Origin of the sequence: Photorhabdus cinerea (genome assembly GCF_011189575.1) — a bacterium.
GTDB lineage: Bacteria > Pseudomonadota > Gammaproteobacteria > Enterobacterales > Enterobacteriaceae > Photorhabdus > Photorhabdus cinerea.
Genome location: NZ_PUJW01000011.1, coordinates 57,672 through 115,342, shown reverse-complemented (window position 1 = coordinate 115,342; position 57,671 = coordinate 57,672). Strand labels below are relative to the sequence as shown.

The 57,671-nt window shown below is 43.6% G+C and carries 58 protein-coding genes and 3 pseudogenes (2 of these 61 cut by a window edge); 27 read left to right on the top strand and 34 right to left on the bottom strand.

The window, feature by feature from the left end:
* Positions 1 to 950, top strand: partial view of a trifunctional transcriptional regulator/proline dehydrogenase/L-glutamate gamma-semialdehyde dehydrogenase gene (gene putA / locus C5469_RS12375; protein ID WP_166306812.1) — the final stretch only. Its footprint begins 3,031 nt before the window's first position; the window shows 950 of its 3,981 coding nt (coding positions 3,032-3,981); the start codon falls outside the window, past its left edge; the stop codon is at positions 948 to 950.
* A gap of 78 nt (positions 951 to 1,028) precedes the next feature.
* Here the strand turns inward: putA and fliZ are convergent, their stop codons facing one another.
* From fliZ to C5469_RS24475, 4 genes and pseudogenes are all read right to left on the bottom strand, one after another.
* Positions 1,029 to 1,541, bottom strand: coding sequence for a flagella biosynthesis regulatory protein FliZ (gene fliZ, locus C5469_RS12370; protein WP_054478161.1), 513 nt, complete (start codon positions 1,539 to 1,541; stop codon positions 1,029 to 1,031).
* 52 nt (positions 1,542 to 1,593) lie between these two features.
* Positions 1,594 to 2,316, bottom strand: coding sequence for an RNA polymerase sigma factor FliA (locus C5469_RS12365; protein WP_036771487.1), 723 nt, complete (start codon positions 2,314 to 2,316; stop codon positions 1,594 to 1,596).
* Between the two features lie 246 nt (positions 2,317 to 2,562).
* Positions 2,563 to 2,829, bottom strand: a pseudogene (locus tag C5469_RS24480) (flagellin); the annotation flags it as partial.
* 296 nt (positions 2,830 to 3,125) lie between these two features.
* A pseudogene (locus C5469_RS24475) lies at positions 3,126 to 3,630 on the bottom strand (flagellin N-terminal helical domain-containing protein); the annotation flags it as partial.
* A gap of 274 nt (positions 3,631 to 3,904) precedes the next feature.
* Here C5469_RS24475 and fliD point away from each other — a divergent pair.
* Genes fliD through fliT form a run of 3 tightly spaced genes read left to right on the top strand, consistent with a single transcriptional unit; the run spans position 3,905 to position 6,120 of the window.
* Positions 3,905 to 5,323 (top strand): flagellar filament capping protein FliD, encoded by a 1,419-nt coding sequence (gene fliD / locus C5469_RS12355; protein WP_166306806.1) that lies wholly within the window; start codon positions 3,905 to 3,907, stop codon positions 5,321 to 5,323.
* 12 nt (positions 5,324 to 5,335) lie between these two features.
* Complete coding sequence (fliS, locus tag C5469_RS12350; protein WP_166306803.1) at positions 5,336 to 5,746, top strand: flagellar export chaperone FliS; 411 nt, start codon at positions 5,336 to 5,338, stop codon at positions 5,744 to 5,746.
* A complete protein-coding gene (gene fliT, locus C5469_RS12345) occupies positions 5,746 to 6,120 on the top strand; it encodes a flagella biosynthesis regulatory protein FliT (protein WP_166306800.1) in 375 nt (124 codons plus the stop codon). The genes fliS and fliT overlap by 1 nt, the downstream gene beginning before the upstream one ends.
* A gap of 330 nt (positions 6,121 to 6,450) precedes the next feature.
* Here fliT and C5469_RS12340 read toward each other — a convergent pair whose 3' ends face one another.
* Together C5469_RS12340 and fliE are read right to left on the bottom strand one after the other, a co-directional pair.
* Positions 6,451 to 7,281 (bottom strand): DUF2829 domain-containing protein, encoded by an 831-nt coding sequence (locus C5469_RS12340; RefSeq protein ID WP_166306797.1) that lies wholly within the window; start codon positions 7,279 to 7,281, stop codon positions 6,451 to 6,453.
* A 703-nt stretch (positions 7,282 to 7,984) separates the two neighbouring features.
* A complete protein-coding gene (gene fliE, locus C5469_RS12335; RefSeq protein ID WP_166306794.1) occupies positions 7,985 to 8,296 on the bottom strand; it encodes a flagellar hook-basal body complex protein FliE in 312 nt (103 codons plus the stop codon).
* Positions 8,297 to 8,579: 283 nt separating this feature from the next.
* On the opposite strand from fliE, the gene fliF reads away from it, so the two are divergent.
* The 15 genes from fliF (at position 8,580) to C5469_RS12260 (ending at position 20,234) form a co-directional block, all read left to right on the top strand.
* Positions 8,580 to 10,283, top strand: coding sequence for a flagellar basal-body MS-ring/collar protein FliF (fliF, locus tag C5469_RS12330; RefSeq protein ID WP_166306791.1), 1,704 nt, complete (start codon positions 8,580 to 8,582; stop codon positions 10,281 to 10,283).
* Entirely contained in the window at positions 10,280 to 11,272 is a 993-nt protein-coding gene (gene fliG, locus C5469_RS12325; protein ID WP_054478139.1) for a flagellar motor switch protein FliG, read from the top strand. The genes fliF and fliG overlap by 4 nt, the downstream gene beginning before the upstream one ends.
* Positions 11,265 to 11,969: a flagellar assembly protein FliH gene (gene fliH / locus C5469_RS12320; RefSeq protein ID WP_166306788.1), complete on the top strand. Its 705-nt coding sequence runs from the start codon at positions 11,265 to 11,267 to the stop codon at positions 11,967 to 11,969. Before fliG ends, fliH begins: the two co-directional genes overlap by 8 nt.
* Complete coding sequence (gene fliI, locus C5469_RS12315; protein WP_166306785.1) at positions 11,969 to 13,336, top strand: flagellar protein export ATPase FliI; 1,368 nt, start codon at positions 11,969 to 11,971, stop codon at positions 13,334 to 13,336. Before fliH ends, fliI begins: the two co-directional genes overlap by 1 nt.
* Before the next feature lie 42 nt (positions 13,337 to 13,378).
* A complete protein-coding gene (gene fliJ / locus C5469_RS12310; protein ID WP_166306782.1) occupies positions 13,379 to 13,822 on the top strand; it encodes a flagellar export protein FliJ in 444 nt (147 codons plus the stop codon).
* Positions 13,822 to 15,114 carry a flagellar hook-length control protein FliK gene (locus tag C5469_RS12305; protein WP_166306779.1) on the top strand — a complete coding sequence of 431 codons (1,293 nt, stop codon included), beginning with the start codon at positions 13,822 to 13,824 and terminating at the stop codon, positions 15,112 to 15,114. Before fliJ ends, C5469_RS12305 begins: the two co-directional genes overlap by 1 nt.
* A gap of 83 nt (positions 15,115 to 15,197) precedes the next feature.
* On the top strand, positions 15,198 to 15,353 hold the full coding sequence (locus C5469_RS12300; protein WP_166306776.1) for a hypothetical protein: 156 nt from the start codon (positions 15,198 to 15,200) through the stop codon (positions 15,351 to 15,353).
* A 69-nt stretch (positions 15,354 to 15,422) separates the two neighbouring features.
* The gene (gene fliL / locus C5469_RS12295) at positions 15,423 to 15,899 is read left to right on the top strand and encodes a flagellar basal body-associated protein FliL (protein ID WP_166307051.1); all 477 of its coding nucleotides are present in this window, start codon (positions 15,423 to 15,425) and stop codon (positions 15,897 to 15,899) included.
* Between the two features lie 5 nt (positions 15,900 to 15,904).
* On the top strand, positions 15,905 to 16,909 hold the full coding sequence (gene fliM / locus C5469_RS12290; RefSeq protein WP_166306773.1) for a flagellar motor switch protein FliM: 1,005 nt from the start codon (positions 15,905 to 15,907) through the stop codon (positions 16,907 to 16,909).
* Positions 16,902 to 17,321 (top strand): flagellar motor switch protein FliN, encoded by a 420-nt coding sequence (fliN, locus tag C5469_RS12285; RefSeq protein ID WP_054478126.1) that lies wholly within the window; start codon positions 16,902 to 16,904, stop codon positions 17,319 to 17,321. Before fliM ends, fliN begins: the two co-directional genes overlap by 8 nt.
* A gap of 1 nt (position 17,322) precedes the next feature.
* The gene (gene fliO / locus C5469_RS12280) at positions 17,323 to 17,775 is read left to right on the top strand and encodes a flagellar biosynthetic protein FliO (protein WP_242689456.1); all 453 of its coding nucleotides are present in this window, start codon (positions 17,323 to 17,325) and stop codon (positions 17,773 to 17,775) included.
* A 76-nt stretch (positions 17,776 to 17,851) separates the two neighbouring features.
* Positions 17,852 to 18,541 carry a flagellar type III secretion system pore protein FliP gene (fliP, locus tag C5469_RS12275; protein ID WP_166306994.1) on the top strand — a complete coding sequence of 230 codons (690 nt, stop codon included), beginning with the start codon at positions 17,852 to 17,854 and terminating at the stop codon, positions 18,539 to 18,541.
* Positions 18,542 to 18,561: 20 nt separating this feature from the next.
* Entirely contained in the window at positions 18,562 to 18,831 is a 270-nt protein-coding gene (gene fliQ / locus C5469_RS12270; RefSeq protein WP_054478125.1) for a flagellar biosynthesis protein FliQ, read from the top strand.
* Between the two features lie 2 nt (positions 18,832 to 18,833).
* Positions 18,834 to 19,616 carry a flagellar biosynthetic protein FliR gene (gene fliR, locus C5469_RS12265; RefSeq protein ID WP_166306770.1) on the top strand — a complete coding sequence of 261 codons (783 nt, stop codon included), beginning with the start codon at positions 18,834 to 18,836 and terminating at the stop codon, positions 19,614 to 19,616.
* A gap of 210 nt (positions 19,617 to 19,826) precedes the next feature.
* Positions 19,827 to 20,234: a cytidine deaminase gene (locus C5469_RS12260; RefSeq protein ID WP_166306767.1), complete on the top strand. Its 408-nt coding sequence runs from the start codon at positions 19,827 to 19,829 to the stop codon at positions 20,232 to 20,234.
* A gap of 606 nt (positions 20,235 to 20,840) precedes the next feature.
* On the opposite strand, the gene C5469_RS12255 is transcribed toward C5469_RS12260, so the two are convergent.
* The 8 genes from C5469_RS12255 to C5469_RS12220 all read right to left on the bottom strand — a co-directional run bounded on the left by C5469_RS12255 (position 20,841) and on the right by C5469_RS12220 (position 29,678).
* Positions 20,841 to 22,784: a DNA methyltransferase gene (locus tag C5469_RS12255; RefSeq protein WP_166306764.1), complete on the bottom strand. Its 1,944-nt coding sequence runs from the start codon at positions 22,782 to 22,784 to the stop codon at positions 20,841 to 20,843.
* 1 nt (position 22,785) lies between these two features.
* On the bottom strand, positions 22,786 to 23,571 hold the full coding sequence (locus tag C5469_RS12250) for a hypothetical protein (RefSeq protein WP_166306761.1): 786 nt from the start codon (positions 23,569 to 23,571) through the stop codon (positions 22,786 to 22,788).
* Positions 23,568 to 23,753, bottom strand: a complete 186-nt coding sequence (locus C5469_RS12245) for a hypothetical protein (RefSeq protein ID WP_166306758.1) — start codon at positions 23,751 to 23,753, stop codon at positions 23,568 to 23,570. The genes C5469_RS12250 and C5469_RS12245 overlap by 4 nt, the downstream gene beginning before the upstream one ends.
* 311 nt (positions 23,754 to 24,064) lie before the next feature.
* Positions 24,065 to 25,048 carry a hypothetical protein gene (locus C5469_RS12240; protein ID WP_242689455.1) on the bottom strand — a complete coding sequence of 328 codons (984 nt, stop codon included), beginning with the start codon at positions 25,046 to 25,048 and terminating at the stop codon, positions 24,065 to 24,067.
* Entirely contained in the window at positions 24,985 to 26,565 is a 1,581-nt protein-coding gene (locus C5469_RS12235; protein WP_166306755.1) for a hypothetical protein, read from the bottom strand. The genes C5469_RS12240 and C5469_RS12235 overlap by 64 nt, the downstream gene beginning before the upstream one ends.
* 9 nt (positions 26,566 to 26,574) lie before the next feature.
* Entirely contained in the window at positions 26,575 to 26,844 is a 270-nt protein-coding gene (locus tag C5469_RS12230) for a type VI secretion system PAAR protein (RefSeq protein WP_166306752.1), read from the bottom strand.
* Between the two features lie 34 nt (positions 26,845 to 26,878).
* The gene (locus C5469_RS12225) at positions 26,879 to 27,712 is read right to left on the bottom strand and encodes a DUF4123 domain-containing protein (protein ID WP_166306749.1); all 834 of its coding nucleotides are present in this window, start codon (positions 27,710 to 27,712) and stop codon (positions 26,879 to 26,881) included.
* Entirely contained in the window at positions 27,705 to 29,678 is a 1,974-nt protein-coding gene (locus C5469_RS12220; protein WP_166306746.1) for a type VI secretion system Vgr family protein, read from the bottom strand. Before C5469_RS12220 ends, C5469_RS12225 begins: the two co-directional genes overlap by 8 nt.
* A gap of 671 nt (positions 29,679 to 30,349) precedes the next feature.
* On the opposite strand from C5469_RS12220, the gene C5469_RS12215 reads away from it, so the two are divergent.
* Positions 30,350 to 30,673 carry a hypothetical protein gene (locus C5469_RS12215; protein WP_166306743.1) on the top strand — a complete coding sequence of 108 codons (324 nt, stop codon included), beginning with the start codon at positions 30,350 to 30,352 and terminating at the stop codon, positions 30,671 to 30,673.
* A gap of 201 nt (positions 30,674 to 30,874) precedes the next feature.
* Here C5469_RS12215 and flgL read toward each other — a convergent pair whose 3' ends face one another.
* From flgL to flgB, 11 genes are all read right to left on the bottom strand, one after another.
* Positions 30,875 to 31,840 (bottom strand): flagellar hook-associated protein FlgL, encoded by a 966-nt coding sequence (gene flgL / locus C5469_RS12210; protein WP_166306740.1) that lies wholly within the window; start codon positions 31,838 to 31,840, stop codon positions 30,875 to 30,877.
* 84 nt (positions 31,841 to 31,924) lie between these two features.
* Positions 31,925 to 33,568, bottom strand: coding sequence for a flagellar hook-associated protein FlgK (gene flgK, locus C5469_RS12205; protein WP_166306737.1), 1,644 nt, complete (start codon positions 33,566 to 33,568; stop codon positions 31,925 to 31,927).
* A gap of 125 nt (positions 33,569 to 33,693) precedes the next feature.
* Positions 33,694 to 34,635: a flagellar assembly peptidoglycan hydrolase FlgJ gene (gene flgJ, locus C5469_RS12200; protein WP_166306734.1), complete on the bottom strand. Its 942-nt coding sequence runs from the start codon at positions 34,633 to 34,635 to the stop codon at positions 33,694 to 33,696.
* Positions 34,635 to 35,744, bottom strand: coding sequence for a flagellar basal body P-ring protein FlgI (locus C5469_RS12195; RefSeq protein ID WP_166306731.1), 1,110 nt, complete (start codon positions 35,742 to 35,744; stop codon positions 34,635 to 34,637). The genes flgJ and C5469_RS12195 overlap by 1 nt, the downstream gene beginning before the upstream one ends.
* Before the next feature lie 12 nt (positions 35,745 to 35,756).
* Complete coding sequence (locus C5469_RS12190; protein ID WP_166306728.1) at positions 35,757 to 36,509, bottom strand: flagellar basal body L-ring protein FlgH; 753 nt, start codon at positions 36,507 to 36,509, stop codon at positions 35,757 to 35,759.
* 73 nt (positions 36,510 to 36,582) lie between these two features.
* Entirely contained in the window at positions 36,583 to 37,365 is a 783-nt protein-coding gene (gene flgG, locus C5469_RS12185; RefSeq protein WP_166306725.1) for a flagellar basal-body rod protein FlgG, read from the bottom strand.
* A gap of 23 nt (positions 37,366 to 37,388) precedes the next feature.
* Positions 37,389 to 38,144: a flagellar basal body rod protein FlgF gene (locus tag C5469_RS12180; RefSeq protein ID WP_166306722.1), complete on the bottom strand. Its 756-nt coding sequence runs from the start codon at positions 38,142 to 38,144 to the stop codon at positions 37,389 to 37,391.
* A gap of 18 nt (positions 38,145 to 38,162) precedes the next feature.
* Positions 38,163 to 39,377: a flagellar hook protein FlgE gene (gene flgE, locus C5469_RS12175; RefSeq protein ID WP_166306719.1), complete on the bottom strand. Its 1,215-nt coding sequence runs from the start codon at positions 39,375 to 39,377 to the stop codon at positions 38,163 to 38,165.
* A gap of 27 nt (positions 39,378 to 39,404) precedes the next feature.
* Positions 39,405 to 40,103 carry a flagellar hook assembly protein FlgD gene (flgD, locus tag C5469_RS12170; protein ID WP_166306716.1) on the bottom strand — a complete coding sequence of 233 codons (699 nt, stop codon included), beginning with the start codon at positions 40,101 to 40,103 and terminating at the stop codon, positions 39,405 to 39,407.
* Positions 40,104 to 40,115: 12 nt separating this feature from the next.
* Positions 40,116 to 40,520, bottom strand: coding sequence for a flagellar basal body rod protein FlgC (gene flgC / locus C5469_RS12165; protein ID WP_166306713.1), 405 nt, complete (start codon positions 40,518 to 40,520; stop codon positions 40,116 to 40,118).
* 5 nt (positions 40,521 to 40,525) lie between these two features.
* The gene (gene flgB / locus C5469_RS12160; RefSeq protein WP_015834786.1) at positions 40,526 to 40,939 is read right to left on the bottom strand and encodes a flagellar basal body rod protein FlgB; all 414 of its coding nucleotides are present in this window, start codon (positions 40,937 to 40,939) and stop codon (positions 40,526 to 40,528) included.
* A 311-nt stretch (positions 40,940 to 41,250) separates the two neighbouring features.
* Between flgB and flgA the strand changes: the two genes are divergently transcribed.
* From flgA to C5469_RS12145, 3 genes are all read left to right on the top strand, one after another.
* Positions 41,251 to 41,910 (top strand): flagellar basal body P-ring formation chaperone FlgA, encoded by a 660-nt coding sequence (flgA, locus tag C5469_RS12155; RefSeq protein WP_166306710.1) that lies wholly within the window; start codon positions 41,251 to 41,253, stop codon positions 41,908 to 41,910.
* A gap of 125 nt (positions 41,911 to 42,035) precedes the next feature.
* Entirely contained in the window at positions 42,036 to 42,338 is a 303-nt protein-coding gene (flgM, locus tag C5469_RS12150) for a flagellar biosynthesis anti-sigma factor FlgM (protein ID WP_166306707.1), read from the top strand.
* An 11-nt stretch (positions 42,339 to 42,349) separates the two neighbouring features.
* Positions 42,350 to 42,790: a flagella synthesis protein FlgN gene (locus tag C5469_RS12145; RefSeq protein ID WP_166306704.1), complete on the top strand. Its 441-nt coding sequence runs from the start codon at positions 42,350 to 42,352 to the stop codon at positions 42,788 to 42,790.
* Positions 42,791 to 43,182: 392 nt separating this feature from the next.
* Here the strand turns inward: C5469_RS12145 and C5469_RS12140 are convergent, their stop codons facing one another.
* From C5469_RS12140 to C5469_RS12110, 7 genes are all read right to left on the bottom strand, one after another.
* On the bottom strand, positions 43,183 to 44,682 hold the full coding sequence (locus C5469_RS12140) for a hypothetical protein (protein ID WP_166306701.1): 1,500 nt from the start codon (positions 44,680 to 44,682) through the stop codon (positions 43,183 to 43,185).
* A 22-nt stretch (positions 44,683 to 44,704) separates the two neighbouring features.
* Entirely contained in the window at positions 44,705 to 46,255 is a 1,551-nt protein-coding gene (locus C5469_RS12135) for a hypothetical protein (protein ID WP_166306988.1), read from the bottom strand.
* Positions 46,256 to 46,305: 50 nt separating this feature from the next.
* Complete coding sequence (locus C5469_RS12130) at positions 46,306 to 47,814, bottom strand: hypothetical protein (protein WP_207628971.1); 1,509 nt, start codon at positions 47,812 to 47,814, stop codon at positions 46,306 to 46,308.
* Between the two features lie 21 nt (positions 47,815 to 47,835).
* Entirely contained in the window at positions 47,836 to 48,258 is a 423-nt protein-coding gene (locus C5469_RS12125; RefSeq protein WP_166306698.1) for a hypothetical protein, read from the bottom strand.
* Between the two features lie 18 nt (positions 48,259 to 48,276).
* Positions 48,277 to 49,848: a lactonase family protein gene (locus C5469_RS12120; RefSeq protein ID WP_166306695.1), complete on the bottom strand. Its 1,572-nt coding sequence runs from the start codon at positions 49,846 to 49,848 to the stop codon at positions 48,277 to 48,279.
* Between the two features lie 117 nt (positions 49,849 to 49,965).
* Entirely contained in the window at positions 49,966 to 50,472 is a 507-nt protein-coding gene (locus tag C5469_RS12115) for a hypothetical protein (protein ID WP_166306692.1), read from the bottom strand.
* 800 nt (positions 50,473 to 51,272) lie between these two features.
* The gene (locus tag C5469_RS12110) at positions 51,273 to 51,692 is read right to left on the bottom strand and encodes a hypothetical protein (protein ID WP_166306689.1); all 420 of its coding nucleotides are present in this window, start codon (positions 51,690 to 51,692) and stop codon (positions 51,273 to 51,275) included.
* A gap of 785 nt (positions 51,693 to 52,477) precedes the next feature.
* Between C5469_RS12110 and C5469_RS12105 the strand changes: the two are divergent.
* Both C5469_RS12105 and nadS read left to right on the top strand, forming a co-directional pair.
* Positions 52,478 to 52,781 (top strand): annotated as a pseudogene (locus tag C5469_RS12105) (type II toxin-antitoxin system RelE/ParE family toxin).
* 2 nt (positions 52,782 to 52,783) lie between these two features.
* A complete protein-coding gene (gene nadS / locus C5469_RS12100) occupies positions 52,784 to 53,074 on the top strand; it encodes a NadS family protein (protein ID WP_166306686.1) in 291 nt (96 codons plus the stop codon).
* 441 nt (positions 53,075 to 53,515) lie between these two features.
* On the opposite strand, the gene flhA is transcribed toward nadS, so the two are convergent.
* The gene (flhA, locus tag C5469_RS12095; protein WP_166306683.1) at positions 53,516 to 55,597 is read right to left on the bottom strand and encodes a flagellar biosynthesis protein FlhA; all 2,082 of its coding nucleotides are present in this window, start codon (positions 55,595 to 55,597) and stop codon (positions 53,516 to 53,518) included.
* Positions 55,590 to 56,741, bottom strand: coding sequence for a flagellar biosynthesis protein FlhB (gene flhB / locus C5469_RS12090; protein WP_054475670.1), 1,152 nt, complete (start codon positions 56,739 to 56,741; stop codon positions 55,590 to 55,592). The genes flhA and flhB overlap by 8 nt, the downstream gene beginning before the upstream one ends.
* Positions 56,742 to 56,805: 64 nt before the next feature.
* Here flhB and C5469_RS12085 point away from each other — a divergent pair, with 64 nt between their 5' ends.
* Together C5469_RS12085 and C5469_RS12080 are read left to right on the top strand one after the other, a co-directional pair.
* Positions 56,806 to 56,967 carry a hypothetical protein gene (locus C5469_RS12085; protein ID WP_207628969.1) on the top strand — a complete coding sequence of 54 codons (162 nt, stop codon included), beginning with the start codon at positions 56,806 to 56,808 and terminating at the stop codon, positions 56,965 to 56,967.
* Between the two features lie 168 nt (positions 56,968 to 57,135).
* Positions 57,136 to 57,671 carry the beginning of an S-type pyocin domain-containing protein gene (locus C5469_RS12080; RefSeq protein WP_166306677.1) on the top strand. 1,132 nt of this gene lie beyond the right edge of the window, so only the first 536 of its 1,668 coding nucleotides appear in the window; its start codon is at positions 57,136 to 57,138; its stop codon lies off the right edge, out of view.

Genomic DNA, 57,671 nt, shown 5'->3' with positions numbered 1-57,671 from the left:
TTGAACTAGAAAGCTTTGATGAACTGAAAAAAGAGATCTTCGGCCCCGTTCTACATGTTGTCCGTTTTAAACGTAGTGAACTGGAGAAATTGCTGGCTCAGATTAACGATTCTAACTATGGCCTGACACTAGGTGTACATACTCGTATTGATGAAACGATTGCACAGGTTACAGCGAAAGCGAAAGTAGGTAACCTATATGTTAACCGCAATATGGTAGGTGCTGTTGTTGGTGTACAACCGTTTGGTGGTGAAGGCTTATCCGGTACAGGCCCGAAAGCGGGTGGTCCGCTCTATTTATATCGTTTACTCTCTTGCCGCCCTCAGAATGCAATTAATCAAACGCTGGAACGTCAAGATGCTGAATATCCACTGGATGCCAATGCTCGTTCGATACTTATGGCTCCATTTGATGCATTGACGGAATGGGCTACCAATCAGCACAACAAAGAGCTGAATCAACTGGTTCAACAGTACAAACTACTCGCACAAGGTGGCACAACTCGCCTGTTACCTGGGCCTACCGGTGAACGCAATACTTACACCCTGTTACCTCGTGGTCAGGTATTGTGTCTGGCGGATAATCAGCAAGATACCTTGATCCAACTGGCAGCAACATTGTCTGTTGGCTGTCAATTACTCTGGCAAAATGATGAAATGCACCAGCAACTATTCCGTCAATTGCCGAATAACGTCCGTAAAGCAATCAATCTGGTTCAGGACTGGCAGAGTGAAGACACGGCATTCGACGCTGTCATTTACCACGGCGACTCTGATCAACTCCGTCAAGTCTGCGAACAAATCGCTCAACGTAAAGGACCCATCATCTCCGTACAAGGTTTTGCCCGCGGAGAAACTAACCTATTGTTAGAACGTCTGCTACATGAACATTCGCTGAGCATTAACACTGCCGCTGCAGGGGGCAATGCCAGCTTGATGACTATCGGGTAATTCCTAAAATAATTAGGGGAACACATCGAAAATGTGTTCCCCTGAAATTGGTGATCTCTTTACTGTTATATTTCCAGCTTAGTGACCGCCCTGCTGCCAACTCAAATACTGCTCATACTTACGCAAGGCAATGTTGTAGTTACTGAATGCCGACTGTGATAGTTTCTCACTCAGTTTTTCCTGGATTTTCTCTGTTGTGAACTCTTTTACAGGGTAATTGCTTGAAGTGAGCAATTCATCCAAACGTCGTAAGCGAACCACATACTCACGAATAGTACTGTGGCTCATTTCAGTTTGTTCAAACAAGTATTGTTTGAAAGACATGATGTCAAAATAATCTGTCTCGCTGTTGCAATAAATCTCACTGCAAAAACGGCATAATGCGACAAATTTATCTTGCAACTCATCCCAAGTTTTATCATCAATCAACTCCGTCATCTCAGAGATCGACTCTTTATTGATCACTTGGCCATTAAAAACCAAAGAGATGCGATCAAGAGCTTTGTGACAATGCAAGCAATGAGTTTGACTATGTTTGTAGTCTTTAATGTAACGGCTAAGCGGCCGTTTCTTTTGTGTTGTAACAGACATAAGAGATAAAGCCCTGTGTGTAGTCTTAAACAAAAAACAAATAAGCAAAAAGTTACTTTTCCGGATTTAAGCGAGCCCGCAGACGTTTAATCGCCTGACTGTGTAACTGACTTATGCGGGACTCCCCGACTTCAAGTACTGCGCCAATCTCTTTCAGATTAAGTTCTTCCTGATAATACAGCGTCAGAACCATTTTTTCTCGCTCGGGTAACGAATCAATGGCATCAATTACCCGTTGACGAACATCACTTTCCAACAATTGTTGTAAGGGATTAGTTTCATGCCCTTCTTCAATGACAGGTTCACAGCTTTCACCATGCATTTCATGCCATTCGTCATAAGAAAACAACTGACTGTTATTCGTATCTAACAGTATCTGCCGATATTCTACCAGATCAATCTTTAATTCTTTAGCAACTTCCTGCTCACTGGCTGGACGGCCTAAGTCTTGCTCAAGTTTACGGATGGTTTGCGTCACTTCGCGCGCATTACGTCGCACGCTACGCGGAGCCCAATCACGGCTCCTTAACTCATCCAACATTGCACCTCTGATACGTTGTACCGCATAAGTGGTAAACGCGGTTCCCTGTAAGGAATCAAAACGTTCCACCGCATTTAGTAAGCCGATTCCCCCGGCCTGAAGCAAATCATCCAGCTCCACACACGCAGGTAACCTAACTTGTAGCCTTAACGCTTCATGGCGAACTAATGGTACATAGCGCTTCCAGAGGCTGTTTTTGTCCATCACGCCTTCGGCGGTATACAAATCGCTCACAACAACAGACACCTTTGGAATAAGAGACTAACTACCATTATCCAATCCCCTAACAAGGGCAATCGTTTGAACAATGTAGTAAAAGCACTTCTTTTTCACCTATGCGAAATTTATTGTCCGCCTAATAATAACACAAATTTTAGGCTGTTCACGATAAACGACTAAAAAAGAAGGACCGGCGAGCCGATCCTTGATTTATTTGGATTTTTACGTGAATCAGGTTCACATATTGCCCTAACGGAACGATTAGCGCAGCAGAGACAATACAGTCTGAGGAACTTGGTTAGCCTGAGCCAGAACCGCAGTACCAGCCTGTTGCAGGATTTGACCACGGCTCATGTTAGATACTTCGGTTGCGTAGTCAGCATCTTCGATACGGCTACGAGCAGAACTTAGGTTGTTAACGGTGTTGTTCAGGTTGTTAACGGTAGATTCCAGACGGTTCTGGATAGCACCCAGAGAGCTGCGCAGGCTGTCAACTTGTGCCAAAGCGCTGTCCAAAGTTTCCAGAGGATCTTTTGATGTTTCTGGTTTGATTTCATCCTTTGCAGTGACTTTACCAGTAGTAGCGTTGACTTCAGCTTTATAATACTTTGTATTACCTGAATCATCTTTACCTTCTAATACATATTCATTAGGCTTCACAGCGCCTTTATCATCAAGCGCTGCATAGACTTTATGACCAGATAGATTTTTACCAGTAACAGAAGCGTCAGTAAAATCAAGTCCTTTCTTAGCACCAGCAGCACCGACCTCTTTTATTTCTGTACCGTGTGGGACTTCCTTAGAAACAGTGAATTTATCCAGTTTCAGAACCTCACTGTCAATTTTTTCCAGATTAATTTTGATAACTTCGTTATCGTTAGCACCAACCTGAATGGTCATTTCGTTATTTTCACTTAGAACACGAACACCGTTGAACTGAGTTTGTTCAGAAATACGATCAATTTCCTTTAAACGCTCAGTAACTTCTTCCTGGATAGATTTGGTATCACTATCAGAGTTAGTTTCGTTTTTCGCCTGAACAGCCAGTTCACGAATACGTTGTAAGTTGGTGTTAATTTCGTTCAGAGCACCTTCGGTCGTCTGTGCAATAGAGATACCGTCATTAGCGTTACGTGCTGCCTGAGTCAAACCTCTAACATTTGAAGTGAAACGGTTAGCGATCGCTTGACCAGCCGCGTCATCCTTCGCGCTATTGATACGCAGACCAGAAGACAGACGCTCGATAGCGTTACCCAAAGCACCCTGGGATCTATTCAGGTTATTCTGAGTCAGCAGGGACAGGCTGTTGGTGTTGATGACTTGTGCCATAGTTAGAGTTCCTTTTTAAAATCAAGTCGATATATAAGTTTGGGGTTTACCCACGGTGTTCATCACCGCCAACAGTTTTATCGGCGTTCCTCAAAGAACCTTTAATTTTTCTTGAAAAAACTTTTTCTTTTTTATCACGTTGCCCTGATAAGCCAAACAGCGTCGGTTCTTCACGACTATTCCTACCATCAAAAAATTATTTTTATTAGTAAACTTTTCCAAAAACTTACCGATAACCGGTTCAATAAAGCTTTACTAATAAAGGAGTCAATAAATGGCTAGCATTTCTTCATTAGGCGCCGGGTCGGGGATGGATCTGGGCTCTATATTGGATAAACTTCAGGCAGCAGAACAAAAACGTTTAGTACCGCTGACACAGCAACAAACCAGTTATAAAGGTAAGCTAACCGCTTTTGGTACATTAAAAGGCAGTTTAGAAAAACTGGAAACCGCATCTGAGTCACTGAAAAAGTTCGATAAACTTAATACAACCACTGCCAGCGAAAAACATGATGCATTCGTTGCCAGTACGGATTCTAAAGCCAGCCCAGGTAACTACAGTATTGAAGTTAAACAATTGGCACAGGCACAATCATTACAGACAGAAGAAGTCAGTAATATCAAAGAGTATCTGGGTGAAACTTTGGGCGAAGGTAAAACCCGGACAATCACTATTACTCAGCCTGGTGAAAAAAAGCCGATGAAAATCGAGCTGACAGACGGACAAACATCCATTATTGAGATCCGTGATGCCATTAATAAGCAGGAAGGTAATGTCAACGCCAGTATTATTAAAGCCAAAGACGGCGAAAACTATTTAGTGCTGACGGCCAAAAAAGCGGGCACTGAATCGGTGATGACCATCACTGTTGAAGGTGATAACAAACTTATCGAGTTTCTAAACTATCCGGGTACAAAGAGTAAACTCACTCAAACAGTTGAAGCGAAAAATGCGAAATTGACCGTCAACAACATCGAAATTGAGCGTCAAACAAACCATATTACCGATGCCCCCGAAGGCGTTAAGCTGGATCTGAAAAAAACGACCGAGGATAAAGATAAACTAGGGGAACATAAGCCAGAAATTTTAGTCATATCCCGTGATATTGAACCGATGAAAGAGGCGATTAAAAACTGGGTTGATGCTTATAATGAATTACAAACGACATTTGATTCACTGACCAAATTTAAGCCCGTAAAACAGGGTGAAGAACCGTCGAAAGATAATGGCGCTTTATTAGGTGACAGCACATTACGCGGAATACAGAACCAGCTAAGAGGCCAGATTTTCAGCTCTCAGGCGGCTAATGATATTCCAACCCTGAATAAGCTGGGCATTAAACAAAAGCCTGACGGTAAGCTGGAAATTGATAACGAAAAGCTGGAAAAAAATCTAAAAGAAAAGCCGGCTAATGTGAAAGCGTTCTTTATGGGTGACGGTAAAAAAACGGGTTTTGCCACTCAGACACATAAGCTATTAAAAGATGCTCTGGATAGCCAAGGTACCTTAGTTACCGCGACTGATGGCATTAACAAGCGTCTAAAAAACCTTGAGAAACAAGTAGACAGGACGAAAGAGAATATTAACGAAACAATTGAACGTTATAAACGCCAATTTTCACAACTGGATAAAATGGTCTCTTCCTTGGGAAAAACCGGTAGCTTCCTATCACAATTACAGCAAATGAGATAATTAAAGGAAATTATGTATCAACGTTCGGCAAGTCAATTATATGCCCAGATAGATATGGAGAGCGAAATTATGAATGCCTCCCCCTATCAGTTGATTCAGATTTTGTTCAACGGGGCGCTTAGCGCCCTGCGTCGGGCAATTATTCTGATGGAACAAGGTAATATCGCGGAAAAAGGTGCAGCTATTTCCAAAGCGATCAATATCATTGATAATGGCCTTAAACAGGGGTTAGATAACGAGAAAGGCGGAGAGCTGGCACACAATCTTTCTTCCCTTTACGACTATATGACCCAACGTTTACTCTACGCTAATTTACGCAATGATGAGCCAGCCATTACCGAAGTAATAAAGTTACTCACCGAGATTTCAGACGCTTGGCGGCAAATTGGCCCTCATTACAACGCCAGTCAGGATATTGTTTAATGGATAATAAAATGGATCTTTTGTCAGCTTACCAACAGATCCTAAGTTTAAGTGAGCAAATGCTTAATTTAGCTAAAAATGAAAAATGGGATGAACTTGTTGATATGGAAATCACCTACCTCAAAGCAGTAGAAGTGATCAGCAACTCTTCAATATCATCGACGACTTCTCTTTCGTTACAGCAAAAAATGGCCAACATTTTGCAGATAATTTTAGATAATGAAAATGAGATTAAAAAACTACTACAGAAAAGACTTGATGAATTAAGTAAACTCATCAAACAAGCAAGCCAACAGCAATTATTAAATGATAGCTACGGCCAATTCCCTGTTGAACCCTACCATACTCTTATGAGCTCTACGGAACAAAAATAATTGAGAAATAAAGGTGATGTACTCTCATCACCATTATTTACTCGTTTTATGAGCTGGGTTTAGGATGTATTGATTTCAGTTCAGATTATAAGGAACAGATAAGAAATCTTGGTGATTAAATTGAGTCTATTGAACGTGAAAATTTTAACTTTCTCTTGTGTTTATTAAGGATAAATACCATTTTCCTCATAATCTTCGCAATACCCACGAAGAAAAATAACCTCTCATCAGAAAAAATGTAAATTAGATTTAACTTGTGACAGTAGATACGAAAAAAGCCGCACCAGGGTGCAGCCTTGAACTTAGAGTGTAGATTTGAATTATTTATCCTTATTCACCACTCCAAATTAAATAAAAGCGCTTAGTTTCACCTATTTGCTTTAAAATTTTGCCTAGTTTTTCAGCATCCACTCTGTGTGGATTATTGGGCGGGTCATTGTTATATAAAACACCGGATGTGGAATTTGTTATATCTGCACTCCATTCTGGGCTTGTTCCAAGATTATAGGTTATATTGTCAACTTTGACATAAAGATTTTTCTTAAATAATTCTTTCACCTTTTGAGAATTAACTTCATCAAAGGATACAGAAAAATGAATATAACCCGGATTTTCAACAGTATGGAATATTAAAATATTTTTAATATCTGTCTTATTTTGGGTAATAGTTAAAGTTCCTATGGGAGCGGCATTAGAGTCACTTATTTTATTTTCACTCAGATATCCATAATACCCAACTTTTTCATCAAACTCTGATTTAAGATCGAAAACCAACATATCATCTGACTCTGGTTCAAGCTTTACCTTATCTTCAAAAAAACTCCAGTCACAAGCCATCATATCTTCTTGCGTTGGTTGCCACGGTACAAAGTTACCGTGCTCATTGCATAGATCAATATGCGTCAAATAATCATATTTAGTGCCAACGGCAACACCATCAACAGCGTAAGCACTGCCCTCTTCTACTGTTAAATCATTCACACGAGGGGTAATAGCCAAATACATCTTTTTATCACTCCAAACAGAACGAGCGACAAGTTTGCGTAGCTTTAATTGAATCAGAGCCCAAGAAAAAGAACCAACCGGAGCGACAACACTATGACATTCATATTGCTTAGGATCAAACGGACATTCATTTTCAGGTTTCATAACTTCAGACATATTATTTCCTTATATCTATAAATAATTAAAAATTAAACCACATGATTTAACTTTTAATCTATTATTAAACATTCAGTAAATTTTTATTTATTAATGCAACCGACATAAAACTAAGATTCAATTATAACAGGATATACCGCTCATTCTCTTTATCGTTTTTTGATACTTATCAATAAGTTAAAGTTAATCTCAGACATTAGAGTTGAAAGTTATTATTCTAAACCGTGACACCTTAAATATTTTATTGACAATGAATTTTACTACTTTCCTAAAAAGGACCATTAAGATATTATCTTGACTTTCTTCTACAACATTTAATTAAATTAAATCGCTAACTACAACAAATATTTAGATTTGAAAGTGAAGATGTCATTCTCGTCAACGATCAAGATTACCACTGAGGAATAACAAAATGGGTAGCACTGAAATGTGAACAGAAATGCAATCTCAGTATGAGCTATGGATTGCCTTTCAACACAAAAGACCAGAAATAAAACCGATGGAATGTCCTGTTTGCAGCGCCGCAGAACTTATCCACGACACTCGCGATCTGTCTTATTACCTACAAGGGTGAAACTACAATTATTCCTGCGGAATCGGGACGTGTCATATGCGAAATGCGCGTATTCTCGAAGCAGGTCAACACAGCCATTGTCGATAATACAAAAGGTTTATAACTATATATATCAATAAATTAATATACCTACACCTGCATATTCATAATCTCCTGATAAGAAGCCACCAGCTTATTTCTTACCTGAACGCCCATTTGCAAAGCGATACTGGATTTTTGCATATCCACCATCACATCATTCAGTTCTACACCCGGTACACCCAGAGTAAAATCCTGAGTTTGTTTCGTGGCATGCAAACGTGTCTGATTAATTTTACCAACAGCAGCCGTCAGTTGACTGGCAAATCCCCCCTGCAATGGCATTGGTTTTGCAATGCTTGCCGCCTGTAATGCCTGAGCCTGCATCTGTTGCAGCACGCCTTCAATTGCCTGAATTGACATAAAAACCTCGTGTTAAACCACCCTATACCTTACACAATTCAATGCCATATTAACCGAAGGTTTATAGGCATATTTTCACGCTGCCACCCTAACATAGCCCCCTCAATCTAAAACGGGTAATTAACGTAAAAAGTCAGGGCTTATTGTGCCATTAAAAAATGAGTGAACAGCGAATAATGACAAGACTGGAAATAGGAAGAATTTTTTCGTTTGCGTATGGGGAGTCTGTTTTGTTACGCCACGCTTTTAGTATTCATGTTGAACAGCAAGGCAAGGATCGTCTATGAGTGCCGCAACAACCGACGTTGAAAATCAAACTAATGGTTTCAATACGATTATTAATCGGATAAAAGCTGATCCTAAAGTGCCATTATTGGTTGCAGGCAGTGCAGCCGTCGCTATTGTCATTGCCCTTTTCCTGTGGTTACGCAGCCCCGATTATCGGGTGCTTTACAGTAATCTAAGCGATAAAGACGGTGGCGATATTGTCACACAACTAACCCAGTTAAATATCCCTTACCGTTTTGCCGAAAATGGCTCTGCTATCATGATCCCTACCGAACAGGTGCATGAGACGCGGCTAAGGCTGGCACAACAAGGATTACCTAAAGGTGGAGCTGCCGGATTCGAACTACTCGATAAAGAAAAGTTCGGTATCAGCCAGTTCAGTGAACAAGTTAACTACCAAAGAGCATTGGAAGGTGAATTGTCACGGACAATTGAATCCTTAGGGCCTGTGCAAAATGCCCGTGTTCATCTTGCGCTACCCAAACCTTCTCTGTTTGTTCGTGAACAAAAATCCCCTTCCGCATCCGTTACCGTTGGATTGCTGCAAGGTCGTACACTAGATGAAGGCCAGATAAATGCCATTGTCCATATGGTCTCCAGCAGTGTCGCCGGGCTTCCGCCAAGCAATGTCACCATCGTTGATCAGACCGGACGTCTCTTGACACAAGCCGACGCTACCGGGCGCGACCTCAATACCAGTCAATTAAAATACATTCAGGAAGTGGAAAACCGTTTCCAGCACCGTATTGAGGCTATTCTGACCCCGGTTGTCGGTCGTAGTAACGTTCACGCCCAAGTGACAGCACAGGTGGACTTTTCACGCCGTGAAGAAACCGCAGAAGAATACAAACCTAATCAACCGCCTAATCAGGCAGCTGTTCGCTCAAAACAGTTAAGTGAAAGTGAGCAGAGTGGTAGCCCTCTGGTTGGCGGTGTTCCCGGTGCGCTTTCTAATCAACCAAGCCCGCCACCGAGCGCGCCGATTGACAAGCCCAATACCAAAGATAACAACAAAAACGACAAGAGCGATAAGAAATCATCATCCGCCGGTAACAGTAACGAGCGCATGGTGAACAGTAATCGCAATAACCGCCGTGACGAAACCACAAACTATGAAGTGGACCGGACTATTCGTCATGTACAACAACAAGCAGGCGGTGTTGAACGCTTGTCTGTCGCGGTTGTCGTCAATTATGTCACTGTCGATGGCAAAAATGGCCCAGAGACGCAGGCGCTGACACCAGAACAACTAGCGAAAATAGAAGCGCTGACCAGAGAAGCTATGGGCTTCTCCAAAGAACGTGGTGACAGTTTAAATGTGGTTAACACGCCATTTACTGAAAGCAAAGAAAATATCGAGGTTATTCCGGTATGGCAGAACCCTATTCTGCTGGAAAAAGCCTTTGATTTGGGTCGCTATCTGTTATTGATTCTGGTGGCATGGCTGCTGTGGCGCAAAATGGTTGTTCCTCAACTCGCCAAAAAACGTGCCGCAGAAAAAGCTGCGATTGAAGCACAAAAAGTTCAGAAAAGACAATCTACTGAATCCAATGTAGAAATGGATGAAAGAACCCGCCAGAGACTGACACGTCAACGAGTCAGTGCTGAAATTCAAAGCCAACGTATCCGCGAACTGGCAGAAAAAGATCCTCGCGTTGTAGCGCTGGTGATCCGTCAATGGATGAGTAACGAACAATGAGCCTAAACGGAACAGAAAAAAGCGCCGTCATGTTAATGACCCTGGGAGAAGATCAGGCGGCTGAGGTGTTTAAACACCTGAATTCCAGGGAAGTTCAGCAACTTAGTATCACAATGGCGGGTATGCGCCAGGTTTCCAACCAGCAATTGGTCGATGTATTGGCAGAATTTGAAGAAGATGCCGGCCAATATGCGGCACTGAGTATTAATGCCAGTGATTATCTGCGTTCGGTGCTGATTAAAGCGCTGGGTGAAGAACGTGCCTCCAGCCTGCTTGAGGATATTCTCGAATCTCGTGAAACTACCACCGGTATTGAGACCCTTAACTTTATGGAACCACAAATGGCAGCCGATATGATCCGTGAAGAGCATCCACAGATCATCGCCACCATTCTGGTTCACTTAAACCGCGGACAGGCCGCCGATATTCTCGCGCTGTTTGATGACAAATTGCGTAATGACATCATGTTGCGTATTGCCACTTTCGGCGGAGTCCAACCGGCTGCGTTGGCCGAACTGACAGAAGTACTTAATAACCTGTTAGATGGTCAAAATCTTAAGCGCAGCAAAATGGGCGGTATTCGTACCGCGGCTGAAATCATCAACCTGATGAAAAGTCAGCAGGAAGAGAATGTTATCGAAGCAATGCGCGCCTACGATAATGAACTGGCACAAAAAATCATTGATGAAATGTTCCTGTTCGAAAATCTCATTGATGTGGATGACCGCAGTATCCAGCGCCTGTTGCAGGAAATCTCTACCGACTCCCTGCTCATTGCACTGAAAGGCTGCAACCAGCAACTACGCGACCACTTCCTCAACAATATGTCTCAGCGTGCCGCAGAGATTATGCGTGACGACCTGGCAAACCGTGGTCCGGTACGCATGTCTCAAGTGGAAAGCGAACAGAAAGCCATTCTGCTTATTGTTCGTCGTCTGGCAGAAAGCGGTGAGATTATCCTGAATGGCGGCGACGATAGCTATGTCTGATAAGTTGAACAATGCCGGCTGGCAGCCATGGAAACCCAATGAACTCACACAATGGGAGAAACTGCGAGCTAAACCAGAGCCCACTGACGACCCACAGGAAACCGCTGAGCGTGATGAAATCCTTCAGCAAGCGGCGATGCTGGACAACCTGAAAGAACAAGCGCGACAAGCAGGCCATGAACAAGGATTTGTCGAAGGTCAGGCTCAAGGCTATGAAAAAGGTTATCAGGCCGGCTTAGAAGCCGGTCTGGAACAGGGATTGCAAGATGCAAACCAGCAGCAACAACCCATTACAGAACAGTGGCAAAATATGCTGGCGGATTTCCAGCATTCACTTGAAGGTCTCGATACCATTATTGCATCTCGTTTGATGCAGCTATCACTGACCGCCGCAAAACAGATCTTAGGACAACCGGCGATTTGTGATGGTACTGCCCTGCTCAATCAGATCCGTGAATTTATCCAACAGGAACCGATGTTCAGCGGTAAACCGCAACTTCGGGTTCATCCACAAGATATTCCAATGGTTGAGAAACAACTGGGAAACACGCTTTCACTACACGGTTGGCGTTTACTGGCAGATAACAAACTTCACCCTGGTGGTTGCAAAATCAGTGCCGATGAAGGCGATTTGGATGCCAGCCTAGCGACACGCTGGCATGAATTATGCCGGTTGGCTGCACCGGGAGAATTGTAATGACGGCAAGACTCGGACGTTGGTTAGCAACGCTGGATGCCTTTGAGAAAAAGCTAGAGAAAACTTCGCCGGTTCGTCGTTATGGGCGTCTGACCAGAGCAACAGGGCTGGTCATGGAGGCAACAGGCTTACATCTGCCTCTGGGAGCGACATGTCTGATTGAGCGGCAAAATGGCGGCAATATTGAAGAAGTTGAAAGTGAAGTCGTTGGTTTTAACGGCGACAAGCTTTTATTGATGCCTCTTGAAGATCTGGAAGGTATTGTACCCGGCGCCCGTGTTTATGCCCGTCCATACAGCGGCGAAGATTGCAGTAGTGGACGCCAGTTACCGCTTGGCCCGGAACTGCTGGGACGGGTGTTAGATGGTGCTGGCCGCCCACTGGATGGTTTCCCTTCACCGGATACCGGCTATCGCGCACCACTGACCACACCGCCAATTAACCCGCTGCAACGCACGCCGATCAGCGAAGTATTGGATGTCGGCGTACGGGCGATCAATGCCCTCCTCACGGTAGGACGCGGGCAACGTATGGGCCTGTTTGCCGGTTCTGGCGTGGGTAAAAGTGTTCTGCTTGGCATGATGGCACGTTATACACAGGCAGATGTGATTGTCGTTGGCTTGATCGGTGAACGTGGCCGCGAAGTTAAAGACTTCATTGAAAACATCCTTGGCGCGGCAGGCTTAGCTCGCTCAGTAGTTGTCGCCGCACCTGCCGATATCTCACCATTGTTGCGTATGCAAGGCGCATCCTACGCTACCCGTATCGCTGAAGATTTTCGAGACCGGGGTAAGCATGTATTGCTGATTATGGATTCATTGACCCGCTACAGTATGGCGCAACGTGAAATTGCATTAGCAATTGGTGAGCCACCGGCAACCAAAGGTTATCCCCCTTCAGTTTTCGCCAAACTTCCAGCGCTGGTGGAACGTGCCGGGAATGGTGTTAACGGCGGTGGCTCGATTACCGCGTTTTACACCGTACTGACCGAAGGTGATGATCAGCAAGACCCAATAGCCGATGCTGCCAGGGCCATTCTGGATGGCCACATTGTGCTTTCCCGTTCGCTCGCAGAATCAGGGCACTACCCAGCAATTGATATTGAAGCCTCTATCAGCCGCGCCATGACGTCATTAATTGATAAACACCATTACCGACAGGTACAGCAATTCAAACAACTGCTCGCAAGTTATCAGCGTAACCGTGACTTAATTAATGTTGGCGCCTATGCAGCGGGCAGTGATTCGCTCCTGGACAAAGCAATTGAACTTTATCCCTACATGGCACAATTTCTACAACAGGATATTGAAGAGCGTAGCGAATATGAAGCTGCCTGTACTCAACTACAACAGTTGTTGCCCATGTAACGTAACAATTTTCCGTCTGTTGCCATTAAAGCGAGGAATAAGATGCAGCAACAATCACCTCTCATGACCTTGCGTGAACTTGCACAAAATGCAGTGGAAAAAGCGGCCACTCACCTTGCACAGGTTCGTCAGAACCATCAGCAAATGGAGCAACAACTTGCAACATTGATAGGTTATCAAGATGAGTACCGGATACGCCTGAACGACACGCTAAGTAGCGGTATGCCGTGCACAACCTGGCAAAACTATCAGCAATTCATGAAGACGCTGGAAAAGGCGATTGAACAGCACAAATTGCAGCTTAATCAATGGCAACAGCGGCTTGATACGGCGTTATCACAGTGGAGAGAAAAACAACAGCGTCTCAATGCCTTTGATACTTTGCAACAACGGGCAGATAACAACCGAAGATTACATCAGAACCGAACGGAACAAAAACAAATGGATGAGTATGCCCAACGTAGTGCACAATGGAGAAATAAATAATGAATATCACTCTTTTGCCTGCTGACCTGAAACCGGCAGAAAACCAGCAAATGTGCAGTGATTCACTCACTGACTCCGAGCAACCTTCGGCTTTTGCTCAATTTCTTAATCTGGAGACCGAACCGGCACAGAAAGGTATGGTCAAACCGGGAAAAGTATCATCTAAAGAAGGAAAAGAGATCACGGATGATACCAATAGCAGTTTATTACCCTTGTTATCTATCTCCCCTGAAATGCCAGCGGAATCTATTAACTCCTCACTGACTCCCCTTGATGTGAAAGCAGAAGTAAACAAACAACCGGTTCTTGCTGATGAAAAACTCATGTCAGCAGAAGAATTGGCGGCAAGTTTACCCGTGCAATTATCCGGGTTAGCTATCAGCTCAGAAAACCAGAAAAGTAGCCTCCTCCAGCCCGACGGGCTTATCAAGCATAATGATAAAAACCGTCAAATTACTGCTAAAGAATTAGTCGTTACGGGCTTATCGACTGAGGAAAATCCTCTGACAGCGATTCCAGAACAGCTAAAACAGGAAGAAGAAAAAGCGGAAGTGCTTTTTAAAATCAAACCTGAAAACGGACTGGTGCAACATTCGCCAGTAAAACCCAAGCTTACCCCGGCAACTATTCAGCACGGAATTCAACCTGAAAGTACAACGCAAAATCATCCACGTGAATCCGTACTGATTCAGACCATCGCTCAAGCTGAGATCCAACCCGCGCCGACCACCACTGAAAATCAACAAACCGGGCAAATCTCCTCTGTAACAACCTCTCCCCTGCTCTCCGCAGGGCATAATCAGACAGCCCAGTTTCAATTATCCAGTGCTTCAACACCTTTGCTGAATGCTCAGTTGGGTAGTGAAGAGTGGCAGCAACAATTAAACCAGCAAATCATATTGTTTAACCGCAACGGCCTGCAACAGGCAGAACTACGCTTGCATCCACAAGAACTGGGCGCATTACAAATCCGTATGTCTGTCGAAGATAATCAGGCCCAATTACATCTGGCATCGGCTCACAGCCATGTCCGAGCTGCTCTGGAAGCGGCATTACCTGGCCTTCGTCATGCTTTAGCAGAAAGTGGTATTCAACTGACTCAAAGCAGTGTCAGCAGTGACAGCTCCAACCCGTGGCAACAAGGACAACGATCTGGTTCACAAAATTCCGGCAACGGCAGAGGCCATAACGCTAACACCTCACCAGAAACCCTTTCTGCTACAGAATCCACCATAAATTTAACACCTCATCAACTGGCATCCGTCCGGGGAGGTGTGGATATTTTCGCCTGATGGTGGAAAGTATTTATACCCAATAGATTTCAATTTGCAGCGCGGCGGCAAGTGAACGCCTCCCCAAGAGCATAGATAACGATGTGACTGGGGTAAGTGAAAGCAGCCAACAAAGTAGCAACTTGAAAGATGAAGGTTATCAACAAGGTTCACAACAAACGAACGAGTTAGTGGTTTTTTCCCCGTTTGTTCCGGCTATTGCCAGCGAAAATACGCGGGATAATTACTACCGATATTGATGGATTAAGCAAGTCCGCCACGGAATGAGTGGACACTTGTCCGCAACGAAAACAGGAATTTGTCTGTCCATGTCTGACTATAGCTACGAGCGTAAACGCAAAAATCCATTTTGGATGATACTGTTAGTACTGATTGCCGTTATCGGTGCCGCCATCGGGGGATACAGTTGGTGGGCACTAAAACAGGCAGGAGAGAGTGACTCTGTGGCATCAAAAACCATAGCAGTCCCTGTATTTATGGCTCTGGAGCCTTTTACCGTTAATCTGATCGACAACGAAGATCACTTTGACCGTGTGCTCTATATCGGTGTGACTTTACGTTTAGCCGATGAAAAAACCCGCCAGCGCTTCCACGAGTATCTACCGGAAATTCGTAGCCGTATGTTGTTACTACTATCACGCCAGAAATCAGCAGAGCTGGCTCATGACAACGGCAAACTGCGTTTGATGACCGATATCAAGCAAACACTTAGCCCAACATTGGTACCCGGTGAGCCGGATCAGGTTATCACCGATGTACTGTTCACCACGTTTATTCTGCGATAATCAGCATGAGTGACAATATTCTTTCACAGGCAGAGATTGATGCTCTGCTCAATGGCGACAGTGCCAGTGACGATACGGAAAATACTGCGTCCGGGGAAAATGAGGTTCGTCCTTATGATCCTAATACACAACGCCGCGTTGTCCGAGAACGCCTGCAAGCACTGGAAATTATTAATGAACGCTTTGCCCGTCATTTCAGGATGGGGTTGTTTAACATGCTCCGCCGGAGTCCGGACATTACGGTCGGTGCAATAAAAATTCAGCCTTATCATGAATTTGCCCGTAATCTGGCGGTACCGACCAACCTTAATCTGGTTCATCTGAAACCATTGCGAGGAACAGCGTTATTTGCATTTGCGCCAAGTCTGGTTTACATCGCCGTAGATAACCTGTTCGGTGGTGATGGGCGTTTCCCGACCAAAGTAGAAGGTCGTGAGTTCACGCATACCGAACAACGGGTGATTAACCGGATGCTACGGATGGCGTTGGATTCCTATCGTGATGCGTGGGATTCCATTTTCAAAATTGAAGTGGAATATGTGCGCTCTGAAATGCAGGTGAAATTCACCAACATCACCACATCGCCGAACGATATTGTTGTTACAACACCGTTTCAGGTGGAAATCGGGGCGCTGAGCGGTGAATTTAACATCTGTATTCCATTTGCCATGATCGAACCATTACGGGAACGCCTAACCAACCCACCGCTGGAAAATGTCCGGCAGGAAGACAGTCTATGGCGGGAAAGCCTGGTAAAACAGGTTCAGCACTCAGAACTGGAACTGGTCGCTAACTTTGCAGATATCCCGTTGAGGTTGTCAAAAATCCTGCAACTTCAGCCGGGCGATATATTGCCTATTGATAAACCCGAACGCCTGATCGTTCACGTTGACGGTGTGCCTGTGCTCACCAGCCAATACGGAACATTAAACGGGCAATACGCCCTGCGTGTCGAACATCTTATTAACCCTGTTTTAAATGCTCTGGATGAGGAACAGCCCAATGAGTGATGCTAAGCAACCCACAGATACCGCTGCAACCGGATCTGCCGAAGATATGTGGGCAGAAGCTCTGGAACAACAGGCCGCACAACAACAAACCTCTGACAGTAACGCGGCGATTTTTGAATCTCTGGAGCCTCAGGATGCACTGGCTCACTTATCGGATATTGACCTGATTTTAGATATTCCGGTCAAATTATCCGTAGAACTGGGCCGGACAAAAATGACGATTAAACAACTGCTAAGATTATCTCAAGGCTCAGTTGTTTCTCTTGATGGTCTTGCTGGAGAACCGTTGGATATTTTAATCAACGGATACCTGATTGCTCAGGGTGAAGTGGTGGTTGTATCGGATAAATACGGTATCCGTATCACCGATATCATTACACCTTCTGAACGTATGCGTCGCCTGAGTCGCTAACATGGCTTTCCAGCCTTCTCTGCATAATGGCGCGACAGAACCTGTCGCGCAAACTCAAGCTGTTACTCAGGTAGCAACCTCCTCTCCACTTCCCGCTGGTCAAACACTGATGCAAGTCAGCAGTGCGCTGGCGGGAGTTTTGCTGTTGATTTTCACCATTACCTGGTTAATACGCCGTATGGGGCTAATTCCCGGCAAAGGAAAAACTCAGCAACAATTGAGTATCAAAGCCAGTTGCTCTCTTGGGCAACGTGAACGTGTCGTTATTGTGGAAGTCGAAAATGACTGGCTGATATTGGGTGTGACTGCCCAGCAAATTAATTTGTTACATCAAATGCCAATACCTGAATCCAGCCGCAACAACACTGAAAAACAATCCGTAAAACCAGCACTGTTTGGTCAGATTTTAAAAAATACGCTGATGCGCCAGGGCAAGGATGATGAAAAAAAGTAATTCTTTCTTTATGACTAACCATAAATTTGCGTTGTCATGGCGTCTGGCGATTACACTCACTGCGCTTATTTTACCCATGGATGTCGCGGCACAACTGCCAGGGATTATCAGTCAACCACTCGCCAATGGTGGACAAAGCTGGTCACTGCCGGTTCAGACGTTAGTTTTTATTACAGCACTGGGTTTTATCCCCGCTGCTTTGCTAATGATGACCAGTTTTACCCGTATTATTATCGTACTGGGTTTACTGCGAAATGCTTTAGGCACGCCATCGGCGCCACCTAATCAGGTCTTACTGGGGCTGACTTTATTTATGACATTTTTCATTATGTCACCGGTTTTCGATAAAGTTTATCAGGATGCTTATCTGCCTTTTAGTGAAGATAAAATCAGCCTGGAAACCGCTTTAGAAAATGGCGCCAAACCATTGCGGCAATTTATGTTGCGTCAAACAAGGGAAAACGATTTAGCCCTGTTTGCTCGTCTTGCCGATCAACCGCCGTTTGAAACAGCAGATTCCGTTCCTATGCGAGTCCTGATGCCGGCATTTATTACCAGTGAGCTAAAAACCGCGTTCCAGATTGGTTTTACCCTGTTTATCCCATTTCTGATTATCGACTTAGTAGTCGCCAGTGTTTTGATGGCATTGGGGATGATGATGGTGCCCCCCGCCACCATCTCATTGCCTTTTAAACTTATGTTGTTTGTATTGGTTGACGGTTGGCAATTACTACTGGGTTCTCTGGCACAAAGTTTCTACGGTTGACCTAAAAAGAGACAAATATTATGACTCCTGAATCGGTAATGGCATTGGGCACAGAGGCAATGGAAGTCGCACTGGCGCTGGCGGCGCCACTGCTTTTAGCGGCTTTATTATGTGGTTTAATTGTGAGCTTATTACAAGCCGCGACACAGGTTAACGAAATGACGCTATCATTTATTCCCAAAATTCTGGCGGTATTTGTCACAACTGTTATCGCAGGTCCCTGGATGCTGAATTTGTTTCTGGACTACATGCGTGAACTCTACAGCAGCATCCCCGTGATAATTGGCTGATTATGATCTCCTTTGACAGTGAAATGCTGATCCAGTTTGTCAGTGAATTTTTCTGGCCACTAGTTCGGGTACTTGCGTTGTTCAGTACTGCACCATTATTCAGTGAAAAACAGGCCACCAAGAAAGTCAGAATCGGGTTGGCCGTGATGATAACGCTGCTCTTGATGCCAAACCTGCAACCAGCCCAAGTCCCCATTTTCTCTGTCGCAGCATTTTGGGTGATGGTCCAGCAAATTCTGATTGGTGCATCACTCGGCCTTACTATGCAAATTGCTTTTGCCGCCGTGCGCCATGCCGGTGAAATAATTGGTTTACAAATGGGACTTTCATTCGCCACCTTTTTTGATCCCTCTGGCGGCCCCAATATGCCTATTTTGGCACGAATCTTTAACCTATTGACCTTACTGTTATTTCTGGCTTTCGACGGTCATCTGTGGTTATTATCAGTTCTGGCAGATACATTTCAGGTTATTCCAGTACAACCATTGCAACTGAGCGCTCAAGGATTTCTACTTCTGGCACAAAGCGCCAGTATGATATTTATCAACGGCATGATGCTAGCTTTACCATTGATCACGCTATTATTAACATTGAATTTATCATTGGGGATTTTAAATCGAATGACACCACAACTTTCCATCTTTGTGGTTGGTTTTCCATTAACACTCACCACCGGTATATTAGTACTGACGCTTTTAATCCCTATGTTAGCGCCATTTACTGAACGTATGTTTAGTGAATTATTTAATCGACTGGCAGTAATTATCAGTGGAATGGTTATTTGAAGACATTTTTTAAACCGAAATTAATCTAAAAAAACCATAAGTATTCTATACGGCATAAATCGTACTGCTTTATACTATAAAGTCTTACCGATAAATAAAATAAAATCGCATTTTAGTTATATAATAGGCTTTTAACAACAGCTAAAATCTTATTTTCGGCGATATTATTCACACAAAAAAAATAGCTAATGGGACAAGGGCAATAAGCCAATGAATATAGAACAAGAGTTATATAATGCTACGGTTAGCTTAATTGAGAAACGATACCCCAAAGGATGGGGTGGTGCAGCCGCAGTACGGACAACATCGGGTAAAATATTAACCAGCATTGCCCCTGATACCAAAAATGACGCGTTATCTCTTTGTATGGAAGTTGGCGCTTATCTAGAAGCCCATAAACTGAATGAAGCAGTAACACACTCTTTATGTCTCTGTCGTGAAGATGCTGGTTGTGAATATATCATTTTGACACCATGCGGAATCTGTCAAGAACGCCTGGTTCATTGGGGTGGCTCCGTAAAAGCGGCTGTGACTAATGAGAAAAACGAGCTGTTATTTAAAACCATACGTGAATTGCAACCTTATCATTGGTCATCCGTTAATGGAGAAACGTTGTAATTTTAATTAATTATTTTCATTTGGTTATTCTGCTTTATTCCTGAGTATTAACTATTGCTAGTGGTTAATACTTGGTTATTTAATAAAATTATATTTAATTAAAAACAAAACTTCTATATTTTAATAAAACAACAATAACTCAATCATCAAAACACATTAATTTATAATCCATCAAATCATCATTACTTTTATACCCTATGGATTTCAAGATGCATCGCGACGGCAAAGGAGCGAATCCCCGGGAGCATAGATAACTCTGTGACCGGGGTGAGTGAGTGCAGCCAACAAAGAGGCAACTTGAAAGATAACGGGTATATACAATGTAGTCAATATTGGTACCGTCACCCATGCTTTTGGGCACGGTACCTATTATTTCTTATACTTTTAATATGACGATCAAAGTCTATTGATAAAATCATATTTATTAAACAAAAAAATTATCAATATCCGGCCATTAGTTTGGTCATTTAAGCAATATCTTTTTACGCTGAACACATGTTTCAACAGACCATTTAATCAGGTCAATCGTCGATTCTCTATTCATTCGAAGGCATGAAGCAACCGTAATTGCCTGAGAACAAGCAATTACAAAGCAGTCCCCTGCACTTAGATTTCTTTCAACAACGTCGAATCGTTCAACATAATCACTGAACCGGGAAAAATTTCATCCTGTGGGTTCTCAATTTTTGGCGGATTAACTTTCTTTTTACAAACCAAGATTGCATCAAGATTGATAGGCTCTTTTGCTGCGCTTTTAGGGCTGGCAACAGACATTTCAGCTTTTACCGGGTGAGCAGCTACAATATCAAAACCGGCTTGAGTGACAGAATCGTATATTGCCATCCAACCGTCTATCGTCGAATGATGATAACTGAAACACAAGAGACCATTTTCTTTAAGCACTCGGTTGCATTCCCTAAAAACACTGCAAATTTTCCTTGTGAAACTTTCATTATCCCTATCTTGGACTTCGTTTTCATGTGATGAATCTTTTCTATTTAAGTATTCATATTCGCCACTAAGCGCATTAGAAAGCCAGGCATAGAAAAAGTCACTCAATTCACTATAGTGAACAAAATCAAAATACGGTGGATCAGTAATTACAGCATCAACCGATGAATCAGGGATGGGAAGTGAAGAACTGTCCGCATTCAAAATCAAAGCACCTTGAGAAGCGTTTTTGAACATTTCCCATGATTGGGTAGGATTTACCCTTATCGGATCACTACAAACGACTTTCTTTGAAAAACATTTTACCCCATTGTTTTCAATGAATACTTCAAAGGGTTCATCAAGATAGGTCTTCGCCTTAATCAAACGGCTTTCAAATAATGTCGAAAATGTACCGCTGCTTTTTCCCGGTGTTCCCCATATGCTATTTTCCAATGGTGTTCTCTCTGGTTTCAAAATATGGTTCGAAAACATATGACGAACAGCACCAGTACCCTCGCCCTTAAAACTACAAAACAAGTTATTAAATTCAAGTGTTCCGCTGAACAAGCAAACAAAATGATCTCGAATCACCTTATCTTTAATCTTTAATATCCGCTGAAGCAATAATCCAAGGCATAACAATTGACGTTCATTAAAGAAGTCACACCAATTATTGTAATTATATCCACGTGCTTGGTTCGTGTTATGTCCGAGTCTAACTTTCATGGTAGGTAATGGAAGATCGCCTTTGATCAAGGAAAGACGTTCACGCGCTTCATCAAAAAGGTTGTAGTCATATTGGGTCGGTTTGATATAAACCTTTTCACCTGCTTCGTTAAGCGCCATAATGGCATACAATTTGTGCCTTGGTGGATGTTCTTTGCCTAATACCAATTCCTTGATTTTGTATTCATTACCTTTACTGTCAACAATTTTTGTTCCCCTGGCAGGTCCATTTTGGGGGTTAAAGTTATGTGAACAGCAAGGGCATTTAATGTCAGTACTATTGTATTTCTCCACAATAATAGATTCGCATGACGGGCACCATATTTGCGAATCCGGTTTCTTGCTAGCATAGGCATTTTTACTGAATACATAACTTGAAAACAACGGAATTTCTTCACCTTCTGGCGTAGCAACAACCTTCACCCAAAAATAGTAAAGCGCTGGCGTGGATTTCGAAGCACCGGGAACCATTGTTGTATAGTAGGAAAGGATTTCCTCTTTTACATCCCGCTCAATGGATTTAAATTCTTTTTTCAGTTCATTTATATTCACGCTAGCCATTGCTTGTGTGACTAAGAATGTACTCACTGGGTTAACATCACAACCTATAATACTTGCTCCAAGCTTTGCCGCTTCCCCTAATGTGGTTCCCGAACCCATAAACGGATCAAGCACAACCTTTCCGGTATGTTTTTGGTATTTGTAAAAATCCTTCCATTGACCTTCAGTAAGAGCACCAGAAACAATAGAACGGAATACACTTCCTAAACGCTTCGCCCACCACTTATGAATGTGGTAGATAGGACGGTTAATTTCCTTTCTGTAACTTTCGATTTCCGCAATTGGATCAATCTGCTCGAAAGGGAAATCATTTTCAATGACATACTTCATATTATTTTATTAACACTGGCATAGAAACAGATGTACGCAGTTTTGCTGTACGTGCTTTACAGTCAGCAAAAATATCTTCAATCAAAACAGGTTCAACAGATTGATCAGGTTTTCCATTATCAATGATATTGTACAAAAAGTTGTTTTTGTAAATGTCATACCTTGATACCTCTTCTGTAGCCAAGTACGATATCTGAAGATTTTCACAATCAAATTTTTTCGCTACAAAAACCTTTCTTGTATGAAAACACTTTAATTTGTAATTTAGTGGATTAGGATACGTATACATTGCCCGATGACGAACAGAACCCTCACCATACGGGCCATGGTTATATTCGGTTTGGTTCGCGACTTTGGCTTTCTTATAAAGATTGAAGTCATAGTTGATGAAATCACCGTGCATCAAAATAAAAGTTACAATACTGCTACTGTCATTGCTCAATAATGCGTACATGTAATAACAAGGAATATCGACTATTGCATTGCCCATCTTTATCAAGGCAGTTCCGCACGGTAAGCAACTATTGTAATCCATGGTAAGACCACGCGAATCAGCGCCATTCGGCTTCTGAATTAGCTTTTTGACTTCAACTCCAACAATGATACCCGTTCGCTTGTCACGAATAATAATATCAGGGGTAGTCAGCTTACCTGAACGAACAACTTCCAATTCAGGAAATGCTTGTTGAAGTTTTTGTTCAATCAAGCAATCAAAAGGATCGTCTTGAACTGTACCAACCAAGGAAGGCGCACGTAGGTCAATAGGTATATACCCTATGGATTTCAAGATGGATCGCGACGGCAAGGGAGCGAATCCCCGGGAGCATAGCGAACTATGTGACCGGGGTGAGTGAGTGCAGCCAACAAAGAGGCAACTTGAAAGATAACGGGTATAACGCCATTATCATCAATCTGACCATAAAAGTGATCATAAACGGCTTTCATTATTTGATGTTCATTGTGGTACATGCACAATCCTTAAGGTTATTTTTCAATATTGGTTATCGTTTTCAACCGTTTCCATGCGATAGTGCCCTGAAACCCTGCCCGCTTTAGGCGCTATACCGTAACGATTTTTGCAAAAAAGATCAAAAGGGAAATCAAATAACACAGTATTAGGACTAAACTTAGCAAACATGGTCGATTATGCCGCAAAGAGTCCGGGATTTTGCAATCACAAACTGCACTGCGCATATTAACTGAAAGCATATTTTTTCATTCTTCCTCAGTATTAACCGCCAAAAAACAGTTAATACTGAGTTATTTAAAACAAACCATAACTATCTTGAAATCACCACTTTTCCATTGATTAAAGAGAAATAGGGGCTAAAGGTGCGACCATTATCACTATTATTTTTATCTTCAATTAACAAAGGTGAATTATTACTATTCTCAAGTTGGAACCGAAATAACCGCCCTCCCATATAACGCACCAGTTTATATTTTTTCCAATCTATCGGTACAGCCTGATAACCGTTATCAAAATCTCGCTTAAAATCATAAGAATCAAAATAACTTTGTTCTGTGCTATTATTGGCCTGCGCATTTTCATGCAACATTAATTTAGCCACCGATTGTAATGCCGCTAAATCTTTGTTTTTCATTATTTGCCAGATATCTTCATAGGCTTTTTTAACCAACTCCGTGCTTGCTTTTGTTTCCGGTAAAGGCATAGCCGTCGTCCAGGCCCAAATAGGCAGATCATTCAGTGTAACCGCCCTCTCTGTATGGTAATAAAACTCATTAGGATATTCTTTCGTCGTAATCTTACTGGATTGTGCAGTATCGATATTAAAATTAATGGACTGCTTACTATCTGGTTCCAATGTGCCGTTCTTATCTGCCACTCTGGTAATAATATTAGTGATTTCATCGGAATCGTAGGGAGTCACCTTGACCAAACGAACCTTGCATTCCGCATCTTTTTCTTTATAAACATATTTATCATCCCGGGCACTTAATGGCCCCATATCAAGACTGATAACGTTTTTACCGTTTTGTAATATCGGCGCAACATTGTAACCCGTTGATACAGTACCACCAATCGATCCAAAATTACTTAAGGTGTAGATTTCATTGACTTTAAGTCTACAAAGCACATTTTTTGTTTCTAAATAAGTAATATATTTAACTTTATCCATTGTATTTTCCCCATAAGCTGATAATGAAAATAAGGCCATAAAAAATAAAAAAAATTTATTCATTGCGATAACCTCAGTTTGTATGTCGATTTCTCTTTCGGCAATTTCGGATATATCTCCCATTTTTTCTGTTTCTTCATATCTGCTTTACTTTTATGATTAAAAACAGCTTCTTCATTTTTAGATGGAGCAGTTCCTAACCCATACTCCACATAATAACTGGCCGTAATGCCCTCATGAAAAAACACCAGATATAATTCCCTATCCTGCTTATCCAGTTCAAAACATCCCTGCGCTTCAATATCTGCATCCGCCTTAAAATAGCCCTCCACCAGATAATATTTAAACCCGGCTTGAATATTGGTTTCCGCTTTAATCGCTAGCGTACCTTTCACCAGATCTCCCAGCTCGAATTCCATTTCCCGGTTCTCATTGCTGGCATATTTAAATGATAAATTTAACGCCCCTTCCACAATCATATCTAATTGTGCTCCCAGATAAGCCCCATTCCGACCTTCTTCCACCGCCTTTTTACCTTTTAATCCCTGTTCCCGAATTAAGGCAATTAATTTCTCCGCACCGAATTCCGTGGCAAAGGCCTGAATTAAATCCACCTGCAATTTCACCCCAATCAGCGGCGATAACGCCACCTCAACCGCATGCTCAAAATATGCCCCATTGCCATGCGTGGCATTCACCAGTTTACTGCCGCCGCCTAATTTTATTTCCGGCGTCTGGATTTCCGTTTTCAGCAGTTTTATTTCCTGACTGCCCTCACTGGAAAATAGTTTTTGCAAGGTCTCTACCGCCTGACTGCTTTTATTCAATAAACCCAGTTTATGGCGTTTTTCTTTAAATTCCTTTTTCAGTTCACGGGTCAGAGTGCGCGAATAAGGTCCCAGGGTGTAAGCAAAACTCCCCTCAACATTTAATGTATTGGTTAATTCATAACCCGCCGTGTGTTTATGCCAGTTTTGACCCGGCTTTTTCGCATTCGGATTAGCTTTTTTTCTTTTCTCTAGCTCTTCCGCGCTTCTTTCCTCCACCTCCTGCTCCGCACCGATGGTCATATCAATCGTCCATTCATATTGCGGCAAAACATGAATTTTCGTGTCAAGGGCATCCACCGTGCCCAATAATAATGCCTTCACCTTATCGTCCGGCAAGAAAAATGAACGCTGGGCAAAAGGCTGGCCGTAGCATTGCGTGAGGGTAAGAATATAATCTGTCCGCGGTAACTGATTCAGATCCCCCCGCTGAAACAGCGACGAGGCAATAAAACCCAGCGGGTCGTTTTCGATCAAATCAACCGGCAGGTTATGACTGGAAAAACTTATTTTATAATCCGTGCCCGGCCCCGCCAGCGGATTTTTACCTAATTCATAAAATTGAAATGCTACATTATCCGGGCTATAAAAAACCGCCCGCGGACATTGCGCATTTTCCGTGATACACCTTTTTCCCACCAGTGAAATAGTCACCGGGATACCCCCGGTTTCATCAACTACCCAAATATCACCAATCGGTTCAATCTGGTTATAATTGAAAACCCGTTTACCGACTTTTAACACTAATTTGTGAATACAGGGGTCCGGGATTTTGCAATCACAAACCGCACTGCGCATATTAACTGAAAGCATATTTTTTCCTTAACCAATATTAACACTACCACCACCAATCAATATTCCGCCGCAACTCACCGCATCACCGGTTCTCGCAGCAGGTTTACCATCAATAAAAACGGTGTTGGAACCACCAGCAATGACTCTTGAATGAGATGAATGTGGCGCCAAAATATCGCCCTGATGAGCCAAAGGAATACCATCGACTTTTACACTGGTCGATCCCGAAATAACCGGCGTTGCTTCACAATCACCATGCGCTGTACCAATATCACCAATCTTTACCGCATTACCCATATTTCTTTCTCCATATCTGGCAAAATTAAAGTCATTAGTCTTTAAAGTGAAACCAAGGAGATGGTGAATCCCCCAACTCCTGCAATAGCAATTTTTCCGCTCGTATATGCCCAGGCTCACAAATATCATTTAATATGCGTTTACAGCGTTCAGGCGCGAATTCAATAGAGAGATATCTTTGCGCGAAGAATAATTTTAATATTCCCCGTACACTGTGATCATCCGTAATACCGATATTTCCTAATTCGGTAAGTAGCGACCGAATATAACCCGCGTAATCAAACCCTTCGATATTTTCCCATTCGATTATTAATGCTGCTAATGTTTGTACATAACGTTCTGCAAAAGCAGCATCAATTTTTTCCAGTTGTTTTGGCGTTATCGATAAGAGTTTTCTTTTACTGCTAGCGCCCCGTGGATATTGTTCTCTGATAGTAAGAAAATCATGAATTTGAATATTTCCCTGATAACAAGTGGCAATTTTTTCTATCGGCCCCATAAAACAGTGAATTTCCCAGTCACTGAGTACGTTAAGAAAATCCCAGATATTGCGCGGATCATAAAACCGAAAAAATACCGGTTTGTCCTGACCCGGTAATAATACTTGTAAATATTTACGCAAATGCCGATGTAATGTTTTCATATCCGCCTGAGTGTTTAAGTAAATTCCCCAAGGCGTTTTCCATTCGTCCAAATAAAGTTGAACCCTTTCTGTTACCTCCACTAAATAAGGTGCAACTTTCAGTAATTCAGGTGGTAAAGATTCATCATAAAGACAAGTGAAAGGAGGATCAAAATGCTCCAATATCAGAAGTAATTGGGATTCCGTTGCGGCATCAACAACCACATAAAGTTTTTCTTTATCCATTATGATTTTTCTCCATCGGACAATGTGCAACAAACATCGAACCAGCATGAGCCGCGCTTTGTAAAATCGCTGGATTAGTCGGTTGTAATAAGATGCCAGGACTGCCGCCCGAATTCAGGTTGATCGACGAACCTTTGATATCTACACCGCCATCATGAATGACAATAAAACTACTGCCTACTTTCAGGGTGATTTTGCCCCCGCTTTTTATCGTGATGTCATCATCGATATCAACGCTAAGTACGCCCTGTATTTTCTGTATGACATCTCCTTTGACCTGCAAGGCTTTATCACCGTCAATCTGAGCAATATAGTCACCCGTCGTTTTATGCTCCTGTTGCCCCTCAACGGTCACTTTACGATTGTTGGCAATCACCAGTTCGTCATCATGTCCAATGCGGGTTGTGCGGTTGTAATTAATTTGCTCATCACGGGAATTGAGCACCTGAATCGCCAGATTTTTCTGAGCGTGAATAAACACTTCCTCCTTATCTTTCTCGTCTTCAAAACGCAGTTCGTTAAAACCATCTCCTTTATGGGTTTTCGAACGGATTGACATCTGGGTTTTTGCCATCGGCAGAGAGTTTGGCACGATGTTGCTGGCATGATAGGTTCGCCCAATAATAATCGGCTGGTCCGGATCGCCATGCAAAAAAGCCACCAGCACTTCTTGACCTACCCGCGGAATAGCAATCATCCCCCAGCGCTGACCAGCCCAAGCCTGACTGACTCTGATCCAACAGGAACTCTGGTCATGAAATTTGCCATATTCGTCCCAGGCAAATTGCACCCGCACCCGTCCATATTCATCACAAAAGATTTCTTCTCCTTCCGGCCCGACAACAGTCGCAATCTGCAAACCATCAATCTGCGGTTTGGGATAAGGCGAAGGGCGCCATACCCGATTACAGTCCCCAAAGGTGAAGTGGTTGGTTAAAGTCGTGCCTCGCTCGCCAAAACGGGATTCATCCGCCTGCGGTTGTTTGCCGTAATGAGTGATTTGAGTCACTTGCCAAAGAGCATTAAATTTCTCTTTCGGGTGATCAGTAAGTGTGAATCCCACCGCCGCCGAAAGGGCGAAACAGTCACTTTTCCCTTGCCCAAACATGGCATCACGACGAAGCGCTTCCAAACGATATTGACTTATTCGCTGGCCAGTCTCGTCTTTATAGCGTCCCGGAAAATCATAATAATCATAGCTGTGCAGATCTGAACGTTGATGGTTAAGTTGGCGCTCGTGATAGTAATAGTCAGCAGTCCAGCGGGGGTTTTTGAACGTGCGATCCCGCAAAATAACACGCGCTATTCCAACCCGTTCACACCAACGAAATTGATTGATACAGAATTGGCTTCCTGTGCTATCCAATTCTGGACGGTAAGGCAGTGAATGATTGCCGTTTATCCGATAAGAATCCACAAAAACAACTAATGGTTCACCGAGAGTTTGGTTAAACACAAAATAATAAAATATCCTTTCATCAGCCAATAAACGATGGAGAAATGTCAGGTCACTCTCATCATATTGCACACAAAATTCCCGTTCAGGATGCGCATAACGCAGATCACAGGTGAAGTTTATGACGCCATTCTCTTTCAGCAATATTCCGACAATATCGGTAACGGACTGATGCTGAAAAATACGGGAGTTCACCCGCAACCCCGCACGCCATAAACCGGAATGCAGTGTCAGGGAGTAATGACTACGGTGACGACCTGTCGTGTTTTGTTCAAACTGAGTCACAATCCCGGTCACGCTGCGCTCTGGTTGGCCGTCACGATAAACAGTCAGTGTTGCAGAATTATCCAGCACATCGGCAAAATCAATATCTGGGTCAGCGCTGGTTAATGTCGCTTCCAGACAAAACAACGTCGATAGCGCTTCATTAAGGGTAAATTCAACCACCGCAAAAGTTTGCTCTGGGAGATTACCTACCGTAAGAGTAAAAACCAATCCTGAATCTGCCATTACATGCCCCCTAATTGCGTGAGGTTAAGACTCAGGAAATTAAATAAATTATTTAAAATAACCATGATTCAACCTTCTTTACTTACATAATTACCTAATCTATTTCACCGGTAGTTCAATTCGTTCAACTTTAATTTCTGTCTTCAATTATCAACAGACTATCGGTTTAATCATTTAACATATAAATGGGAGCATAGAAAACGAAAGGCATAATTCACTTATTTTAAATAAAAAACGATATTTTACTCCATTGAAAGTCAGCGTTTTTCACAGGATATAACATAGAATGCCTATATTTTTAATAAGTTATAATAAATGACCAAGATTTAATTAATCAAAATCTCTGAACTCACTCAATAATAAAAGAGAAAACCTAATTAGCGTAATATTTCTAACAATAACAATTCTTTTCTACTTATTAAGCTGAAACCCAAAGACGACCAATTTATCTCATTCATCTTAAATCACTGATAAATTTCAATATTTAATTATCACAGGAAAATGTTAAGTTAAATTTATCAGATAAAACTATCTGTATAAATAAGATTCCAAAATAGTGCTACATCTGATGCCATCAATAATTCCATGTATAACAATGAGTTGAAGAAAGCTATGTGTAGCGGAATTATGAAACGTTATTTATATGCACAATATGATAAGGAAATAATAAAATGAGAATTATATATATAAACCCTACCCAAACTTTTGAACTTTATGCGGCTGGAAATATAGTAATGCCAACGACTCACCACCCTGATTTTACTATAAAAAACAATGGGCCTGCCCCCATTAGAGCCGTAAATTACTGGTCATCTCCATTTGGAGATTACAATCAGTATACTTTTATTGATATCCAACCCAGTGAAACTAGATCTTTACAAAGACTGCCTAACCCTGTTTATTTCTACAAAGTTGTTGTTATCAATCTTAGTAGCTATCAATATGCAGAAGCTGAAGTTACTGAGGTATACCCAAGTCCACATCCGGCACTTTAAGTTTCAACAATATATCTGTTATCTCTCAAGTTGCCTCTTTGTTGGCTGCACTCACTCACCCCGGTCACAGAGTTATCTATGCTCCCGGGGATTCGCTCCTTTGCCGTCGCGATGCATCTTGAAATCTATTGGGTATAAATACATTCAATGAAAAAATCACTGGCTTGCAAACCAGCGATTAAAGTAGAAATGAAAACCTAATTAACGAAACATCTCAAACAACGACATGCCTTTCATATCGGTAAATGTCTTATACGATGCCTGAAGTACTACTTGTTGCTGATAATAATTCGAAATCGCTGAATTCCACTCAACGTCAAGCAGTTGACTCAAACGGCTTTTATTAGCCAAAGTGCGTTCTGCCCCCAAGCTATTTAACTCATCTATTTCTCTTAGTTGTAAACCCAGTACCGATTCCACAGAAGAGACATTATTCAACGCATTGCGAGCACCACGGGTTGCCTTATTCAGCAATTCCACTGCATCATCACGAGTTTTTTGATCTGCCCCTTCAAGTGGCGTTCTCAATGACTGAATCGCTATGTCGATCGTTTTAAATATATCGGATTCACTGGGGCTGCCATCCGGCTCTTTTATCGGATTACTGGTAGACGAGAGAAATACCTGCTTCCCGGTATGTCCAATGATCATCGAGCGATTGCTATCGACTTTCTGAGTCATTTCCTCAGAGCCACCTTGATAGCTAACTGTACCACTCTTACTCTCATCAAAAGGTTTTACATCCGTTTTATAACCAGCAAAAATATAGCGACCATTACCATCAGTCGTGTTACCCAGATTCACCAGTTGCTCTTTAAATCCTTCCAGTTGAATAGCCAGTGAGTTACGATCTTCATCACTTAATACTCCGTTTACTGTGGCTACCAGACTTTCACGAACATTCTGAACCACTCCGACAACGTTAGATACCACACTTAATTGCATAGAAATCGAGTTTTGGGCAAATGAACGAGCGGTCATATATTGCTGGTTCTGAGATTCAGCCTGAGCAACCATAACCCCCTGAGAAGCAGCCATCGGATCATCAGATGGATTAATTACCCTCTGACCGCTAGATAGTTGTGCTCCCTGCTGCATCCATTTTGACTGAGCAGAAGTGATGCTAATCGTTTTCTGGTCATACAATACATTGGTACTTACGCGCACGATGTTCTTCCTTTTAAATATTTAGCTAAATACCCGGGATATCTGAATATCCTCAGGCTATTTTTTCATTAAGTGGCACGTTTATTAGCGACGAAGATCCAAAATAGCATTAAACAGCGTTGTGGCAGTCTGAATAACTTGAGCATTAGCCAAATAATATTGCTGTAAACTTTGCAATGATATGTACTCTTCATCTATATTGACACCGGAAACCGCTTGCTGTTCGCCATAAAGCTGTTTAGTAATATTATTCTGAATTTCTAAATCAACATTCGCCGTACTGGTCTGGCTACCAATAGTACTGACCATCGAAGCATAAGCACTAGAAAATGATTTTTTACCCTCTACTAATTTTTTGCTCTGCAATTCAATGAGTTTTTTGGCATTAACATTATCACTCAGCCCACTATCTTTAGTCCCAGCCGCCGCTAATTGCGACGTATTTTTAATATTCACTTTTATGCCACCAATAACACCACTGACCGCCTTCAATGTGTATTGGTCATGCTCTTGTATATTGGTCGGATTAATTTCAATTTTCAGTCCATCAAATTCCAATGTATTTCCCGTTACTTTAGCAGAAATATCCGCCTTATCAGAGACACGCTGGACTTTCCAATTAGCTCCATCGTAGCTAATACGATAATCACTGGCTTTTACCGCTGAGGTATCTGTATATTCTACTTTAAAATCAGCAGAACCTTTATTTTTACCATTAGCAATAATATCCGGGTTGTTAAGCGTGAAGAAATCTTCACCTGGTTTACCTTCTAAATCAAAACCAGAACGGTGAACCTGATTAAATTGATCTGCCAATACCAATGCTAATTGGTTTAGTTGATTACGGGAATTATCCAACACTTCACTACGCGCGCGTAATATGCCACTTAATTCACCTTTATCAATGAATCTTTCATCAATTTCAACAACATCACCAAAACCACGATCATAACCTAATGTGATGCGACTGCTGTCCGCATTAGATGAAATCGCTTCTACTCTGTAGGCAGTTGTCCCCTGAACCAACGTTAATCCACCCGCAAAAGAAACATTATAAGAGTCGCCATTCTGCTGAGTAACACTCACACCAACCAGTTTATTCAGATCATTGACCAATCTATCACGCAGATCCAGTAATGCATTTGGTTCAGCACTACCACCGCCTTTCATACGGGTAATTTCACCATTGAGTTTAGCGATTTGCTGAGTATAGTCATTGATAGTATCAGCATAGTTAGTCATTCCCCGATTAATGTTATTTTCCATTTTACTCAGGAAGTTATCCACACTTTTCAACTGGTTTTCCAGCTCTTTTGCTTTCTCAATGGTTGTCGTTCTGGCCGCATCATCTTCAGCATTACTGACGACATTGGTTAAACTGGTAAAGAAATCATCAATGGTGTTTGACAGGCTATTCGCTTTATCTGCCAGCAAATTATCAATCTGGGAAATTTGCTGAGAATAAGTGGTTAATGCCCCTTGTTTCGCCTGAGCAGCAGAAAATTGATGATTAATGAATTCGTTATATTGACGGTTAATACTAGTAACAGTAGCACCATTTCCAACAAAGCCAGCGGACGTCATTCTGCCACCGTTTTGATTGATAACTGTTGATTGCCGGTTATAACCAGGAGATTTGATATTTGCGATATTATTACTCACGGTTCCCAGCGCAATCTGAGCAGCCTGAAGGCCACTCATCGCGGTATTAATAAGACTGTTGGACATCAGAAGATCCTTTTGCGTTTTAGTTATGTCTCCGCTGGTGGCGGCAAACAACCCTTCAGGTAAAATAGTGTCTGAGTTGCTGTAATTTATCGGCTGAATTCAATAAAACTTGAGCAAAATATGGATCAGAACAGTTCACCCAAATCGTGGGTATAAGCTTTCACCGCCTGTTCTCCGACACCCTTTAACTGCTGGATAACAGATATCAGTTTTTTGGCATATCCAGGATCAGTGGCATAACCTGCCTGTTGCAGAGAATAAGCCCCCTGTTCCGGTGTAGCAGAGCTGGCAACCTTAGCGTAACGCGGACTTTCTGTAAGTAACTTGACGTAATCCGTAATCGCTTCCACGTAAGAACCATAAACCCGGAAGCTGTCTTTCATTTTCTGCGGCTCGCCATTGATATATTCGGTGGTCAGAATATTGGTCACCGGCCCTTTCCAGTCCTTACTAGCCTTAATGCCAAATAGATTATGGCTTGGCTTGCCATCGGCAGTCAGAATCTCTCTTTGCCCCCAACCAGATTCCAGAGCAGCCTGAGCGATAATCAATAAATGGGGAATGCCACTGCGTTGGCTGGCTATCCTGGCAGGAACAGAAAGGGTAGAAACAAAGTTGGTACTGTTGAGCGATAACGGCTTAGTTACCGTTTCAGGTTTTGGTACTGTCCGGCGGATAAATTGCTCAAGTGCCTGCCTTGGTAAGGTTTGCAAAACTTCGTTATCCGTAGTTATGGGTATCTTACCCGCTATTTCGCTAGGGGCGGTTTTAGTGTTAGAAAGCTGCTTGAGTACCATATCGGCAAAACCTAGCCCCTTCTGAGCCATATTCTGCGCGATTTGCTGATCGTATATCGAAGTATAGAGGTGTGTCTGTTCACTACTCAACATGCCATCTTTAGGCAGAGCTGAACGCATACTTTTCAGCATCATCTGAACAAAAAGACCTTCCATTTGTTGGGCTACTTGCCGTAGCCCCTGTTGTGGATCTTTTGCCAGATTGGATCTCAATGTGTTAACCGACTGTACATCATAAGCGGCACCAGACAGGGTTGAAAAATCATTCATCAAATGATCTCCAGCTTCGCCCGCAGACAACCCGCACTTTCCATTGCCTGTAAGATTGACATTAAATCATTCGGTGTTGCGCCTAGTGCATTCAGTGCCTGAACGACACTATTCAAACTCGCACTGGCGTTAACCCGCTGCAACGCACCACCTTGTTCACGGACAGCGACACCGGGATTACGGGTGACAACGGTACTTCCACCCGCTAATGGTGTATTGGGCTGATTAACAACCACCTGATTCTCAACAGTCACAGAAAGATTCCCCTGAGCAACAGCGCAGCTATCCAGCATCACATTGCGGTTCATCACCACAGAGCCGGTGCGGGAGTTGATAATCACTTTGGCATCACCGACATCGACACGAACAGTCAGGTTCTGCACATAAGAAAGAAATTTAACCTGCTCACTTTTATCTCTCGGCATGCGCAATTGCACTGTGCGGGCATCCAGCGGCGTTGCTGTCCCCGTTCCGCGCATATGGTTAATCGCATCACTGATTTGCTGTGCAAGTGAGAAATCTTCGTTATTTAACTGAAGATTAAGGATGCCATTTTCACCAAACTGCGTGGGTAATTCACGTTCAATCACTGCCCCATTGCTAATTCGGCCACCTGCAAGCTGATTAACTTTCACACTGCTACCACCGGCACTAGCACCAGCACCGCCAACCAAAATATTACCCTGCGCCAAAGCATATATCTGATTATCAATACCTTTTAGTGGCGTCATCAACAAAGTACCGCCACGTAAACTTTTAGCATTCCCCAGAGAAGAGACCACTATATCGATATTCTGTCCGGTGCGGCCAAACGGCGGTAACTTCGCGGTGACCATAACGGCAGCCACGTTTTTCAATTGCATATTGGTTCCCGGAGGAACGGTAATCCCCAATTGGGATAACATGTTGCTTAAACTCTGAGTGGTAAATGGCGTTTGAGTAGTCTGGTCACCGGTCCCATCTAGCCCAACCACCAATCCATAACCAATCAACGCATTTTCCCGCACCCCTTGAACCGTGGTGAGATCACGGATACGTTCTGCCGATGCAGGAATTGTCATCAAAGCCAGCAATACAAGAAGAAGGCTGACAGCACATTGTTTTATCATAACCATCCCCTTTTAAAACGGTGCAACATTCAAGAAGAAACGCTGTAACCAACCCATGTTCTGCGCTTCATTAATATAGCCATTCCCCACATACTCAATGCGGGCATCAGCGACCTGATTGGAACTGACGGTGTTATTAGCATTAATTGTCCGTGGGTTAACGACACCCGAAAAACGGATAAACTCGGTTCCCTGATTGATAGCAATCTGCTTCTCACCGACCACATGTAAGTTACCGTTCGCCAATAACTGATCGACCGTCACGGTAATCGTCCCTCTGAACGTATTATTAGCATTAGCGCCGCCTTTCCCGCCGAAAGTATTCTCACCTTCCATCTCTAAATCAGTTTTATCTCCACCAATTAGCCCGCTAAGAAAACGAGGAGTCAGTGCTGCGGAAAATGTGTTTTTTCCATTACGGCTGGCATTAGCAGAAGAACTTTTGCTGGCGCTGACATTTTCCTGCAATGTAATCGTCAAAGTATCGCCAATATTTCGTGGGCGGCGATCTTCAAATAACGGCTGATAACCATAATAAATAGGCTGTACTACCTGAAAAATAGCCCCATTAGGGACTGGCGCGATTGTCGCAGAAGGTGCTGCGGTGGTTGCCCCTTCAACCAAAGGTTTTTGCGGGATATACGCACAGCCCGTTAATAACAATACCGCTAGTGCTATACTGCCACGCCATTTATTTGCCACATTTTTCCGTAAATGGCGGAACTGACAAACGGCGCTGATCTCGGCAACAGCCATTGTATCCATCTTCGATACTCTTAATTTATCCCTGAATAACGGGGAAACTGAATGTTCCCCGCGGTTCTGATTGACGATTAGGTTATAACTGAGTCAGTTTTTGTAGCATCTGATCAGACGTCGATATCGCCTTACTGTTAACTTCATAAGCACGCTGAGTCTGAATCATATTGACCAATTCTTCAGCGATATTGACGTTAGATGTTTCTACATATTTATGCTGGAGCAACCCAGCGCCATTTATTCCTGGTGTATTTTCAATCGGTACGCCAGAGCTGCCAGTCTCTACATAAAGGTTTTCACCAATACTTTCTAACCCACTGTCATTGATAAAGGTTGTCAGGGTAAATTGACCAACTTGCTGAGGTGTCGATTGCCCCTGTATTTTCGCACCGACAACACCATCACGGCTAATGGTGAGATCCGTTGCGTTATCAGGAATGGTAATGGTAGGAAATATCAAAAAACCGTTCGCGGTCACCAACTGCCCATTTTGATCTTCCTGAAATGCACCGTCACGAGTGTAAGCACTGGTACCATCAGGTAACTGAACCTGAAAGAAACCCTTCCCTCTAATAGCAACATTATGACTGTTATTAGTTTTAGATAAGTCTCCCTGAGTATGTATACGTTCTGTTGCTACCGGACGCACCCCAGTACCCATCTGTAAACCAGAAGGTAAACGGGTTTGTTCCGATGACATCGCCCCGGGTTGACGAATGGTCTGGTAAAGCAGATCTTCAAAGACGGCACGCTGGCGTTTAAAACCATTGGTGCTGACGTTTGCCAGGTTATTGGCAATCACATCCATATTGGTTTGCTGGGCATCCAACCCAGTTTTAGCAATCCATAATGATCGGATCATCGGTTTTATCCTCTGTGTCTAAATCAACTCATTGATAACAGCTGATTAGCACGTTGTGCATTTTCATCTGAGCTATGGATGACTTTCATCTGCATTTCAAAACGACGGGCGTTGGCAATCATACTCACCATACTTTCCATCGGGTTGACGTTACTTCCTTCAAGCGCACCGGGCATTAATTTCACTTCCTCGCTGGCAGGTAAGACGTCACCCTGTAACGCTTGCGCCTGTTCAGTCATATGGAAGAGACCATCATCACCTCGGACAAGTTGATTGTTCTCTGGCTTCACCATTTTCAATTTGCCAAGTTGCCCCAGTAAAGTTGGCGGATCACCGGCAACCAAGGCAGAGATCGAGCCATCAGCCGCTAGGGTTAATTCAGCTTGTGGCGGCACATCGATTGGACCGTTTTCACTCATCAGCAAGTTACCCTGGACAGTTAACTGACCGTCCGCTGAAATTTGAATGCTACCGTTACGGGTATAAGCCTCAGAACCATCTTCAAGCTCAACCGCCAGATACCCTCCCTGTCCAATCGCCACATCCAGCGGACGTGCGGTATAGTTCATCGGCCCCTGACGATTGTCAGTGCCCGGCGTTGAAGCCACGACCAAAGTACGCGTGTTATAGGCCGCCCCTTCAACAGGCACCGCCCGCAAAGCAGCCAGTTGCGCCTTGAAACCCGGCGTCGATGCATTAGCCAGGTTATTTGCCGTCACCGCTTGATGTTCCAGGGTCTGACGAGCGCCGCCCATTGCGGTATAAATGACATGATCCATAATGCTATCCTGAAACTATCAGCGCATGCTGACCAGAGTTTGCAGGATCTGATCCTGAGTTTTGATGGTCTGCGCATTGGATTGATAGTTACGTTGAGCAACGATCATATTGACCAACTCTTTGCTCATATCAACGTTAGACGATTCCAGCGTCTTACTGAGCAATTCGCCAAAGCCGCCTGATCCCGCAATACCGACAATCGGACTACCTGAAGCGCCCGTTTCTACCCAAACATTGTCACCCTGTGCTGCCAGTCCTTCCGGGTTAGCAAAGTTGGTTAGAACAATCTGGCCTAATACCTTGGATTGCTGATTAGAATAGCTGCCGATAACACGGCCATCTTTCTCAATACTGTAGCCAGTGAATTTACCTGCGGCATAACCGTCTGGCTTGAGTGTCGATATGCCATCAGCATCAATTTTCTGCTGTTTACTGCCATTAAAATCAATAGTGATATCAGCGTCATTAGAACCATTCAATCGAGGAATGCGAAACGTGAACTGATTATTGTCTCCAATCAGTTTACCATTGCTATCAAATTTCAACGTCCCCAACGGGTCTGCTTTAGCGCCCTCAACCGTACTATCCTGAGCATGAACCTGCCATTCGTTATCGTTCGTTTTCGCAAAAAAAACCTTGATAACATGTGGGTTCCCCAAGCTATCAAAGGTGGTAACACTGGTAGGATAGCTATAAGAATCTTTATTTTCTGGCGAAAAAGCCCCGGTTACCTTTTCATGCATTGAGTTAAGGTTTGCCGTCATCGTGACTTTAGTTGTCGCTTTAGCCGCCAGCATATCCTGAGATATTGTGATTGGTTCTGGGTTAGCACCTTTCTGAATTTCTGGCTCTCCCCCATTGACACTCACTGCCGGATAACCGGTCAATTTCATGCCTTGCATATTAATAATGTTGCGGTTCTCATCTAATTTAAACTCACCGTTACGGGAGTAGCGGATTGTGCCATCACTACCTTGCACACGGAAAAAACCGCCTTGAGTAATCGCCAGATCAAGTGTTCGGTTAGTCGTCGTCGGCGTACCATCTTTAAAGTTCTGGTTAATACCCGACATTTGTACCCCCAGACCGACCTGAGAACCTGCAAAAATGTCAGCAAAAGCAGCCGAACTCGATTTAAAACCATATGTCGCTGCGTTAGCGATATTATTACCGATAACATCCAAATTACCTGCTGCTGCATTCAAGCCACTAACTGCCTGTGAAAAAGCCATATTACTCTCCGTTAAAATGCTTGTTTGTTAAAGAATCTGACGTATCTGATCCATAGTGACGGCACCGATCCGTCCTAAATCTAACCTGGCGCCGTCCGCGTCACGCGTAACACCATTCACCTTCGCGGATTTTAGTGGCAGAGATACTCGCGGCTCACCTTGATAGCTGGCTGCAATAGTGATTGTATAAGCGCCATCCTCAACCTTAGTGCCATCTTCTTTTATGCCGTCCCAAGAGAAACTATGAACTCCCGCTTCTAACGCACCGATATCAATTTGGCCTACAACCCCGCCTTGCTTATCAGTGATAGTAACTTTCACACTATCTGCCGGTCTTTCCAGCTCAATACCAAATGGTGTCGTACTGATGCCGCCATTTTGTTCGTTTGCACCAACCAGAATGGTCTCCCCTGGGATCATAACGTTTCGTCCAATCAGGGCTGATGCTTGTAAAGACTGACTATTGTTCATCTGACCGACAATAGATCCCACCGTGGTATTCAGCTTTTCGATCCCCTCTAGCATGTTGATCTGCGCTAAATGAGATGTTAACTCATTGTTCTGCATCGGATTAGTTGGATCTTGGTTTTTTACTTGCGCGATCAGCAATTGCATAAAATTGCTATTCAGCTCTTCGCTGTTCTTCTTGTTCGTCTTGCTGTTCTGGACCAACTCCCTGACCGTAGTATCATCCTGATATCCGTTTATTGAACTGGTAATTGCCATGAGTCGCCCCTGTTACTGACCTAACGTTAATGTTTTCAGCATTATTGATTTAGTCGTATTAAGCACTTCAACGTTAGCTTGATAACTACGAGAAGCCGAAATGGTGTTAATCATTTCTCCGACTACATCAACGTTTGGCATACGTACATAACCCTTTTCATCGGCCAACGGGTGTCCCGGCTGATATTCAAGGCGGAACGGGGTTGGATCATCAACAATTTCACTGACTCTGACACCACCCGTTTCTTGTCCCGCCGGTGCAGCAACACGAAAAACAACCTGTTTAGCCCGATATGGCTGACCATCAGGCCCCGAAACACTATCGGCATTCGCCATATTACTGGCACTGACATTTAACCTTTGGGATTGAGCGGATAATGCCGAACTGGCAATATCAAAAACACTGAGTAAAGACATGGCCTTTATCCTTGCTGTAAAACTGACATCATGCTTTTAACCTGAGAGCTGGTCGCCGTCAGCTCGGCCTGATATTTCAGGCTGTTATCCATAAAATTGCTGCGTTCCATATCCATATCCACCGTGTTGCCATCCATTGCTGGCTGATAAGGCACGCGATACAGCAAGTCCATTTCCATTCTCTTCTGAGGCTGAATGGGAATATGCCGATCGGATGTCAGAGTCAGCCCGATCCCGTTCCCGGTGACCCGACCGTGCGCAATGGTTTTTTTCAGTTGTGCGGCGAAATCAATATCCCGCGCCTGATAGCCAGGCGTATCCGCATTGGCGATATTAGCGGACAGTATTTCCTGCCGCCGTGATCGCAATGACAAGGCTTCCTGCTGAAAATGAAAGGCTGCATCTAATTTATCGAGCATATTCCTCCCTCTGATGTGACTTACCTGTGTTGTGAATCTTAATATCCCCTTCATCCTTCAAGTTGCTGCTTTGTTGGCTGCTTTCACTTGCCGCCGCGCTACAAATTGAAATCTGTTGGGTATAACGCCTTTCGCGATCGCGAAGTTCGCAGTAAACAGAATAAACGCAGAAGGAAAAGCCTATCGGATGAATAGACGCTAATTGAATTGCTATTTATCCCATTAACTGACGTTCAATACAGATACACTGTGCACCATTAAACGGCTGCGGATTTATTGACTTTATCGACAGAAATAATGAGAGCGAGAAGATGCAAGCTATAAAGATTATCGGGCTGTTCGCATTTTTCTTTATTATCCCGATGGCATGGAGCAATCCCTTATCTCAGGCCATAACGCATTATTTCCAACAGATACACCGGGGTAATCACCATAACGTTTCTGTTGAAATCAGAACGCCGGAACAACAATGGCCTCAATGTGAATTGCCAGAAATTCAGCCACCGATTGGTGGTCAAAACTGGGGAAATATCTCTTTGCCCGTCATCTGTCATCAACAACGCAAATTTATTCAAGTCGCTGTCAGTGTCACGGGAAACTATTTGGTTACCCGTCGTGCCCTCTCCCGTAATGATGTTTTATCAGAGAAAGATTTTCAGGTCAGAAGCGGATTACTGGAAAAACTACCCCATGATCTGATTTTTAACAAAAATGAAATAAAAAACAGCGTTGCTGTGCGCAACGTCCCGCTTGGGCAGGTTCTCACGCGCAACATGTTACGCCGCCCGTGGGCTGTGCGGTCAGGTCAAAACGTGGTGGTAATTGTACAGGGAGATGGCTTTCAGATACGGAATGAAGGGAAAGCTATTAATAATGCTGCCACTTCTGATAAAGTCAGAGTTCGAATGAATTCAGGGCACGTTATAACCGGCCAGGCATTAGAAAACGGCAGTGTAAAAATCATGTTATAAGTTACTAAAGTTTTCTTTTACTGTGCCGATATAACCAGCATAGCACGATTTGCAGGTATGCCAATGGCGTGTAACCTGCTCCGATCCATAGGTGAACCTATGCCTGGCCATAAAGGATAATAATTATGAGTATCGAACGCACTCAACCCTTATTAGCTATCGCCGCTGTTCAACAGCGACCGACTAATGAAAGCGCCCAGGGCCCCCGCAAAACCTCCGGCGTTACTTTACAAAGCAGTGATGCACAAGTAAAACTGAGCGAAGCACAAACAAAACTAGTTCAACCAAGCAGCCAAGATATCAATGTCCAAAAGGTGCAAAAGTTGAAAGAAGCTCTTGCTCAAGGAACCTTAAAAATGAACAGCGGTAAAATCGCAGATGCTCTGCTCAAAGAAGCCGCCGAGAATTTTCAGCATTATAAGAAATAGTTAAACTTGTTATGGAAGAACTGCAACAATTACTCGAACAGCAAATGACTCATTTAACCTCGCTGACCCAAATAATGACGGAAGAGCAACGTATTCTGTGCGAAGGTTTTATTGAAGCACGAGATTTGCACCGGGTAACAGAACGAAAAAATTTCCTGTTGTCCGCGCTTAGCCATTCAGAACAGCAGCGTCTTAATTTAAGCAAAGCGCTAAATGTCATTGCACCTTATGATAAGCAACCTATACTTGCCACATTATGGCAACAGATTGGCAAAGCGATTATCCGGGTTCGTGATTTAAACACGCATAACAGTTCATTGTTAACCCAGCATCTTGATTTAAATAGTAAAGCCATTGCTTTCCTAAAAAGTCATCATAGCCCCTCTCTTTACGGTTCAGACGGCCAAGCTGCCCGTCACAGCATACTTTCCGGCCACAAAGTTCAGGTTTGATTCAGTGCATTACCGCCTATTGCGGTAGTGCCGTTTTTTATTGCTTTGATAGTATTTGTAAGCACCACCTTCCTGTTCAACCCAAACTTCGTAGCTACTCACGGAGTCCTCAAACATGAATAATTCAAACGAAATGTACTGTGAAATGGTTGTTGTAATCAGGGAAGAACGAATTAGCAAAAATCACCGTTTGTAAGCCAACGTAACAATTGCGCAACGATAACGTGTTGCGAAAATATACTGCAAAATAGGAATAAGCAACAACAGGTAATTATCAAAAATCAGGCTATACCCTATGGATTTCAAGATGCATCGCAACGAATAGGGCGCTGCTACGCTGTAACAGCCCACGTTCGTGGGCGAAGTGCCGAGGATGATGTTCAGCTTAGTGACTATGATGTTATTTTAACATTCTCAAAAACATAAACCGCACCGGCTTTGGACTGAGAATCGACACTCTCTAACGTTGCACCAACAGCCAAACTCGTCCCCGCCTTATTCAAGCCAACAGGTCCACCAAAACCATTTAAATTGTCTGAATTGCCTGAAGGGTTCAAAATCTCCATAGGTGCTTCCATATTCCACTTATCATTCAGACAGGTATACAGATACACCCGGGAAGCCGCCCCCACTGCCAAACGATCTCCCGCATCATTCAGTTCGAGAGAGCTACCAAAATATACGCTACTTGCCGGGGCCGAAAACTTAATGGGATTTTCTTTATCCCAGATCCCATTCGTGCGCGTATACAGATAAACCTCCCCATCCGTGGATTTATAAAACTCCGTACCCACCACCAAACGATCTCCCTCTGCATTCAGGCTAAAAACCCTGCTGAAGCCAGATGATTCACCTTCAGGGTGACTGAACTTAATAGGGTTTTCTCCATCCCAGACCCCATTTATGCGTGTATACACATAAATTGTGCTTTTTGGATCGAAATCATGCGTCGCCAGACAGTTTCCCGCGGCACTCAGGTGGGCAACCCAGCCAAACTCATAAAAATTCGGAGGGAGCGGAATCTGAACGGGGTTTTTTGTATCCCAGATCCCATTCCGGCGCATAAATATACGGAACGCAGTGTAGTGTTTGGCACCGCCCACCAGACAGTCTCCTGCGGCGCTCAAGCTGACACTCGCACCAAAGTATTCACTTCCAATCGGAAACACAACGGGATGTTTTGTATCCCAAACGCCCTTCGTGCGCGTATACACACAAACCCGCCCTTGGTTATAAGTGGGATACGGCAATGTGTTTCCCAACGCCAGGGTATCGCCAGCCGCATCCAGAGAGACATCCCATGAAGATTTATGATATTCATCTTCATAAGCCTCAAACACAATCGGCTTGCTTATATTCCACTCACCACTCTTCCGGCGCGTATACACACAGACTTGATTATTCATCCCAACCGCTAAACAATCTCCCGCCGCGCTCAGGCTAACAGAAATGCCAAAACGCTCATCTTCTTTAGGGAAGGGAGAAACAATTCGCGTTATCATGGTGCGTTTCAAACCCAACAACTGCGTGATCTCCATCCGCTCCCGCCGCGATAAACTGAAAAAATCTGTAAACTGAACCTGCCGATCGGCATCCAATTTCAGATACCCTCCTCCATCAAAAGAGAGTCCACCTTCTGGCTTCAATGATAGCGCCAAAGCCCCTTGTTCAGGGTTTAACCCGCCAGAATGGTGAGTGTTGAGAGCCAGTTTTCCTTTACCATCCCGTTTCAGCCCTGCGGTCGGGCCATCCCCCTGAGCGCCATCAATGATTTCATATGCCTTATATGCCTCATCAATCAAATGGGAAAAGGCTTCAGGCATGAGTCGAACACCAGACTTAAAACTCGCTTTCAATGAGTCAACGGTACTAATTTCTTTATCAGTCATCATATTTCCTCAAAAGCCAGCCGTATTAGACAGTCACCGTCACCTGTTTTCTGTCCTCTGTCTTCCATTTGACATCCTCAAAAACATAAACTGCACCGGCTTTGGATTTAGAATCGACACTCTCTGACGCTGCACCAACTGCCAAAATCGTCCCCGCCTTATTCAGGCTGACAGATACACCAAAAGTCTCCAAATTGTCTGGATTGCCTGAATTGCCTGAAGGGTCCAAAATCTCCATAGGTGTTTCCATATTCCACTTATCATTCAGACAGGTATACAGATACACCCTGGAAGTCGCCCCCACTACCAGACGATCTCCCGCATCATTCAGTTCCAGAGAGCGGCCAAAATATGTTACGTCACTTGCAGGAGCCGAAAACTTAATAGGATTTTCGCTATCCCAGATCCCATTTGTGCGCGTATACAGATAAACCCTCCCATCAATCATGGATAAATTATTACCCGCCCCCATCACCAGACGATCTCCCTCCGCATTCAGGCTAAAAACCTCGCCAAAACCGTATGGGCTACCTTTAGGGGCCTTGAGCTCAATGGGGTTTTCTGTATCCCAGATCCCATTCGTGCGTGTATACACATAAATCGTGCTTCTTGCAGAAAAAAATTCTTCTCCAAACACCGCCAGACAGTTTCCCGCAGCACTCAGGCGGGCAGCATCGCCAAACCGAATAGCATTCGAAGGGCTCGGAAACTTAATAGGATTTTCTCTATCCCAGATCCCGTTCGTGCGTGTAAACATATGAAGCGTAGAGGATGAGCCCCCAGCTACTAGACAGTCTCCTGCTGCGCTCAAGCTAATATTCAAGCCAAAGATTTCATTGCTGCCCGGAGCCGGAAACCAAACGGCCTTTCTCGCATCCCAGACGCCATTTGTGCGCATATGTACACCAACCTGCTTTTCGAAATCATAGGGCCTACTATTTGCCAACGCCAGGCAATCTCCCGCCGCATTCAGACTGACATTCCATGAAGATCTAATATAATCACTTTCAAAAGACTCAAGCACAATAGGCGTGCTTGTATTCCACTCACCACGATTCCGGCGCATATATACATAGACTTTATTAATCATCCCAACCGCTAAGCAGTCTCCCGCCGCATTCAGGCTAACAGAATAACCCAAGGACTCATACTTTTCGGGAGAGGGAGAAACAATACGCGTCACTATGGTGCGTTTTAAACCCAATAACTGCGCGATCTCCATCCGCTCCCGCCGCGATAAACTGAAAAAATCCGTGAATTGAACCTGCCGATCGGCATCCAATTTCAGATACCCTCCCCCAGCAAAAGAGAGTCCACCTTCTGGCTTCAATGATAGCGCCAAAGCCCCTTGTTCAGGGTTTAATCCGCCAGAATGGTGAGTGTTGAGGGCCAGTTTTCCTTTACCATCCCGTTTCAGCCCTGCAGTCGGGCCATCACCCTGAGCGCCATCAATGATTTCATATACCTTATATGCCTCATCAATCAAATAGGAAAAGGCTTCAGGCATGAGCCGAACACCAGACTTAAAACTCGCTTTTAAAGAGTCAACAGTACTCATTTCTTTATCAACCATAATATGTCCTCAAAAGCCGTATTAGACAGTCACCGTCATATGTTCTCTGTCTTCTATTTGACATTCTCAAAGGTATAGACTGCACCGGCTTCAGGCGCAGAATCAACCTTGGTTAAAACTGCACCAACCGCCAAACTCGTTCCTAACTTATTCAAACTGACAGCCTTACCAAAACCATTTACATTGTCTAAATTGCCTGAAGGGTCCAAAATCTCGATAGGTGTTTCCATATTCCACTTACCATTCAGATAGGTATACACATACACCCGGGAAGCCGCCCCCACCGCCAGACGGTCTCCCGCATCATTCAGTTTGATAGCGCAGCCAAAATACGTTACGCCACTTGCAGGAGCCGAAAATTTAATGGGATTTTGTGTATCCCAGATCCCATTCGTGCGCGTATACAGATAAACCTTCCCATTAATAATGGGTGAATCATCATCCGCCCCCACCGCCAGACGATCTCCCTCTGCATTCAGGCTAAAAACCTTGCCAAAACCGGGTGAGCTATCTTTAGGGGGATTGAACCTAATGTAGCTTTCATCCCAGGTCCCATTCGTGCGTGTATACACATAAACCATGTTTATTGCGGGAGAAGGATAATTAGCAGCGGTACCATGCACCGCCAGGCAGTTTCCCGAGGCACTCAGACAAATCATGGCAACGTTACCATAACTCGAAAAATAAAGCTTAATGGGGCTTTCTCTGTCCCAGATCCCATTCGTGCGTGTATACACATAGAGCTGAGAGCCGTTTCCCACCACCACCAGACAGTCTCCTGCTGCGCTCAAGCTGACATTCACATTATTGTTTCTATAAGAATTCTTGATTGGAAACACAATGGGATTTTTGGTATCCCAGACGCCATTCGTGCGCATATACAAACAAACTTCCATTGTTTGAGTATCAATTGGAGTTGAGTATCCCACAGCCAAGTTATCTCCCTCCGCATCCAGACTAACACTCCATGAAGCACTACGATATTTATCTCCATAAGCCTCAAACACAATGGGTGTGCTTGTATTCCACTCACCCTTCCGGCTCATATACAAATAGAGCACTTTCCCCATCCCAACCACTAAGCAGTCTCCCGCTGCATTCAGGCTAACAGAAGTGCCAAAGCGTTCATTCTCTTTGGGGGAAGGGGAAACAATACGCGTCATCGTGGTGCTGGTGCTGCGTTTCAAACCCAACAACTGTGCGATCTCCATCCGCTCCCACCGCGATAAACTGAAAAAATCGGCAAACTGAACTTGCCGATCGGCATCTAATTTCAGACGCCTTCCCCCATCAAAAGAGAGCCCACCTTCTGGCTTCAGTGACAGTGCCAAAGCTCTCTGATCAAGGTTTAACCCGCCAGAATGGTGAGTGTTAAGGGCCAGTTTTCCTTTGTCATCTCGTTTCAGCCCTGCGGTCGGGCTATCCCGCTTATCACCATCAATGATTTCATATACCTTATATGCCTCATCAATCAAATGGGAAAATGCTTCAGGCATGGGCGGAACACCAGACTTAAAACTCGCTTTCAATGAGTCAACAGAGCTAATTTCTTTATCAGTCATAATATGTCCTCAAAAGCCGCATTAGGCGGTCACCGTCATCTGTTTTCTGCCTTCTGTCTCAGCATTCAATAACAACTTTGCAATTTGTTCCCGCGTCTCCTCAGGAAGCAATTTAAAAGCTTGTGCCGAAACCGCTACAGTACCATCCACCGACAGCGCCCCAGATTTATCCAACATCAATCCCCCATTGGGCTGTAGCCTTAACGCAAGTCCCTTCAGTTCCACCGCGATGCCATCACCAGTCTTAACCGCCAAACGGTTGTCGATAACCTGCAACCCGCCCCCCGGATGATAAGCTTGATCACCATCCTGCCAACCAAAAAGCTGCCGCCACAACGTGGCCCAATCAATCAGTGAATAAAATGCCGCCTCAGTCGGGATCTTGCCAGGGGCGAAGTGGGTACTAAGCTGGCTGACCGTTTCATCTGTTATCTCTTTCGCCATCGTCTTTTCCTCATTTAGCTAGTCGTAAAGGTAAACTTTCCCTTCGCCACTTTTCCAGCCACTGGTGCCAATCGCCAATGTATTGGCGTCACCACTAAAACAAACACCGGCACCAAATTTATGGTTTGATTCCCCATCCAGCTCCAGTAATTTGCTCTGCATAACCCATTGTTCATCCTGATAGCTAAACCACCATACCGCACCGGTTTGCACACCTGTGTCATTTTTACCAACAGGTGTTGACACCACCAGCACCTGGCCGTCACCACTCAAAGACAACTCGCTGCCAAACCTTTCCCCGGCAGTCACCGCTTCTCTCAGTATCCCCATAACTTGCCATACATTACGGTGACGCTGGTACAAATAGACCGCACCAACATTGTCCTTCTCTCCCGGGCACCCCACCGCCAGAATATTGCCGCTATCGTTCAGGCTGAGACTGGCGCCAAAGCCGTCACTGCTGTTGAGTGAAGGAGAAGTCAGCGAATTGAGTGGCAGTTGCGGCTGCCAGTATGCCCCGTGACGATGAAATATCGTCACTTCACCGTTATTACCGTTACGCCCTGTTGCCGCCACTGCCAAGGTTGAACCATCCGCACTCAAGCTTAGTTTGCCGCCAAACATATCGCCCTGTGCCGGAGAAGATAAGGTCAGACGCTCACCAAGCTGTGACCATTTCTTCCCGTCATACTGGTAAAGATACACTGCGCCGCAGTCAGTCAATAAACCCGATCTCCAGCCATAAGAACCTACTGCTAATAGTGTGCCATCAGCGCTCAAGCCCACAGCGCAACCGAAATGCTGCTGAACGTTCGCCTCACTAAGCCAAAGTTTGGCAGATTTCTCCCACGCGCCATTTGCCAATCTGCGATAAACGAACACCGAACCATGCCCACCATCACTGTTTCGGTTTTCAATACCCACCGCGAGAACATTACCATTTCGATTCAGACTTAACGCTCTGCCGCTATAACCACTGACGTAATTAGCGAATTGCTGCCGCCAACCGTTATCGGTATAAGAAAATAGATATACAGGATCCTTTCCTTCTGCCCCACTAAGCGCGATAGTTTTCCCATCGCCGCTGACACTGACAACAGCGCCAAGGTTTTTATTGTTACCGTTGGTCGGCAAATCAAACGCGGGCAACTGAGCCTTACTTGCTGCCATTTCCTCAGCATGAATCAGCCAACGGTAAAGTTCCCTTTTTTGTTCCTCTGTAAAACTCTCAAACAATTCCAGCGACAATTTAGATTCGGGACGTATTCCCAATTCGCCATTAATGAACTGTAAGCCGCTGCTCTTATCAATATTGACAGCAATTTCACGCTCCTCCCCGATACGCACCCCATCACCGGGATTCACTAAGAGTAAATTCACTTCATCCAGATCCCGGTTCAATCCTGCCCCTGGATTATTATCGATCTGACCTAGGTCCAGCCCAGCTAAACGCCGACCTTCCGCCGCGATTTGCACCAATTGAGTATAATTTTCACTTTTCGGCAGGGAATATAATTTAAACCAGGATTTAACTTCCTCTTTATCCAACAAATTATTCTCGCTGGATGTAAATATCTTGTTGTGAGCCATTAATACCTCCAATGCAGAATGACAAATAAATTAACGTTGTTACACGCCGTTCTATTCTTTTACTTTCTGGATAAACAATATTCTGGCTTTATCCCCCTTTTAATGTTTCTCTTCATTCTAATTGGCCTCTTTATCGGTAAATTTTGCCGAATCGTCTGGCGTGGCGATATGTTTAACTCCCGAACCGGGCATTCCTTCTCTGGGTACAAACAGCACCTCTGCGGCTTTTAGCTGTTCGTAGTTTTTCTTACTCCAGAAGAGTTCTTCATCGGCAAACTTCGCCAAATCGTTGGGTGTGGCAACATGTTTAATCCCCACACCACGTATTTTTTCTGCCGGTATAAACAACACCCTCACAGCTTCCATCTGTTTGTAGGTTTTCTCATTCCAGTAACCTTCTTCATCGACAAACCTCACCAAATCACCGGGCGTGGCGACATATTTAATTCCCAGACCAGGTAGCGCTTCACCCGCCGGTGTAAACAACACCTCCGCAGTTTTCATCTGCTCATAAGTTTTTTCATTCCAGAAAAGTGCCTGATCGGCAAATTTTGCCAAATCATCGGGTGTAGCAACATGTATCACGACAATATCTTCTTGATATAGCGGCGGTTCGGTGGACATAATATTCCCCCCATTGATAAAGTCAGACTTTGGTTATGTGTTATAGTTGATACTGCCCTCGAAAGACACGCTCCCGATAACACTTATTTAATATTTAACTTGACTAGGCTATTCGTTTTTCGTACGACACAATCATCTATATTTAAGCATTATAGAAAAGTGAGTTTTTTCCAGCCATTTAATAAGATTTTAATTACTTTTTTTTAAAAGTTTCACATAAAAAGACATCATTCAAATAATATTCCACCAGCATTTCAATAACCATTAATTTAATTAGACTTAATCAACCAAGAATTTTATTAGGATAAACATAATAATCAATGATTACTTATAAATGCCACATATTTACACCTGGCTATTTCATTGCCACATAATGAAAACATTTTACTTCAACAATTAATAAAATAACTCGTGCACTTGAATAACACCAAAATCATAATTATCCACATTAAATAATTCATAACCGGAGAAAACCGATAAAATAACGAAGGAAAATGGTTAATATAAATAACCATATTAATCTCCTATTTAATTTTTCACAACATTTAAATGAAGAGATTTATTAACGAATAATAAAAAATATAAATGTCTAATATAGAATTTTAGACTTAATAAAATAGAAAACTGAGCATCCTTCAACCAGCTTTGTATTTAATAATGAGATTGATAGTATAGAGCATGAGAGTTACCTCGTATTTTGTTTAAGATTTAAAATCTATACCAAAATCGGTAACTCTCAATTTTTAAGGTTTTGTATCAGCGCAAGTCATGCCTAATACACATTAAATTAACTTAGTCGATTATTTTCCAAATATCCTGGTTTTGGCTGGTATTCCGTCTGAGAATCTTGTACCACTCCAGTCTATCTGATTGGGTGGTATACCGAATTTTTTCCATGTCAAATTAACGGGTACTCCAAGTATGCATGCAGCAATAAATCGATGCTGACCATCCATGATATGGGTAAGCCCTGTCTGGCTATTGCGCCAGACAACGATTGATATTGGATTTCCCTTTGTTTTGAAACTTTCTATTTTTTCATCAACAACTTTTTGAAAAACTTCTGCTTGAGCGGGTAGTGGTGCTGAATTCCCAATATCATTTCTTCCCACAGGGCTGCCTTTTAATATTGACGTGTCATATGTGCCCTCATTTCCTTTTAGTTGAGGTCCGTTTGCTGTTTTTCTTGATGTTACGGGTTTTAACATATTTTTATACATATTTAACTCTCATCCTTTTGAATTGTGTGGGGCATCAGATATTACTGAATTTTCTTTTTCCGTCACTAAATTTTTAGTATTATTTTTTATCTTCCCTCTATCATTATTTTATTCAACATTCGATTCCCTAACCCGTTATTTTTTATTCTCACTCAATATAACTTGATCTATTTTTAAGCTATTCCGAGAGTTTTTTAAGATCAGCCACGGACATAATATTACCACTTATGAATTTCAAATAAAAAACATATTGGAAATAAACAACATATAGATTACATTCATTATTTATATTTAATTTCATCTCAAAATGGAAATATTAAATATATAATTAGATAAACAGTCACCTTAAATTCCAATTAATTTATCATATACCCTATGGATTTAAAGATGCATCGCGACGGCAAAGGAGTGAATCCTCGAGAGCATAGCTAACTATGTGACCGGGGTGAGCGAGCGCAGCCAACAAAGAGGCAACTTGAAAGATAACGGGTATATACCATTTATCTTAACAATTGCATTATGGATTGATTCTCCAGTATTTTTCAAAGAACGCAGACTTTTTATCAGCGGCAGAACAACATGGCTCTCAATGACTGGCTTGAAGGTGGTAGCATGATCCACAACATATGATTCATGACATTGAAGAAGTAGATTAAGAATTCCAAAGATGGCTAAAACCTCCCTCCTCTTAAAGAGACTTATATCAACAGATAATTTATACGCCATTGACTTACTATTTGATGCGGTATACGATGACCTCACATACACTTATGGCGCACTTAAATATGATATTTATTGAGACCGATATTTTTACTGAGGACTGTAAAGCGTTATTAAGTGACGATGAATATCGTGAGTTTCAGAAATATCTTGCAGATAATCCTATGGCTGGAGATGTTATCTGGCGGGTTGCGTAAAGTCAGGTGGGTATCTCGTGGTAAAGGAAAACGTGGTGGTGTACGTATTATTTATTACTACAAAGTGGACGTTTCACACATTAGATTGTTGTTGATTTATAAAAAAGGCACAAAGGACGATCTGAATGAATCAGAGAAGAAAATCCTGAGAGACTTAAATGAGAGGTGGTAGAAATGGATAGTAAATTATTTGCCAGATTGACTGAAAGCATGACACAGATGAATGAGATTATTAATGGTGAACGTGCGCCCTCCCGTAAAACTAACGTTGAGGCGATAAAAGTAAAGAATATTCGCCAAGCGACAGGCTTAAGCCAGACTGGTTTCGCTAAATTGATTTCCGTTAATGTTGGGACTTTGCGCAATTGGGAGCAGGGAAGGCGTGAACCAACCGGACCAGCAAAAGCATTGCTGAAAGCAATAGAAAAAGATCCCATCCATGTTCTAAAAGCGTTATCTATGTAAATTAACTGTTAGTAAAGTATCAAGCACCGCAGAATGAGCGTCCAATAAATAAAGTTCACTTCATAAACTGCAGTTTTTATTTTTAACCAACCTGCTCCGACAGGTTTTTTATGAGTGAAACATGGTGAATTAGAGCCTATCCCAGTAGGCGTAATTGTTGCAGGCCGTTCTTATCAATGAACAGTGAGCACGGACAGCGCGGAAAAACCGGAGCGTACACGTAGTACGTGAGGATGACTCGCTACGCTCGCCCTACGGGCCGCACTAAAGTGCGTTCAAAAGCTAACGCTTTTGTCTGAGCACTGCCTGGGTTCGCTCTTTACGGCAAAGAATGGCAAATAAAATAGCCCTATTGGGATAGGCAATTATTGTCCTTTCTGTGAAAGAGACATAATAGCAGGCCATTTTGGAATAAAATGACCTGCTATTCTATTAATACAGCTACCCGTTACCACCAATCGTCGCTGTCATACGAATTTGACGGTTATCACTGATTTCAAGATTAGATAAAACCACTAATTGAGGTAAAGTCCTTCGCAAGAAACGCGATAACAGCGGGCGTAATGCATGATTAACCAATAGTACCGGAGGCGCGCCCAGCATTTCCTGACGTTGCAGTGCTTCTGTTGCCTGCCGTTGTAAGTTATCCGCCAATCCGGGCTCCAGACCTCCGCCATTTTGTAATGCCTGAATTAACAAACGCTCAAGGCCAGCATCCAATCCGATTACTTGAATTTCCTGCGCTCCCGGGAACCACTGCTGAGCAATCGCCCGGCCAAGCGCAATTCTGACGACAGAAGTCAGTTCATAAGGATCAGTTTGTCCCGGGGCATGTTCAGCCAAGGTTTCAATAATTGTCCGCATATCGCGGATCGGCACTTGCTCAGACAAGAGATTTTGCAAAACTTTATGTAAGGTTGTCAGACTGACAATATCGGGAATAAAGTCCTCAGTTAATTTTGGCATCTCCTGACTGACTCGCTCAAACAACTGCTGGGCTTCCTGACGACCAAACAATTCATTGGCATATTGAGTCAACAGATGATTCATATGGGTAGCGACAACCGTACTGGCAGCCACCACGGTGTAACCCTGAACCTGAGCCTGTTCTCTGAGGCTGTCATCAATCCAAACCGCAGACAGTCCAAAAGCCGGATCTTTAGTAATATCGCCTTGCAATTCACCTACTGCACCGCCGGGGTTTATTGCCAGCCAGCGCCCCGGATGCGCTTCGCCGCGACCAATTTCTACCCCTTTCATTAAAATGCGATAGCCAGCCGGCGCCAGTTCAAGGTTATCCCGGATATGAACGACGGGCGGTAAATATCCCATCTCCTGAGCAAATTTCTTACGAATTCCACTGATTCTCCCCAGTAATTCCCCATTCTGGCGAAAATCAACCATCGGAATCAGACGATAGCCCACTTCCATACCCAAAGGATCTTCAAGCTGAACATCGGACCATGAAGCTTCTGATGTCTGTTGCTGCTCTTCTGCTTTTGGTTTTTCTATATTTATCGTCGGGCTGTCCGCACGGCGATATAAATACCAACCAAGACCTGCCAACGCCGCAGTAAATAACAGGAAAACAAAATTTGGCATCCCCGGAACCATACCCAGCAATCCGAGAACACCGGCACTCAACATCATCACTCGCGGGTTATTGAACAGCTGAGTTACCATCTGCTGACCAACATCCTGATCGGTTGCCACACGGGTAACAATCACACCAGCAGCGGTCGAAATAATTAAGGCGGGTAACTGTGCAACTAAGCCGTCACCAATGGTTAACAGGGTATAAGCTTCTCCCGCATCAGCCATACTCATGCCGTGTTGGGCCACACCAACAATTAAGCCACCAACGACGTTGATAACCAGAATCATTAAGCCGGCAATCGCATCACCGCGCACAAATTTACTGGCACCATCCATAGAGCCATAAAAATCAGATTCCTGTGTTACCTCAGCACGGCGTTTCTTCGCTTCTTCCTCACCGATTAATCCGGCATTCAGATCAGCATCAATCGCCATCTGTTTACCTGGCATACCATCCAACACAAAACGCGCGCCAACCTCAGCAATACGCCCCGCACCTTTGGTAATCACCATGAAGTTAATCAATACCAGGATGACAAATACCACGATACCGATAGCGAAATTACCGCCAACCAGAAAGTGACCAAATGCCTCTACAACGCGCCCCGCAGCCGCAGAGCCGGTATGCCCTTCCAATAAAATGATACGCGTTGAAGCCACGTTAAGAGACAAACGCAGTAAAGTTGAAAACAGCAATATTGTCGGAAACGCTGCAAAATCCAGAGTACGCCGGGTAAACATAGCCACCAGCAACACCATGATTGATAGGGCTATGTTAAAAGTAAACAACAAATCAAGCATGAATGGTGGCAACGGCAATACCATCATTGACAAGATCATGAGGATCAATACCGGCCCGGCAAGAATTTGCCATTGCGAGCCTTTCATATTGCCCGGTAAACGAAGTATAGAGGCCAGATTAGCCATGACGATTATTTTCTCCAGCAAAATCCAGTGCTGGCGGCACTGGCAGATTTTCAGGTTTCTTCGGCTTTAAGCCGCCTTCCCGTTTCCAACGTTTCAATTGGTAGACCCAGGCAAGGACTTCCGCCACTGCCGCGTAAAGTGTTGCGGGGATATGTCCCCCAACTTCACTATGGCGATAAAGCGCCCTGGCAAGTGGCGGCGCTTCAAGGAGTGGAATGCGGTTTTCTGTACCCATTTCTTTAATACGTAATGCAATTATCCCCGCTCCTTTCGCCAATACTTTTGGCGCACTCATCTGTTTTTCGTCATATTGCAGCGCGACAGCATAGTGAGTTGGGTTGGTGACAATCACATCCGCTTTCGGAACATCCGCCATCATACGTTGACGAGCAGCCGCCCGTTGTTGTTGGCGGATACGCGCCTTAACGTGCGGGTCCCCTTCTTGTTCTTTAAATTCATCCTTTATTTCCTGACGAGTCATTCTCAATTTTTTCAAGTGGCTATAGATTTGGTAAACAACATCGAAAGCCACCATTGGTATTAACATGAAAACGACCACATAACCGGCAAACACCAACATTTGCATAGCATCATCCAGCGCTAACAGTGGTGGTTGAGCGATTAACCGCAACATGGAAGGCCAGTTCATCCAAAGAAATAAAGCAGCGCCAATACCGACAAATCCCGCTTTAAGCAACGCCTTGAATAATTCAGCTAACGCATTCATTGAGAAAATACGTTTCAGACCTGAAATCGGATTCAATTTTTTCGGATCAAATTTGATAGATTTGGTACTGAATACTAATCCACCCAACAGTGCCGGAGCGCTTAATGCCACTAACACTAATCCGGCAAAAACCGGCAATAAAGCCCAAACAGCTTGCCGAAGCAATCTGCCAATCTGCTGAACCATCTGCTTATCATTGCTGACCATGCTGTGATCGAAATTAAAACCTTCAAACACCATCAACGACAATTCATGCGCAATTGATTGACCGCTTAACCAGAGCAAACTTAAGCCACTGGTCAGCATCAGTATAGAACTCAGCTCTCTGGAACGAGCAATCTGCCCCTCTTTCCGGGCTTTTTCCCGTTTATGGGGCGTGGGTTCTTCTGTCTTCTCAAGATCACTATCTTCAGCCACGGCTTTCCTTGTTAATTTTTAAAACGCTGTCGGTCAGAAAATATGGAATCAAATGGCTGCTAGCATGACAAAAGAGAAAAAATTCGATGGCTGGAACAATGCAAAATTTGACGGGGTATTTGTAGGATCAAGTTCGACATCTGAGGCGATTCAGCAAAGACAAATGAGATTCCCTGCGACATCTTCTATGGATAATTACTATTTCTTAACCAAACATCAATGTTAATGGCGAAAAATCAGCCAATCCCTCATCATTTTCAGAACATTCCTATATATATTTAAGTTAAATTTTCATGCATTATTTATCATCAATTAATACTTAAATGGTAATTTTATGATAATTATTTTGATTAAAACCACTCTTCATATGGTCAGCCAATGGAGAGATGAATAGATGGCAATAGGATATTATCTGCTCGTTGGTGATAAGACGACCTGTGGCGGCCAGATTATTACGGGCGATCACACCATGACGTTTGATGGGCGAGCAACCGCGCGTGAAGGGGATAAGGTCACCTGCGGTAAGCATCCCGGCACTTATATGATTGTCGGCGGCATATCAGATATGTTTGATATGGGGCGCAAACTGGCTGGCACACTGGATAGTGTCAGTACCTGCCCTTGTCGGGCCCGCTTTATTAACTCAGTTATGGACAGCTACGAGAAGCAGGAACAGCCGGTTAATCACACCGCAACGCCTGCTTATATGGCGTCATCACCAATGAAGGAAGCAACAACAGTTCAGTCCAATCTTCCACCGGTGACACAAGCGCCGCCTCCACCGATCCCGGTATTTGCCAAATCCCGCCAGCGAGGCAAAGGCTGTACCGATGCCGGTACAGAAACAGAACTGGCAAATAATTTCGGTAGGATGGCGATATATCAGGTTCAATCATCGTCCGCGCCAGTCACGGAACCAAAGCCTGAACA

Bases quoted from the DNA above. Each gene is read 5' to 3' on its own strand.
- fliZ (WP_054478161.1), bottom strand. From the start codon at position 1,541: ATGTCTGTTACAACACAAAAGAAACGGCCGCTTAGCCGTTACATTAAA.
- fliD (WP_166306806.1), top strand. From the start codon at position 3,905: ATGGCTAGCATTTCTTCATTAGGCGCCGGGTCGGGGATGGATCTGGGC.
- fliS (WP_166306803.1), top strand. From the start codon at position 5,336: ATGTATCAACGTTCGGCAAGTCAATTATATGCCCAGATAGATATGGAG.
- fliT (WP_166306800.1), top strand. From the start codon at position 5,746: ATGGATAATAAAATGGATCTTTTGTCAGCTTACCAACAGATCCTAAGT.
- C5469_RS12340 (WP_166306797.1), bottom strand. From the start codon at position 7,281: ATGTCTGAAGTTATGAAACCTGAAAATGAATGTCCGTTTGATCCTAAG.
- fliE (WP_166306794.1), bottom strand. From the start codon at position 8,296: ATGTCAATTCAGGCAATTGAAGGCGTGCTGCAACAGATGCAGGCTCAG.
- fliF (WP_166306791.1), top strand. From the start codon at position 8,580: ATGAGTGCCGCAACAACCGACGTTGAAAATCAAACTAATGGTTTCAAT.
- fliG (WP_054478139.1), top strand. From the start codon at position 10,280: ATGAGCCTAAACGGAACAGAAAAAAGCGCCGTCATGTTAATGACCCTG.
- fliH (WP_166306788.1), top strand. From the start codon at position 11,265: ATGTCTGATAAGTTGAACAATGCCGGCTGGCAGCCATGGAAACCCAAT.
- fliI (WP_166306785.1), top strand. From the start codon at position 11,969: ATGACGGCAAGACTCGGACGTTGGTTAGCAACGCTGGATGCCTTTGAG.
- fliJ (WP_166306782.1), top strand. From the start codon at position 13,379: ATGCAGCAACAATCACCTCTCATGACCTTGCGTGAACTTGCACAAAAT.
- C5469_RS12305 (WP_166306779.1), top strand. From the start codon at position 13,822: ATGAATATCACTCTTTTGCCTGCTGACCTGAAACCGGCAGAAAACCAG.
- fliL (WP_166307051.1), top strand. From the start codon at position 15,423: ATGTCTGACTATAGCTACGAGCGTAAACGCAAAAATCCATTTTGGATG.
- fliM (WP_166306773.1), top strand. From the start codon at position 15,905: ATGAGTGACAATATTCTTTCACAGGCAGAGATTGATGCTCTGCTCAAT.
- fliN (WP_054478126.1), top strand. From the start codon at position 16,902: ATGAGTGATGCTAAGCAACCCACAGATACCGCTGCAACCGGATCTGCC.
- fliO (WP_242689456.1), top strand. From the start codon at position 17,323: ATGGCTTTCCAGCCTTCTCTGCATAATGGCGCGACAGAACCTGTCGCG.
- fliP (WP_166306994.1), top strand. From the start codon at position 17,852: ATGGATGTCGCGGCACAACTGCCAGGGATTATCAGTCAACCACTCGCC.
- fliQ (WP_054478125.1), top strand. From the start codon at position 18,562: ATGACTCCTGAATCGGTAATGGCATTGGGCACAGAGGCAATGGAAGTC.
- fliR (WP_166306770.1), top strand. From the start codon at position 18,834: ATGATCTCCTTTGACAGTGAAATGCTGATCCAGTTTGTCAGTGAATTT.
- C5469_RS12260 (WP_166306767.1), top strand. From the start codon at position 19,827: ATGAATATAGAACAAGAGTTATATAATGCTACGGTTAGCTTAATTGAG.
- C5469_RS12255 (WP_166306764.1), bottom strand. From the start codon at position 22,784: ATGAAGTATGTCATTGAAAATGATTTCCCTTTCGAGCAGATTGATCCA.
- C5469_RS12245 (WP_166306758.1), bottom strand. From the start codon at position 23,753: ATGTACCACAATGAACATCAAATAATGAAAGCCGTTTATGATCACTTT.
- C5469_RS12240 (WP_242689455.1), bottom strand. From the start codon at position 25,048: ATGGGAGATATATCCGAAATTGCCGAAAGAGAAATCGACATACAAACT.
- C5469_RS12235 (WP_166306755.1), bottom strand. From the start codon at position 26,565: ATGCTTTCAGTTAATATGCGCAGTGCGGTTTGTGATTGCAAAATCCCG.
- C5469_RS12230 (WP_166306752.1), bottom strand. From the start codon at position 26,844: ATGGGTAATGCGGTAAAGATTGGTGATATTGGTACAGCGCATGGTGAT.
- C5469_RS12225 (WP_166306749.1), bottom strand. From the start codon at position 27,712: ATGGATAAAGAAAAACTTTATGTGGTTGTTGATGCCGCAACGGAATCC.
- C5469_RS12220 (WP_166306746.1), bottom strand. From the start codon at position 29,678: ATGGCAGATTCAGGATTGGTTTTTACTCTTACGGTAGGTAATCTCCCA.
- C5469_RS12215 (WP_166306743.1), top strand. From the start codon at position 30,350: ATGAGAATTATATATATAAACCCTACCCAAACTTTTGAACTTTATGCG.
- flgK (WP_166306737.1), bottom strand. From the start codon at position 33,568: ATGTCCAACAGTCTTATTAATACCGCGATGAGTGGCCTTCAGGCTGCT.
- flgJ (WP_166306734.1), bottom strand. From the start codon at position 34,635: ATGAATGATTTTTCAACCCTGTCTGGTGCCGCTTATGATGTACAGTCG.
- C5469_RS12195 (WP_166306731.1), bottom strand. From the start codon at position 35,744: ATGATAAAACAATGTGCTGTCAGCCTTCTTCTTGTATTGCTGGCTTTG.
- C5469_RS12190 (WP_166306728.1), bottom strand. From the start codon at position 36,509: ATGGATACAATGGCTGTTGCCGAGATCAGCGCCGTTTGTCAGTTCCGC.
- flgG (WP_166306725.1), bottom strand. From the start codon at position 37,365: ATGATCCGATCATTATGGATTGCTAAAACTGGGTTGGATGCCCAGCAA.
- C5469_RS12180 (WP_166306722.1), bottom strand. From the start codon at position 38,144: ATGGATCATGTCATTTATACCGCAATGGGCGGCGCTCGTCAGACCCTG.
- flgE (WP_166306719.1), bottom strand. From the start codon at position 39,377: ATGGCTTTTTCACAGGCAGTTAGTGGCTTGAATGCAGCAGCAGGTAAT.
- flgD (WP_166306716.1), bottom strand. From the start codon at position 40,103: ATGGCAATTACCAGTTCAATAAACGGATATCAGGATGATACTACGGTC.
- flgC (WP_166306713.1), bottom strand. From the start codon at position 40,520: ATGTCTTTACTCAGTGTTTTTGATATTGCCAGTTCGGCATTATCCGCT.
- flgB (WP_015834786.1), bottom strand. From the start codon at position 40,939: ATGCTCGATAAATTAGATGCAGCCTTTCATTTTCAGCAGGAAGCCTTG.
- flgA (WP_166306710.1), top strand. From the start codon at position 41,251: ATGCAAGCTATAAAGATTATCGGGCTGTTCGCATTTTTCTTTATTATC.
- flgM (WP_166306707.1), top strand. From the start codon at position 42,036: ATGAGTATCGAACGCACTCAACCCTTATTAGCTATCGCCGCTGTTCAA.
- C5469_RS12145 (WP_166306704.1), top strand. From the start codon at position 42,350: ATGGAAGAACTGCAACAATTACTCGAACAGCAAATGACTCATTTAACC.
- C5469_RS12140 (WP_166306701.1), bottom strand. From the start codon at position 44,682: ATGATGACTGATAAAGAAATTAGTACCGTTGACTCATTGAAAGCGAGT.
- C5469_RS12130 (WP_207628971.1), bottom strand. From the start codon at position 47,814: ATGACTGATAAAGAAATTAGCTCTGTTGACTCATTGAAAGCGAGTTTT.
- C5469_RS12125 (WP_166306698.1), bottom strand. From the start codon at position 48,258: ATGGCGAAAGAGATAACAGATGAAACGGTCAGCCAGCTTAGTACCCAC.
- C5469_RS12120 (WP_166306695.1), bottom strand. From the start codon at position 49,848: ATGGCTCACAACAAGATATTTACATCCAGCGAGAATAATTTGTTGGAT.
- C5469_RS12115 (WP_166306692.1), bottom strand. From the start codon at position 50,472: ATGTCCACCGAACCGCCGCTATATCAAGAAGATATTGTCGTGATACAT.
- C5469_RS12110 (WP_166306689.1), bottom strand. From the start codon at position 51,692: ATGTATAAAAATATGTTAAAACCCGTAACATCAAGAAAAACAGCAAAC.
- nadS (WP_166306686.1), top strand. From the start codon at position 52,784: ATGGATAGTAAATTATTTGCCAGATTGACTGAAAGCATGACACAGATG.
- flhA (WP_166306683.1), bottom strand. From the start codon at position 55,597: ATGGCTAATCTGGCCTCTATACTTCGTTTACCGGGCAATATGAAAGGC.
- C5469_RS12085 (WP_207628969.1), top strand. From the start codon at position 56,806: ATGACAAAAGAGAAAAAATTCGATGGCTGGAACAATGCAAAATTTGAC.